The sequence below is a fragment of the Providencia sp. Me31A genome (assembly GCF_050487165.1).
GTDB lineage: Bacteria > Pseudomonadota > Gammaproteobacteria > Enterobacterales > Enterobacteriaceae > Providencia.
The window spans coordinates 1-57,671 of the sequence record NZ_JBKQGZ010000017.1; the positions used below are offsets into that span (position 1 = coordinate 1).

54 protein-coding genes, 8 tRNA genes and 1 pseudogene (1 of these 63 running past the window's edge) are annotated in these 57,671 nt (G+C 38.6%); 32 read left to right on the forward strand and 31 right to left on the reverse strand.

Annotation, left to right across the window (positions count from 1 at the left end):
• Window positions 1-168: 168 nt before the first annotated feature.
• Entirely contained in the window at window positions 169-306 is a 138-nt protein-coding gene (locus ACLPIE_RS14535) for an SEC-C metal-binding domain-containing protein (protein ID WP_430262511.1), read from the reverse strand.
• Window positions 307-367: 61 nt separating this feature from the next.
• Here ACLPIE_RS14535 and ACLPIE_RS14540 point away from each other — a divergent pair, with 61 nt between their 5' ends.
• Entirely contained in the window at window positions 368-556 is a 189-nt protein-coding gene (locus tag ACLPIE_RS14540; RefSeq protein WP_430262512.1) for a type II toxin-antitoxin system HicA family toxin, read from the forward strand.
• Between the two features lie 62 nt (window positions 557-618).
• On the forward strand, window positions 619-1,026 hold the full coding sequence (locus ACLPIE_RS14545; RefSeq protein ID WP_430262513.1) for a type II toxin-antitoxin system HicB family antitoxin: 408 nt from the start codon (window positions 619-621) through the stop codon (window positions 1,024-1,026).
• A 20-nt stretch (window positions 1,027-1,046) separates the two neighbouring features.
• Here the strand turns inward: ACLPIE_RS14545 and ACLPIE_RS14550 are convergent, their stop codons facing one another.
• Window positions 1,047-1,211: a hypothetical protein gene (locus tag ACLPIE_RS14550; protein WP_430262514.1), complete on the reverse strand. Its 165-nt coding sequence runs from the start codon at window positions 1,209-1,211 to the stop codon at window positions 1,047-1,049.
• Window positions 1,212-1,378: 167 nt separating this feature from the next.
• On the reverse strand, window positions 1,379-1,813 hold the full coding sequence (locus ACLPIE_RS14555; protein WP_430262515.1) for a hypothetical protein: 435 nt from the start codon (window positions 1,811-1,813) through the stop codon (window positions 1,379-1,381).
• Between the two features lie 381 nt (window positions 1,814-2,194).
• On the opposite strand from ACLPIE_RS14555, the gene ACLPIE_RS14560 reads away from it, so the two are divergent.
• Window positions 2,195-2,458, forward strand: coding sequence for a hypothetical protein (locus ACLPIE_RS14560; RefSeq protein ID WP_430262516.1), 264 nt, complete (start codon window positions 2,195-2,197; stop codon window positions 2,456-2,458).
• On the opposite strand, the gene ACLPIE_RS14565 is transcribed toward ACLPIE_RS14560, so the two are convergent.
• Window positions 2,453-2,917: an antitermination protein Q gene (locus ACLPIE_RS14565; protein WP_430262517.1), complete on the reverse strand. Its 465-nt coding sequence runs from the start codon at window positions 2,915-2,917 to the stop codon at window positions 2,453-2,455. The genes ACLPIE_RS14560 and ACLPIE_RS14565 overlap by 6 nt on opposite strands.
• A 125-nt stretch (window positions 2,918-3,042) precedes the next feature.
• On the opposite strand from ACLPIE_RS14565, the gene ACLPIE_RS14570 reads away from it, so the two are divergent.
• The 4 genes from ACLPIE_RS14570 to ACLPIE_RS14585 all read left to right on the forward strand — a co-directional run bounded on the left by ACLPIE_RS14570 (window position 3,043) and on the right by ACLPIE_RS14585 (window position 4,756).
• Window positions 3,043-3,573 carry a hypothetical protein gene (locus tag ACLPIE_RS14570; protein ID WP_430262518.1) on the forward strand — a complete coding sequence of 177 codons (531 nt, stop codon included), beginning with the start codon at window positions 3,043-3,045 and terminating at the stop codon, window positions 3,571-3,573.
• A 209-nt stretch (window positions 3,574-3,782) separates the two neighbouring features.
• A complete protein-coding gene (locus tag ACLPIE_RS14575) occupies window positions 3,783-4,328 on the forward strand; it encodes a phage N-6-adenine-methyltransferase (RefSeq protein WP_430262519.1) in 546 nt (181 codons plus the stop codon).
• Between the two features lie 7 nt (window positions 4,329-4,335).
• Window positions 4,336-4,572 (forward strand): hypothetical protein, encoded by a 237-nt coding sequence (locus ACLPIE_RS14580; protein WP_430262520.1) that lies wholly within the window; start codon window positions 4,336-4,338, stop codon window positions 4,570-4,572.
• Entirely contained in the window at window positions 4,565-4,756 is a 192-nt protein-coding gene (locus ACLPIE_RS14585; protein ID WP_430262521.1) for a helix-turn-helix transcriptional regulator, read from the forward strand. The genes ACLPIE_RS14580 and ACLPIE_RS14585 overlap by 8 nt, the downstream gene beginning before the upstream one ends.
• Here ACLPIE_RS14585 and ACLPIE_RS14590 read toward each other — a convergent pair.
• Window positions 4,734-5,909, reverse strand: coding sequence for a tyrosine-type recombinase/integrase (locus ACLPIE_RS14590; RefSeq protein WP_430262522.1), 1,176 nt, complete (start codon window positions 5,907-5,909; stop codon window positions 4,734-4,736). The genes ACLPIE_RS14585 and ACLPIE_RS14590 overlap by 23 nt on opposite strands.
• A gap of 196 nt (window positions 5,910-6,105) precedes the next feature.
• Between ACLPIE_RS14590 and ACLPIE_RS14595 the strand changes: the two genes are divergently transcribed.
• Together ACLPIE_RS14595 and ACLPIE_RS14600 are read left to right on the forward strand one after the other, a co-directional pair.
• A tRNA-Arg gene (locus tag ACLPIE_RS14595) sits at window positions 6,106-6,180 on the forward strand.
• Between the two features lie 164 nt (window positions 6,181-6,344).
• Window positions 6,345-7,514 (forward strand): tyrosine-type recombinase/integrase, encoded by a 1,170-nt coding sequence (locus tag ACLPIE_RS14600; protein ID WP_430262523.1) that lies wholly within the window; start codon window positions 6,345-6,347, stop codon window positions 7,512-7,514.
• Here the strand turns inward: ACLPIE_RS14600 and ACLPIE_RS14605 are convergent.
• Both ACLPIE_RS14605 and ACLPIE_RS14610 read right to left on the reverse strand, forming a co-directional pair.
• Window positions 7,511-9,268: an ATP-dependent nuclease gene (locus ACLPIE_RS14605; RefSeq protein WP_430262524.1), complete on the reverse strand. Its 1,758-nt coding sequence runs from the start codon at window positions 9,266-9,268 to the stop codon at window positions 7,511-7,513. The two genes, ACLPIE_RS14600 and ACLPIE_RS14605, sit on opposite strands and share 4 nt — an antisense overlap.
• 598 nt (window positions 9,269-9,866) lie before the next feature.
• Window positions 9,867-10,079, reverse strand: a complete 213-nt coding sequence (locus ACLPIE_RS14610) for an ogr/Delta-like zinc finger family protein (protein ID WP_272528619.1) — start codon at window positions 10,077-10,079, stop codon at window positions 9,867-9,869.
• A gap of 410 nt (window positions 10,080-10,489) precedes the next feature.
• On the opposite strand from ACLPIE_RS14610, the gene ACLPIE_RS14615 reads away from it, so the two are divergent.
• The 3 genes and pseudogenes from ACLPIE_RS14615 to ACLPIE_RS14625 all read left to right on the forward strand — a co-directional run.
• On the forward strand, window positions 10,490-11,086 hold the full coding sequence (locus ACLPIE_RS14615; RefSeq protein WP_430262525.1) for a LemA family protein: 597 nt from the start codon (window positions 10,490-10,492) through the stop codon (window positions 11,084-11,086).
• A complete protein-coding gene (locus ACLPIE_RS14620) occupies window positions 11,083-12,261 on the forward strand; it encodes a TPM domain-containing protein (RefSeq protein WP_430262526.1) in 1,179 nt (392 codons plus the stop codon). The genes ACLPIE_RS14615 and ACLPIE_RS14620 overlap by 4 nt, the downstream gene beginning before the upstream one ends.
• 297 nt (window positions 12,262-12,558) lie before the next feature.
• Window positions 12,559-13,260: pseudogene (locus tag ACLPIE_RS14625) on the forward strand (helix-turn-helix domain-containing protein); the annotation flags it as partial.
• 113 nt (window positions 13,261-13,373) lie between these two features.
• On the opposite strand, the gene ACLPIE_RS14630 reads toward ACLPIE_RS14625, so the two are convergent.
• The 5 genes from ACLPIE_RS14630 to ACLPIE_RS14650 form a co-directional block, all read right to left on the reverse strand.
• Complete coding sequence (locus ACLPIE_RS14630; protein ID WP_430262527.1) at window positions 13,374-13,658, reverse strand: hypothetical protein; 285 nt, start codon at window positions 13,656-13,658, stop codon at window positions 13,374-13,376.
• 663 nt (window positions 13,659-14,321) lie between these two features.
• Window positions 14,322-16,832: a PEP/pyruvate-binding domain-containing protein gene (locus ACLPIE_RS14635; protein ID WP_430262528.1), complete on the reverse strand. Its 2,511-nt coding sequence runs from the start codon at window positions 16,830-16,832 to the stop codon at window positions 14,322-14,324.
• Complete coding sequence (locus ACLPIE_RS14640; protein WP_430262529.1) at window positions 16,823-17,695, reverse strand: phosphatase PAP2 family protein; 873 nt, start codon at window positions 17,693-17,695, stop codon at window positions 16,823-16,825. The genes ACLPIE_RS14635 and ACLPIE_RS14640 overlap by 10 nt, the downstream gene beginning before the upstream one ends.
• Window positions 17,692-18,756, reverse strand: a complete 1,065-nt coding sequence (locus tag ACLPIE_RS14645) for a lysophospholipid acyltransferase family protein (protein WP_430262530.1) — start codon at window positions 18,754-18,756, stop codon at window positions 17,692-17,694. Before ACLPIE_RS14645 ends, ACLPIE_RS14640 begins: the two co-directional genes overlap by 4 nt.
• Window positions 18,749-19,984, reverse strand: a complete 1,236-nt coding sequence (locus ACLPIE_RS14650; RefSeq protein ID WP_430262531.1) for a lipase/acyltransferase domain-containing protein — start codon at window positions 19,982-19,984, stop codon at window positions 18,749-18,751. Before ACLPIE_RS14650 ends, ACLPIE_RS14645 begins: the two co-directional genes overlap by 8 nt.
• Before the next feature lie 125 nt (window positions 19,985-20,109).
• Here ACLPIE_RS14650 and ACLPIE_RS14655 point away from each other — a divergent pair, with 125 nt between their 5' ends.
• The 7 genes from ACLPIE_RS14655 (at window position 20,110) to ACLPIE_RS14685 (ending at window position 29,612) form a co-directional block, all read left to right on the forward strand.
• Window positions 20,110-20,322 carry a hypothetical protein gene (locus tag ACLPIE_RS14655; protein WP_430262532.1) on the forward strand — a complete coding sequence of 71 codons (213 nt, stop codon included), beginning with the start codon at window positions 20,110-20,112 and terminating at the stop codon, window positions 20,320-20,322.
• 687 nt (window positions 20,323-21,009) lie between these two features.
• Window positions 21,010-22,263, forward strand: a complete 1,254-nt coding sequence (frc, locus tag ACLPIE_RS14660; protein WP_430262533.1) for a formyl-CoA transferase — start codon at window positions 21,010-21,012, stop codon at window positions 22,261-22,263.
• 57 nt (window positions 22,264-22,320) lie between these two features.
• Entirely contained in the window at window positions 22,321-24,021 is a 1,701-nt protein-coding gene (oxc, locus tag ACLPIE_RS14665; RefSeq protein ID WP_430262534.1) for an oxalyl-CoA decarboxylase, read from the forward strand.
• A gap of 40 nt (window positions 24,022-24,061) precedes the next feature.
• The gene (gene yfdV / locus ACLPIE_RS14670; protein ID WP_430262535.1) at window positions 24,062-25,006 is read left to right on the forward strand and encodes a transporter YfdV; all 945 of its coding nucleotides are present in this window, start codon (window positions 24,062-24,064) and stop codon (window positions 25,004-25,006) included.
• A 42-nt stretch (window positions 25,007-25,048) separates the two neighbouring features.
• Complete coding sequence (locus tag ACLPIE_RS14675) at window positions 25,049-26,812, forward strand: nitrilase-related carbon-nitrogen hydrolase (RefSeq protein WP_430262536.1); 1,764 nt, start codon at window positions 25,049-25,051, stop codon at window positions 26,810-26,812.
• 2 nt (window positions 26,813-26,814) lie between these two features.
• Entirely contained in the window at window positions 26,815-27,951 is a 1,137-nt protein-coding gene (gene yfdE, locus ACLPIE_RS14680) for a CoA:oxalate CoA-transferase (protein WP_430262537.1), read from the forward strand.
• 425 nt (window positions 27,952-28,376) lie between these two features.
• On the forward strand, window positions 28,377-29,612 hold the full coding sequence (locus ACLPIE_RS14685) for an ArsB/NhaD family transporter (protein WP_430262538.1): 1,236 nt from the start codon (window positions 28,377-28,379) through the stop codon (window positions 29,610-29,612).
• A 64-nt stretch (window positions 29,613-29,676) separates the two neighbouring features.
• On the opposite strand, the gene ACLPIE_RS14690 is transcribed toward ACLPIE_RS14685, so the two are convergent.
• Window positions 29,677-30,414: a cyclase family protein gene (locus ACLPIE_RS14690; RefSeq protein WP_430262539.1), complete on the reverse strand. Its 738-nt coding sequence runs from the start codon at window positions 30,412-30,414 to the stop codon at window positions 29,677-29,679.
• A gap of 205 nt (window positions 30,415-30,619) precedes the next feature.
• The gene (locus ACLPIE_RS14695; protein ID WP_430262540.1) at window positions 30,620-31,462 is read right to left on the reverse strand and encodes a MetQ/NlpA family ABC transporter substrate-binding protein; all 843 of its coding nucleotides are present in this window, start codon (window positions 31,460-31,462) and stop codon (window positions 30,620-30,622) included.
• A gap of 213 nt (window positions 31,463-31,675) precedes the next feature.
• Between ACLPIE_RS14695 and ACLPIE_RS14700 the strand changes: the two genes are divergently transcribed.
• Genes ACLPIE_RS14700 through ACLPIE_RS14715 form a run of 4 tightly spaced genes read left to right on the forward strand, consistent with a single transcriptional unit; the run spans window position 31,676 to window position 35,944 of the window.
• On the forward strand, window positions 31,676-32,797 hold the full coding sequence (locus ACLPIE_RS14700) for a CMD domain-containing protein (RefSeq protein WP_430262541.1): 1,122 nt from the start codon (window positions 31,676-31,678) through the stop codon (window positions 32,795-32,797).
• 4 nt (window positions 32,798-32,801) lie between these two features.
• On the forward strand, window positions 32,802-34,262 hold the full coding sequence (locus tag ACLPIE_RS14705) for an FAD/NAD(P)-binding protein (protein WP_430262542.1): 1,461 nt from the start codon (window positions 32,802-32,804) through the stop codon (window positions 34,260-34,262).
• Window positions 34,263-34,265: 3 nt separating this feature from the next.
• Window positions 34,266-35,279: a methionine ABC transporter ATP-binding protein gene (locus ACLPIE_RS14710; protein WP_430262543.1), complete on the forward strand. Its 1,014-nt coding sequence runs from the start codon at window positions 34,266-34,268 to the stop codon at window positions 35,277-35,279.
• Window positions 35,276-35,944, forward strand: coding sequence for a methionine ABC transporter permease (locus ACLPIE_RS14715; protein ID WP_430262544.1), 669 nt, complete (start codon window positions 35,276-35,278; stop codon window positions 35,942-35,944). The genes ACLPIE_RS14710 and ACLPIE_RS14715 overlap by 4 nt, the downstream gene beginning before the upstream one ends.
• A 321-nt stretch (window positions 35,945-36,265) precedes the next feature.
• On the opposite strand, the gene ACLPIE_RS14720 is transcribed toward ACLPIE_RS14715, so the two are convergent.
• The 6 genes from ACLPIE_RS14720 to ACLPIE_RS14745 form a co-directional block, all read right to left on the reverse strand.
• Window positions 36,266-36,559: a helix-turn-helix domain-containing protein gene (locus ACLPIE_RS14720; protein ID WP_430262545.1), complete on the reverse strand. Its 294-nt coding sequence runs from the start codon at window positions 36,557-36,559 to the stop codon at window positions 36,266-36,268.
• A 1,124-nt stretch (window positions 36,560-37,683) separates the two neighbouring features.
• Window positions 37,684-37,759 (reverse strand) — tRNA-Lys (locus tag ACLPIE_RS14725).
• Between the two features lie 33 nt (window positions 37,760-37,792).
• Window positions 37,793-37,868 (reverse strand) — tRNA-Lys (locus ACLPIE_RS14730).
• Between the two features lie 37 nt (window positions 37,869-37,905).
• Window positions 37,906-37,981, reverse strand: a tRNA-Val gene (locus tag ACLPIE_RS14735).
• A 37-nt stretch (window positions 37,982-38,018) separates the two neighbouring features.
• Window positions 38,019-38,094: transfer RNA gene (locus ACLPIE_RS14740), tRNA-Val, on the reverse strand.
• Window positions 38,095-38,119: 25 nt separating this feature from the next.
• A tRNA-Val gene (locus tag ACLPIE_RS14745) sits at window positions 38,120-38,195 on the reverse strand.
• A 426-nt stretch (window positions 38,196-38,621) separates the two neighbouring features.
• Here ACLPIE_RS14745 and gltX point away from each other — a divergent pair.
• From gltX to ACLPIE_RS14760, 3 genes are all read left to right on the forward strand, one after another.
• Window positions 38,622-40,043, forward strand: coding sequence for a glutamate--tRNA ligase (gene gltX, locus ACLPIE_RS14750; RefSeq protein WP_430262546.1), 1,422 nt, complete (start codon window positions 38,622-38,624; stop codon window positions 40,041-40,043).
• 161 nt (window positions 40,044-40,204) lie between these two features.
• Window positions 40,205-40,280, forward strand: a tRNA-Ala gene (locus ACLPIE_RS14755).
• Window positions 40,281-40,329: 49 nt separating this feature from the next.
• Window positions 40,330-40,405, forward strand: a tRNA-Ala gene (locus ACLPIE_RS14760).
• Window positions 40,406-40,576: 171 nt separating this feature from the next.
• Here ACLPIE_RS14760 and ACLPIE_RS14765 read toward each other — a convergent pair.
• On the reverse strand, window positions 40,577-41,329 hold the full coding sequence (locus ACLPIE_RS14765; RefSeq protein ID WP_430262547.1) for an SDR family NAD(P)-dependent oxidoreductase: 753 nt from the start codon (window positions 41,327-41,329) through the stop codon (window positions 40,577-40,579).
• A gap of 117 nt (window positions 41,330-41,446) precedes the next feature.
• Between ACLPIE_RS14765 and ACLPIE_RS14770 the strand changes: the two genes are divergently transcribed.
• Window positions 41,447-41,869, forward strand: coding sequence for a MarR family winged helix-turn-helix transcriptional regulator (locus ACLPIE_RS14770; RefSeq protein WP_430262548.1), 423 nt, complete (start codon window positions 41,447-41,449; stop codon window positions 41,867-41,869).
• Here the strand turns inward: ACLPIE_RS14770 and ACLPIE_RS14775 are convergent.
• The 4 genes from ACLPIE_RS14775 to zipA form a co-directional block, all read right to left on the reverse strand.
• Entirely contained in the window at window positions 41,866-42,081 is a 216-nt protein-coding gene (locus ACLPIE_RS14775; protein ID WP_004912576.1) for a DUF3820 family protein, read from the reverse strand. The genes ACLPIE_RS14770 and ACLPIE_RS14775 overlap by 4 nt on opposite strands.
• 80 nt (window positions 42,082-42,161) lie before the next feature.
• A complete protein-coding gene (locus ACLPIE_RS14780) occupies window positions 42,162-43,346 on the reverse strand; it encodes a NupC/NupG family nucleoside CNT transporter (protein WP_430262549.1) in 1,185 nt (394 codons plus the stop codon).
• 289 nt (window positions 43,347-43,635) lie between these two features.
• Window positions 43,636-45,654 carry an NAD-dependent DNA ligase LigA gene (gene ligA / locus ACLPIE_RS14785; RefSeq protein ID WP_430262550.1) on the reverse strand — a complete coding sequence of 673 codons (2,019 nt, stop codon included), beginning with the start codon at window positions 45,652-45,654 and terminating at the stop codon, window positions 43,636-43,638.
• A gap of 56 nt (window positions 45,655-45,710) precedes the next feature.
• A complete protein-coding gene (gene zipA, locus ACLPIE_RS14790; protein WP_430262551.1) occupies window positions 45,711-46,682 on the reverse strand; it encodes a cell division protein ZipA in 972 nt (323 codons plus the stop codon).
• Between the two features lie 218 nt (window positions 46,683-46,900).
• Between zipA and cysZ the strand changes: the two genes are divergently transcribed.
• From cysZ to crr, 5 genes are all read left to right on the forward strand, one after another.
• The gene (gene cysZ, locus ACLPIE_RS14795) at window positions 46,901-47,665 is read left to right on the forward strand and encodes a sulfate transporter CysZ (protein WP_430262552.1); all 765 of its coding nucleotides are present in this window, start codon (window positions 46,901-46,903) and stop codon (window positions 47,663-47,665) included.
• Between the two features lie 238 nt (window positions 47,666-47,903).
• Complete coding sequence (cysK, locus tag ACLPIE_RS14800; protein WP_430262553.1) at window positions 47,904-48,857, forward strand: cysteine synthase A; 954 nt, start codon at window positions 47,904-47,906, stop codon at window positions 48,855-48,857.
• 353 nt (window positions 48,858-49,210) lie between these two features.
• Entirely contained in the window at window positions 49,211-49,468 is a 258-nt protein-coding gene (gene ptsH / locus ACLPIE_RS14805) for a phosphocarrier protein Hpr (protein WP_369310699.1), read from the forward strand.
• Between the two features lie 140 nt (window positions 49,469-49,608).
• Window positions 49,609-51,336: a phosphoenolpyruvate-protein phosphotransferase PtsI gene (ptsI, locus tag ACLPIE_RS14810; protein WP_430262554.1), complete on the forward strand. Its 1,728-nt coding sequence runs from the start codon at window positions 49,609-49,611 to the stop codon at window positions 51,334-51,336.
• 47 nt (window positions 51,337-51,383) lie between these two features.
• Window positions 51,384-51,893: a PTS glucose transporter subunit IIA gene (gene crr, locus ACLPIE_RS14815; protein ID WP_430262555.1), complete on the forward strand. Its 510-nt coding sequence runs from the start codon at window positions 51,384-51,386 to the stop codon at window positions 51,891-51,893.
• A 102-nt stretch (window positions 51,894-51,995) separates the two neighbouring features.
• On the opposite strand, the gene cysM is transcribed toward crr, so the two are convergent.
• From cysM to ACLPIE_RS14845, 6 genes are all read right to left on the reverse strand, one after another.
• Window positions 51,996-52,877, reverse strand: a complete 882-nt coding sequence (cysM, locus tag ACLPIE_RS14820; protein WP_430262556.1) for a cysteine synthase CysM — start codon at window positions 52,875-52,877, stop codon at window positions 51,996-51,998.
• Window positions 52,878-53,252: 375 nt separating this feature from the next.
• The gene (gene cysA / locus ACLPIE_RS14825) at window positions 53,253-54,341 is read right to left on the reverse strand and encodes a sulfate/thiosulfate ABC transporter ATP-binding protein CysA (protein ID WP_430262557.1); all 1,089 of its coding nucleotides are present in this window, start codon (window positions 54,339-54,341) and stop codon (window positions 53,253-53,255) included.
• A 2-nt stretch (window positions 54,342-54,343) separates the two neighbouring features.
• A complete protein-coding gene (gene cysW / locus ACLPIE_RS14830; protein WP_430262606.1) occupies window positions 54,344-55,204 on the reverse strand; it encodes a sulfate/thiosulfate ABC transporter permease CysW in 861 nt (286 codons plus the stop codon).
• Window positions 55,204-56,034: a sulfate/thiosulfate ABC transporter permease CysT gene (gene cysT / locus ACLPIE_RS14835; protein WP_430262558.1), complete on the reverse strand. Its 831-nt coding sequence runs from the start codon at window positions 56,032-56,034 to the stop codon at window positions 55,204-55,206. The genes cysW and cysT overlap by 1 nt, the downstream gene beginning before the upstream one ends.
• Complete coding sequence (locus ACLPIE_RS14840; protein ID WP_430262559.1) at window positions 56,034-57,056, reverse strand: sulfate ABC transporter substrate-binding protein; 1,023 nt, start codon at window positions 57,054-57,056, stop codon at window positions 56,034-56,036. Before ACLPIE_RS14840 ends, cysT begins: the two co-directional genes overlap by 1 nt.
• Window positions 57,057-57,597: 541 nt before the next feature.
• Window positions 57,598-57,671: the end of a Dyp-type peroxidase gene (locus tag ACLPIE_RS14845; RefSeq protein ID WP_430262560.1), read on the reverse strand. 826 nt of this gene lie beyond the right edge of the window; only the last 74 of its 900 coding nucleotides appear in the window; the start codon falls outside the window, past its right edge; it ends in the stop codon at window positions 57,598-57,600.

Genomic DNA, 57,671 nt, shown 5'->3' on the forward strand with positions numbered 1-57,671 from the left:
AGATTATTGAGGATCAAAGCAAGAGGTTATCGAAATCAAGAACGATTTAAAACAGCAGTGATGTTTCACTATGGTAATTTAGATATGGGATTTTGAGTCTGACCACCATGATCGGGGAAGACCCATACATACACAGTGATACCTACTTGGTACGCATTGGTACCCCTCCTACTTCAACTTACCACAACACCACTTATAGCGAACTCCACTACCACATGGACACTGCTGGTTTCGGGTTAGCGTAGTCATCATTTTCTTATTAATTGCTGTTCCATTTTCCATAAAAATAGTGGGTTCTATACCCATAATATATTGACATTACATCAAAGTGTGGGTATTATACCCACATCAACGAAACGGAGGGTTGATGAGTAGTGCAGAGTTAATCAAGAAACTAATCGCTGATGGATGGGTTAAAGCAAGACAAGACGGCAGTCACGTTACTTTAACTAAAGAGGGAATCGATAAAATTATCACCGTTCCCCACCCGAGAAAGGATTCATCAAAGGGTATCATCCGGCAAGCTCAGAAAATATCAGGGCTTAAGTTACTATAAAAGGGAGCGGTTAATACCGCCCCTTCCTCTGCATACTCATCAACATTATTGAGAGGCTAGATATGATATACCCACTCTTTATATTCAAAACAGAAGATGGCTTTGATGGTTATTTTCCTGATGTAGATGGCTGCTTCTTTGCTGGTGATAACATTGAGAGCGCCATTAGAAATGCAGAATCTGCATTTGCTCAACATATGGAAGTACTTACAGAAAAAGGTGGTCACGTTCCTGCACCTAAAGACCCTGCTGTTTATCTGAATGACGATAGATTAAAAGAAGATGACGGGATCCTAGGTTTGGTTGAAATAGACCCATCAAAGTATGAGTCTAAGGCTATTAAATTCAATTTAACTATGCCTAACAACTTACTTACCGCTATCGATAAATATATAGCTCAAAATGGACACTATAAAAATCGCTCTGCTTTCTTGGCTGAATTAGCAAGAAAGGAAATAGCAAACCACTAAAAATATGGGGCAGAAATGCCCTATTTTTTATCTTTCCTTTCCTGCTCTTTCATCCATTCTTCGCGGAATAGATCATCAAGTGCAAAAATAGCAGCATCGAATTCTTTGCAGCTTATTGCTGTGGGTCTTGATGCAAGATACTGGTCGATATCGACTAGGGATAGAGGTAGTGGGCAGGCTGTCATTCCAGCATAGCGGCGATTTCTTCCTATGACACCATAAGCAATGAGTAGCTCATTTGTGACACCATCAAACTCTGGCGCTGGAATATCAGGAAGCCCTAATTGTTTGCGTTTCCATTTGGCTTTATCGCCAATATCACCGCCGAACTCAGCTAGCCAATTCTGAGCGTCTAGTGCTTTTTTACTGTATCAGCCACATGTACTGATTCTTCTTTGCCTAGCTCAATAGCAGCATTGAGAATTTTCCAGTAAAACTCGGGGTTTTGTTTTAGTAGTATCGCCCCGCGTTCAGGCGTGTATTCGATGGCGACTTGCTTACCTTTCACATTCAGCTCTCCAACACCTCGCCAATCTTTCAACAAATAACGAGCCGCTGTGGCCATTAACAAATCGTCAGGCGTTTGAGTGATATCAATTTTGGTGATATCAAACTCGGGTGTACCTACGTTCATTTTGTTATCAAGCCGGTCAATATGGCGATAGATAGCTGAGCTTAGTGTTTGATAGCTTTCATCACCAATAGAACCCACGAGCAACTTCACGCCCTCGACTGGTTCAATCCATTTTGTCATTTCTAATTTTGCATCTTTATTGATAATTAACATGTACTTTCCTTAAGCTATAAAAAAGCCCGAACTAACGGGCTATTGAGTGTTATTTTCCATCTGGTTTTACAGGTGGAATGCGTGTAATGGTTGGGGGAATATTGGCCGCTGTGATATTCAGCTGAACTTGAATAATGTCCGTGTTACAGGTAGGTGAGAGTTATCAGGAAGTGTGCCAATACGTTTATTTTCGTACAGAAAGCGAAATTGTTTAGCGTAATAAGCACCTTCAACAGATTGCTGGAATGCCTCAGACGGTATTGACGGGTAGGCGACCTCTTGAATATGTAGCTGAATTATAGCGAAAGTAAATATACTTATATATTTTGTTAAGTTAACTTTCTAAACTAAATAAACATTTAATTTGTAGAGGGCGATTTCATGGCCTTAAGATTAGAATCTATTTTTTTTCAAAATGTAGGTGAGCATAGTATTAATACATCAGTGATAGATGTTCACATATCTGATAACGAAGCCATTCCAATAACTGATTTATCAGGAGATAAACTAGATCTTTATGAAAACCAAAATTATCAATTTACAATGATTATTAACAAGAGTGAGTCTGATGTTAGAAAAATGTCAATCAATGAGATTGAAAAAATAGCATTCGAACAGCTCAAGAAAAATGTTTCTAATTTATGAGGGTTTTAGATACAAAAAATCCGTTAAGTTAATTAGCAAGCTAGAAATAACTGAGCCCCACCGAAGTGAGGCTCTATTTTCTCTTTTTGTGACAATTGACAGTTGCTCTTCTGCGTTTCCCTGCTCCTTGAAGTACTCTTGAATTAGCATTTCATAGAATGGCTTAATGTTTCTGCGCCATGAAGTTTCGGGTAAATCAAATACCTTTTCGCATATTTCGCGTCTTACATCTTCAGCTGGCAGCCGAGAATATCCACGACCTGAGCACTTGCAGCATGTTTTGTAAACTGGAATACCTTGTTTCTCGGTTTCCTTTTTATCCAGTACCTCGCCACGCCCATTACATCGGCATGAATGACTAACTTGACCTTTGCCATTGCATGTTTTGCAAACTATGCGTTTTACCTCTCTTACTTCCCGAAAGTTTGCATACTCCCCAGTCTTAATTTCAAAACCCATACGCTTTGTTTCCTTGATTACATTCCTATCAACCCATCGCGTATATAAGGAGGCATTTTGACAGTGGATTAGTCACATGGATGTGAGTATGATTCATGATTTCATTTCCGTTAAGGATAATATAAATGAATAGCAGAGATTGGTTTGATTGGGTTGTCATGGTAGCTAGTGTCATATCTTCAACAAGTATATTTGCCACAGTTATAATATACTTTTTCCAGAATAAAGCCGAAGCTAAAAAAAATAGCAATATAAAAAACTCTCTATTGATTGAGTTGGATATGATTAATTCATCGAACAAAAAACTTCTTTCTATTATTGAGTCATGCAACAAAGAGAATAAATTAATTCTTGTCCGGCAAGCTACCGGAGTAGCAATAAAAACCATGAATGATGACCATATACAGCTTAATAAAATTGATGCTGGAAGACTTAATGCTTACTTACTAAGAATGATAAATTTTGATTTTGAATCTAGCAAGAAATTGATGGTGATAATTAATATATCAGGTGACTTTAACAAACTAGTTGAAAGAGTAATGAATAGCACCATCGGTGACGTTTCTTTTTCTCATGATGAAACAACTTTAGTTCATGATTTAATACCTAGCTATCCGATCAATGCGATATCAGAACTAATTGATTCAATTAAATAGGTTACAGCCCTGCACTAGCAGGGTTTTTTATACCTAAAATTCAGAGTAACAATTCATTCAAACAATCGAATGTGTATTACTCATGCTAATACAGGGTTCTGCTGTGCCTGTATCTGAGCAAATATACACACAGCAAGAATGCGAGAGCCGTGCTATGCAGATAATGATGGTGCGGGATGTTGAGATTAAGTGTGGAGAGGTAATGAGGCATGAAAACTGATTACGGAGGCAGCCACACACCAAAGGAATTGCGTGATAGATGGCAAACTCCCCTACCTTTATTTACAGCATTGGACGCCGAATTTGGTTTCTATTTAGATGCTGCGGCCGATAAAAATAACCACCTTTGCACTCATTATCTCACCGAAAAAGACGACTCGTTAAATTGCGATTGGGAAAGTTATGGGGCTATTTGGATAAATCCCCCGTACAGTGAAAGTCAGCCATGGATTAATAAATCTGCTGAGCAATGTAAAAAACAATTACAGCCTGTCGTGATGTTAATTCCGTCTGATACTTCTGTCGGATGGTTTAATTCGGCATTAGAAACAGTTGATGAGGTGAGATTAATTACAGGAGGAAGAATATCTTTTATTAATGCTGGTACAAACAAACCAGTTAACGGAAATAATAAAGGCTCAATGCTTTTAATATGGCGACCGTACATTAAACCACGAAAGATAATTAGCACTGTCGATAGAGATGAATTAATAAATATCGGCAATCAAATATTAAATGAATGGAAAATAGCATAGGTGGCCTATGACACCACAGGAAATGGAGAATGGACGCAGAAAAGTAGCAAGGGATTGCAGGAATGAACTTAAAAAAATAATGGAAGAGGAAAAGTTAACCTCTGAAATAGAAATTAGCGTTTTAAATAAACACCTAGAAAAATTTAAATCATTAATGACAAATGAGCAGTTAAAGAAATATTATCCAGTTTCATTTTTATCATATACAGCAAAGCAGATAGACAAGGAAAAGAACAATGACTAATTCAGATTTGATTGTAGAAAAAGATGTATACGAGTGGATCGGAATTAAACGAACCGCTTTATGGAGACTACGTAAACAATGTGGATTTCCACAGCCAGTTTTAGCTCGACCAGCCAAATATAAAAAATCTGATATTCAGCGATGGATAGATAATGGCGGAATCAACCAGAAGTCAGCTTCTTAACATGCCAAAATACTTTATCTGCATACAACTCATAAGCATCACGCTGATCATCAATCCAATCGTGCTTATTATAAACAGCCATTACCCCGCCAAGCTCATGCCCCAACATTTTTTCTGTAACATGGGGCATCACTCCTTCACTAGATAGGTTCGTCACAATCGAACGCCTAAAGTCATGTGTACGCCATTCAGGGATATCAATAGACTCCCTTAGCTTGCGCATAAAGAGGTTTGCTGACGACCTATCTATCGCCCTGTCAATTTCCTGACCTGCAAACAAAACCTCATTACCATTATTTAGCAGCCTTTCTATATAAGGCTCAACTTGTTTGAATATTGGCCTTCTAATAACATTTCCCATTTTTGAGTGCTCTCTTGGCGTTGTCCAAATCATATCTTCCATATTGAACTCAGATGCATTAGCAAGTCTCATCTCGGAAAGGCGTGACCCGTATAGTAGTAGCATTTGATGAAGTAGTTTATTAGAAGTAACTATTTTGCAGTTTTCCAAAGCTAGCCAGATTTTAGCCAGCTCAGTATATGTGAGAACGCGATCACCAACATCAGGGCGCTTACCAATAGTTTTAGGGCTTAACTTCAACACTTCACAAGATGAAATAAATTGCCTACTAATACACCAGTTAATAACTGATCTTAGTTGCATAAGTAACACCCTAGCCTTTTTAGGGTTTAGCTTCTCTTGTTTATCAAAGAATTTAACCCAAGATGAAATGGGTACATCAGCAATTGGCGTATTCCCAAACTGTGTGTACATCGTGTTGTACACGACTGACTTATATAAGGTCTGAGTGTTTGGCTTTAACTGCGCTGCATACTTATCCCACCAGTAATCAAGACAGTCTTTTAACGTTGCCTCGGTTTCACCTTTTGAAAAATAAATTTTAGGATCAAGACCTTTCGTGTACAATTCGCGCATATCGCCAATAACAACTCTGGCATCTTTCAATGTCATAGCTGGATAGTGACCGACTGTTAATCTTACAGCCTTGCCATTCCATCTATATCTATATTGAAATGCTATTGTTCCATTCGGAGATATACGTGCGCTAAGACCGTCACCGTCTGTAAGTTCAGGTTTACCTAAATACGGTTTATTTAGAAGGCTTCGTAATTTTGTATCGCTCAGCGCCATTAGCTTTATCTCATGTACACAATGAATATTTCGATAATGTACTCAATATGTACAAAATGGCAAGTGAACTAAGACATATAAAATGAAAACAGTCGCAAACGAACGAGAACAAAAAAGAACTAATGACTTGATTCGAACATAGTAAAAACGGTACTATACAAACCAAGAGGAACAGTTGAAAACAACGCCTCAAAAAGTCCCCTTAGTTAAATGGATATAACGAGCCCCTCCTAAGGGCTAGTTGCAGGTTCGATTCCTGCAGGGGACACCATCGCCACTTCTAAAGACCTCTCAAGACTTCCAATTTTTTAAATAAAAACAATAGATTAATTATTTTGACTTCCAAGAAGGTCTAGTAACTTCTAGTGGAATCTAAGTATTAATGTGTATAGTATTGTGTATAGGTCTAGGTTCGATAAAAAAACTATACACATTATGCTGCTCACTGATATCCAAATTCGTAAAGCTAAGCCTAAAGATAAGGCTTACACCCTAAATGATGGCAATGGCTTATCCCTTCTCATTGAACCCAATGGTTCCAAGGGGTGGCGATTTCGTTATCGCTTTGCGGGTAAGCCTAAAATGATTTCATTTGGCGTGTATGGGCAAATTTCTTTAGCCGATGCCAGAAGAAAAAGAGATGAAGCAAAAAAACAGCTTTCAGATGGCATAGACCCAAGTGATGCCCGCAAATCGGAAAAGATCACACAAAAATACGCTGCTGAAAATACGTTTAAAGCGGTTGCAATGGAATGGCATGCATCAAAATGCTCTACATGGTCAAAAGGCTATGCGAGCGAAATATTGCGTTGTTTTGAAAATGATGTTTTTCCTTTCATTGGTAGTCGGCCTATTGACCAATTAGCGCCATTAGAATTACTTGCCGTATTGCAGAAGATAGAAAAACGCGGAGCATTAGAACAAGCAAGTAAAATTCGCCGTCGTTGTGGGGAGGTATTTAGATATGCCGTCATTACAGGCAGAGTAAAATATAATCCTGCTCCCGATTTAGCCGGAGCTATGAACAAGCCAGAAACTAAACACTTTCCGTTCCTACGTGAAAATGAAATTCCTGAATTTGTCAAAGCGCTGAATAACTACCAAGGCAGCAAAGTAACTAAATATGCCACCCAGTTATTAATGCTCACTGGTGTTAGAACGGTTGAATTACGGCTTGCAGAATGGTCAGAATTTGATTTTGAAAATTCACTTTGGGAAATACCTAAAGAGCGCATGAAAAAACGTCGTCCTCACTTAGTCCCCCTATCACCACAGGCTCTAGAAATACTTGGTAAGCTGCGAGTCATTACAGGTAACTATCCAATACTTTTTCCGGGTCGCAATGATGCTAAAAAACCTATTAGCGAAGCTAGTATAAATAAGGTTATCGCAAAGATTGGCTACAAAGGTAGACTGACAGGGCATGGATTTAGACATATGATGAGCACGATTTTACATGAGAAGGGTTTTGATAGTACATGGATAGAACTTCAATTAGCTCATGTGGATAAAAATTCCATCCGTGGAATTTATAATCATGCATTTTACTTGGAAGGAAGAATTAAAATGATGAATTTTTACTCACTTAAATTATTAACATATTAATTAGTTGGTTCTTGAACTAATTTTTCCAATGATTCAGGTGTAAATTCTTCATCATATTTCAGCTCTCCAACTATTTGTTTCAGTTGTTTAACTATAGAAATATTATTATTTTCTATATCTAAGCTTTGAGCATATAAATATGCAGATAATGGTTTTCCAAGTTTAGGGTCATGGCAGTAATCATGTGCATGTTCAAAGTTTCGTATTGAGACATATCGTTTGACACTGCAATTATTTCTACATTTGGCATTTTCCATCATATCCCAGATGCTATTATTAACAGACCAAGCACTATTTGACTTTGGTTCTCCATCAGCTTTTAACTTTATACTACCATCATTTTCATATAAATATCTCTCATCAGAATCATGAATTATATGCTGTTTTATTTTAAAATTACTTAATATATTAATGAAAAATGGCATATTATTTTTGCTACCTGTATTTAAAACAAAAATCTCTCTTTTCGGATAATATTTATGAATGAGTTCTCGTAAAACAATAGCTTCAGTATCCCCTTCAACCAGCACAACTTCATCAGCAAAAAAAGACTCACAAATATGTGGATTAAATCTATTCAACATCTGAACTCTATTTTTAGTTTCTCCATCACCTTTAAAAACGGTCTCATCTGTTTGATATATCTCAGTTGTACCATCAGGATGCTGAACAAATCGAGCTAACGACATATGTTCTTTACTTAGATCAATTAACTGGGGATCATGTGATATGCAAATAATTTGGTAATCATCTCTTGATGATAATCTATACAAAGTCTCTCTAAATCGTCTTTTATTGCTAGGGTGTAAATATAGCTCAGGCTCTTCGAAAAGTATTATATGTTTTTCACCCTCTTTAGTATTTCCAAATAAACCTAATATTGTAACTATCGCTTGCCTAATTAATGCATGTCCATGTAAATCAAAACGTCTAAAATCAGAGCTTTCAACCTGTTCCTTTATTTCTTCAAGAGCCTTAGCTGTCTCAATTAACTTACCATTATCAATTTCTTTTTTCCCTATAGCTATTCCAAAGTCTTTCTCGAATGCCTTAGTTAAATCTGTTTCCTTATTTTTATCTTGTAGTATTTTTATTTCTAGATCTGGAAATGTACTATTAAAATACTCATTAACAGAAGATGCCATGTTTGTTAAATAGCTATTTTCCTCTACTTTCTGTTGCAGCTTATTAATTGCAATTAATGCTTCGTTATATTCATCCTTATGATTTTCTTTTAATGACTTAAGTAATTCACTTTTAATTCTATCATCCAACCACTTAATCAATGAAGCTACATTAGGCATTGCTTCAATAAAGATAACATTTGGAGTTGCATGAGTTAATATTGTTTCCAAACCACCAAACCCTTTATTTTCATATCTTCTATTTTTAGGGTCATAGGTTTCTTTAGATGCTTTTTCATCAATTGCACTCCACGTTTTCTTAAATTTAACTATGCCATTATCATCAACCCACTTATTCAATTTTAAATCATTAAACTTTTCATCATCACTTGCTTCCTTTAAAACAATCGCTTCAATTTCAATTTTATTCTCAGGGTTATTTTGATAAAAATCAGTAACCAATGACTTTTTAGTTGGCGATGAAAAATATTCATAAGCATACAAGACACTGGATTTACCGATGTTATTCTTACCAAATAAAAAAACAATATTGTTATCATCAAATCTAATTAAATTATTGTTTCCATTTATTGCTCTAAAGTTTTTGACTGACATTGATTTTAAACGCATTACATCCTCCTTAAAAAAAAGATACTAATATCATTAAAATATATAATTATCTGCTATGAGGATCATAATACATGAATTTTTTTTATGTGAAAAATACAGCATGTTACAGAAAAATGAACTACTCGAACTGTTATTTGTAAAAAAAGCATTTTCACTTATATAACAAAAGTTACACGAAATAAAACAATTTGGCACGTAAAACGCACTACACCGCACCCGCCTGCACAATTTGGATCTAAAAATTATTTCAGTTTTAAAATTCTACAAACCCTATCGCCAAGCCGCGCCAATACTAGGGCGTTGCCGAAAATCTCAAACTGAAATGTGTGAAAAGATTTTCAGTAAATTTCAGTTTTCAGGTGGCGTGCGTTTAGTTAGTGACAGTACAACCAATTGAAATAAAATGATTTTTCTATTTTACGTGAGATTTTTACTTGAGCGTATACACCGCACAAAAACTGGAAAGCCAGTGTTTATGCGGGTTGCAGAGAATTGAAAAACTGAAATCGAATGAAATTTATTTTGCCAAATGACACTTAACGTTTAAGTGACCACTTCAAAAAATTACTGTGAGATAGCCACGTAAAATACAAATCAATCATAACGGTAAAATAGGTTGATTACTGGCTGGCTTTAAATTACTTGGCTGTATCGTGTGTGAAAAAGTCAGAGTTAACATGTAAGTATGACCACATTCAAAGTCATTACAGGAACAATAAATATGAGGAATGTTATCAATGCCCTCCATTTGAATTTTTCGAATTGTTGCCTGTTCACCACAAACAGGGCAGTACACTTTCATAACTCGCATGGTTAATCACCTTTTCCTTAATGCCTTCCAGAATAAGGCCAATTAAATACATACCTTGCTATTTTAAAGGGTAACAGGTGTAACAAGGGTTATAGCCTTGAATAATAAGAACTTATTTTGTTACACTTTCAAAAATTCAAGGTGTAACAGGTGTAACAATTATTACAGGTTACTCACCGGATTGATTACATAACTCAAATTTTATTGACCATACTACTGAATACAAAATAGAATTGAATTAAATCGTATTAATTTAATAGCAGCAACTAAAGAGCCGTTATTAATATTTAGAAACAGATAAAAATATTCTTTTCTCTCTAATTTCTTTAAAATAAGACCTATCCAAATGAGGATTTCAAGTCAATTTAAAACTATTTATGATTGATTAATTGTAAATAAAAGGATTTTTTATGCGCACGTTATCTATTGGATTTATGTTATTTTTTGTTGTCGCTTTAGTAGTATTAATTAATAATTACAACACCATTCAAAAAAATGATGAGTTAGTAACCGCTACTGCTTCGGAGTTATTAAACCAGTATCAGCGACGTTCCGATTTAGTACCAAACCTAGTTAATACTGTAAAGGGTTACTCAAACCATGAAAGTAATGTGCTACGAGAAGTGGTACAGGCACGGGCGTCTGTCGGGCAAATCAACGTTAACACCGATATATTTTCTGATCCTGAAATTGCTGCTACATATCAAAAAGCTCAAAAAAATTTAGGAAATTCTCTGTCTCGCCTTTTAGTCATTGCAGAAAATTATCCAGAATTAAAAGCTAGTTCTCTCTACCAGGATCTCATGGTGCAATTAGAAGGTGCTGAAAACCGTATCTCTGTCGCGCGTACTCGTTATATTGATGCTGTTCGTCATTACAACACACAAATCAGGCAATTCCCTTATAGCATTATCGCAAAATATTTTGATTATGAGGCAAAAGCTAATTTTAGTGTTGAAGATGAACAACAAATAAAAATTACTCCTATTGTGAATTTTAGCTCATGACTCGTAACATATTCTCTTTATTATTCTTGCTATTATTCAGCTTCACTGCAAATGCAACTTTCGTAAGCCTTCCACCATTAAAGACGGATAGAGTTATTGACAGTGCAAAATTATTAACCACACCACAGTTTCAAAAATTAAATAATTTACTTATTGATTTTGAAAATAATCGAGGGGATGGCTCTCAATTTGTTCTGTATATTGTGCCGACAATAGGCAATGAAACGATTGAGCAATTTACCTATCGCACGTTCAATGAATGGAAGATTGGAAAAGCCGGTAAAGATAATGGTATCTTATTAGTCGTCAGCATCAGTGACCATAAAGTGCGATTTGAGATTGGGTACGGTTATGAAGGTGCTCTAACGGATGTTCTCACTGGACGAATTATACGAAATGATATATTACCGTATTTTAAGTCAGAAAATTATTACTCCGGGATTGAACAGGGCCTTAAACATGCAATGCAAATTGCTAATGGTGAACCGATAGAATTTGATAATTCGCTGATAAACCTCATTCCATTTAAGATTCTACAAACACATTTTATGCTGACTTATCTTGTCATTTTTAGCCTAATTTATGTTTATAAATTAATTTTTGGTACCCGATGGTTAAAGAAAAAAATTAATAATGAGATAACGCTTTCAGAAAAAAAGAAAAAATCCGGGAAACGGGGATATAAAATAGGAAATAAACAGTTAAAAAGATTAAAAAAATACTTAGAATATAAATATTACTTTCCCACATCGTTGAATATGTTTGGCCCTGTCACGCTCTATACCTTGGCAGCTATATTTTTTACACAAGTCTATTTTGATGGGCTAATTAATCCTTTTATGTTAATACTGATGATTATGTTATCAATATTTTTCAATATCATACTGATGACAATTATTTTTAGTATATTGAATTTATTACTCCCCCTCTTTCGCAAACAAAAAAAAGAGTGGAAAGATATTTGTTCTTTGAGTCGAGTTGGATCACCTTTTTATCAATCATCTGTTGCATCAAGATCATCATATCGATATTCATCAAGTTCTTCCTATTCGTCATCTTCATCATCGAGTTACGATTCAAGTTCATCAAGCTCATCTTCTAGTTCTTCTTCACGTTCCTCAAGTGGTGGCGGTGGAGGTTCAAGTGGCGGCGGCGGCGCTTCAGGAAGCTGGTAATAATGTGTCGGAGTCTACAAATTGCAATTCATAGACTCTGACGCAAATAGCAATGACGTGATTTCACCTTAAATTAACCCATTATCGTTACTCTATTTCCTGACATTACCGGAATTAATTATTTGTGATGAATTCCATTTTTTACTCAAATGTTATTTTTGAATATGTTAAACAACAGGTCGAGTATTCAATAAGTTGATTTAATTAAATGTAATGTTCCCTTTCAATGAAAGTACCTATGAAAGTCTGGACTTCGGTTGACAATTAGTTTTTTCTAATTGTAGCCGGAGGTCAGATATGATGAACATTAAAGCTAAACGAGATATTGCACATAAAACAAAAATCTTAAATCATGCCCGTGAGAGCAAAAATATTGCTAAAACTTGTCGTCATTTTGGGATCAGTAGAGAAACTTTTTATACTTGGAAAAGAGCTTATGAACGAGATGGCGAGAAAGGATTAATCAACAATAAACCCTGCCCTGAAAATCCAACCAGAAGAGTTGCAAAACACATCGAAGAGCTGGTTATTTATCTGCGTACGACTTACCATTTTGGTCCCCAACGTATCGCTTGGTATCTTCTACGGTTTCATAACATCAAAATATCACGCTCTGGCTGCTATTATGTATTGCTCAGAAACAAATTAAACCAACTTCCCCAAAATCAGCGAAGTCGCTCTAAACCACTATTTAAACGTTATCAGAAACAAGTGTCAGGGCACCATGTTCAGGTTGATGTGAAGTTTTTATTTTTTAATACGCCTGATGGACAACGAATTAAACGTTTTCAATATACAGCAATTGATGATGCGACACGGATCAGAGCACTTAAAATTTATGAAAGGCACAATCAGGCTAATGCTATTGATTTTATTAATCATGTTGTAAATAAATTTCCCTTTAGAATCAAAACGATTAGAACGGATAATGGGCACGAATTCCAATCGAAATTTAATTGGCATATTCATGATCTAGGGATGGGGCATGTCTATATTAAGCCATAAGTTAAACGATGAAAAAGCCACCAGTAATTAACTGGTGGCTATTAATATCACTTTAAAATTAGGGATGACTAATTACAAAGAAAAACTTGACGTATTGATGTTATTTACTATTCAATTCGTAGCTCTGTCTTACTTACATGTATTTTCGCTCCCTCAATAGCGCCTTCATTGCAATATATATACAGTTTTTTATTATCACGTGAACCATACCAAAAATTCAAGATTGTATTATACATGGCCATATCTCGAGGGCTGTTATAATCAAAAGTTGAATATGCATACATTTTATCATTCGCTATAATATTGATAAGAACACCATCAATGGCATCAGTCACATGCTCAATCGAATCAACAGCTAATTTACTTACTGCTTTATTATTTAAATCAGTCATAATATATCCTCATTTAGATGGCTAGCACTTACAAATTAAGCACTAACTTAATTATAGTAAAAACAAGAATAAAAAAAGGAATTTTGAAAAAAAAAAACAAAACACTAAAAAAATAATTAAACATAAACAAAAAAACAGAAATAACTAATAAGACTTTTTTTTCAAAACAATTTAAAGATGACTTATTATTTTGATTATCAACTTAGGATTTCATATAAAAGCAAAAATTAATTTATGATGTTCTAATAATGATATTTGTTAGTTTTTATAATTATTCTTTATTTATCGTAACTGTTCAATTCAATTTCCCGATAGCCTTTTATCTAAATTGCACTTTACTATTAAGTTTATCGCATCAACTAATAATTGCGGCTATCACCCTACCCACGCCTCATTAATTGAGACCCGCCGTTATAACGACCGCACAGAATAGCCATACTTCCGGATTTTTTTCATACGTTTCATGACTCCCCCATATTCGAGGAATATCGCACAAGCCTAGCTTACGCGATGTTTCGCAGAATCTAGGTCTATACGTGTCTTTCTTGAAAGTTTTTCTAGGATATTTTGCAAGCTTTTGCATTGCATACTTATTCAAGGAAAAAGCCGAGAATAAAATTTCTCGGCACGAAAAACAATTTCTTATCTAGATCTGAGGTTAGCTTACAACAGTTCAACCACACCTTTTTGGCCGTCGACTCGAACACGTTGGCCATTTTGTAGTGTATTCATGACTCGGCGGATACCCATAACAGCAGGGAGGCTGAGCTCTCGGGCTGTAACAGCGCCATGGGATAACGGACCACCACTTTCAGTAATGATACCGCTAGCACGATAAAATAGCGCAGTCCATGCAGGGTTCGTTGTACGAGCAACAAGAATTGCACCTTGTGGGAATAAGGAGAAATCTTCGGCGCCATGTACTAAAAATACCTCGCCTTCAATGACCCCCGCACTACCTGCTAATCCTTTCAATATAGTGCTGTTATCATCAATCTCTTCACTCGTTTCACCATAAATCCATTGTGGTGCTGTCGCTTTTGCTTCTAGATAAGCTGCTTTATTTGTGTAAACATGTTGTCGCAATTCACTGAATGCTGGCGTACTTTCCTGTTGTATAGCATCTGCTAATTGCTGCTCTTTCGCAAAATAGATATCAGACGGAGCATCCAGCACTCCGCGGATCACTAATCGTTCACCAAGGGCATGTAAGCCTCGGCGCATGGGGAGTGCTAATCGTGTGGTTTGGTAATGTTCTAAGTCATCAAGCGCAGTGTAAACCCGAGCGAGTCGGATGAGTTCTTGCATAAAATAGCGTAATTCTTCTGGTGATTTTGAAATCACATCGAATTCAATTTTTGATTGCTCTATTTTTTTGCTCAGTCCACTATCGTTTTTTTCATCATTTTCAATATCAGACATAGCACTGATTTGTGTCAGTACAATATGTGGAGCGTCTAACCACGTTGGGTGATAGGCATCAAAATCCATTTCACGATGGCCATGATTGACTAAGAAAGTTGTTAGTTTTGCAAAAAAATCTGGATATTCAGACTGCAATATCTGCATTATCGTATTTGGCTCAAATTGTTTCAGCAGCGCAAATAAACATGGCTTTTGGCGAACTAGGCGAGAAAGTGCCCAAAGTTCTTGGTTTACTTGCCCTGTTTTAGTATCCGACATAGCTATTAGGCTATCTAAAGTTTTATGCGCTAACTGTTCATCCCCTTTATGGAACATTTTCAGTAGCGCAATAAGAGCAGCATAAAGTGAACGTTGAGTAAGTGAAATAGCAATATTCGGTAAAAAGTAATCGGAACCTAATTTATTAATGCGTTGTATATAATCCCATAGCTCGCTGAGTTTTTTCTCTTGTAACGGCTCATGATTAAGAGCACCAATACCGATTAAATAGGTATCGAGGTCACGCATCCATGTAATCGGTAGTTCTTGAACCCAAGCAAATTTACGTGCTATTTCAGGTAAAGAAGACAGCAAAGTAGGAAGATCGCTCATCATCGATGTCGGTAAGCGGTTATGGTACAAAGTCACCGCGTTTTGGTTACCATAGATGTAATAATCCTTCATGGTGAACCATTTGCCATTAAATGATGGTAATCCCATTAAGTTTAAGCTGTAGTTCAATGAGGCATGAAAACCTGCTTCACACATATCCCAAGTGAGTGGCGTGATTGGGTTAGGAAAACGTTCTGCAGATTCTTCTCGAGTCCACACGGGGGCTATTTGAGTCACATTTCGAGACTGTAATAACCAAAGTTGGTTATCATGGAATGCCCACTCTATGTCTTGAGGAAAGTCAAAATATTGCTCTGCGCGCACCGCAAGTTCGGCAACAGCTTGGCACTGCTGAGCGGTTAATGAACTCTGTGTTTTTGCTGACTGGCTTAGCTGTACGATGTCTGTTGATTCAGCCGTCATCACGATAGCGCGTTGCTTATCTGCAATTTCTTGGTGGCAAATTTGCATAGAGCTACGATCAACTTGATATTCATCGACAGGCTCTTCACCGCCTACCACCGTTTCACCAAGCCCAAATGCAGAATTAATCAAAATTGAAGATAAATGACCACGTACAGGGTCAATTGAAAAAGCTACACCAGCCGCTTCATTTTCGCGAACATCAACCATGCGTTGTAAGACAACAGCCATCGAAACAAGGTGGTGAGGCAAGTGTAAATGTTGACGGTAAAGCATCACATGGGTGTGCCACAAAGAAGCGTAACATTGGCGAATAGCATTTTGTAATGCATCAAGGCTGCGGACACCTAAAATAGTGTCATGTTGGCCTGCAAATGCGGCACCTGGCATGTCTTCTAATGTACCTGAAGAGCGCACGGCAAGAGGTACATGAGTAAGTTGGTTCTTATGTAGGCGTTCCGCTAGTAAATGCATTAAATGTTCAGGTAATGGGGCATCTAATAACAATTGGCGGATTTCGTTACTGGCATCTTGTTCATGGCCCGCATACTGGGCAAGGAATGCAGTGATTTGAGGTAGTAAAGGAGAAATAAACTGTTTATAGGCTTCGCATGACAAAATTAGCCCATCAGGCACGGGGAGTGCTTGAATTGTTTTGGACAAGCTTGCGCCTTTTCCGCCACTAATTGAGATGTCCGCGGCAGTAATATCTTTAATATTATAAATTAGTTCCATCTTTTACCTTCTTGATTCTTAAATATAAAATTTAAAACGAAGATTGATAGCACCGCACCGAGGAGCACATCAATACCATAGTGATAATGCAGATAAAGGGTTGCGATGATTAAGCCGAGTGCTAAAGGGATTAAGCATAACGCTATTTTCCGATAGCCTGATTTGTATAAAAAACCAATAATAAACAACGTGATCCCGCTATGTAAGCTAGGGAAAACATCCATGCCAGTTATCCCTTTATCAACAATTTCTGTGAGAAAAAGTGTCATCGCACCATTGTGAACGGGATAGGTAAATAATTCAGGGTAAGCAAAATAGGGGCCTGCTGCTGGCAAAGAAAAATAACCAATAAATCCAATGAAGTACATCAGCATCAAACCTGTAAAATAACCTGTTGCGACAGAAATATTTCGCTGTAAAAAGAAAAATAGTGCACTGCCGATGATCAGAAAGTAGAAACTGAAATAGCAAAAAGAGACCAATTCACTGAGCCATGGTGTGTGCAGTGCAATTGCTCGTTCAGGCAAACTTTTCCCCAGCCATAAAAAGCGGTCGATGTGATATAGGAGGTTATCTGCACTCCAAGTATAAAAATAAATGCGGATTGCTTTGAATAAAGGAAAAATTGACCAGCAGGCAATGAGTTGCAGCAATCCTAGCCAATAAAATCGTGTTGAGTTCTGTTTGGAACGCAGCGTAATAAAAACCAATAATAACCATGAAAAACCGCCAGCAATGATCGATGGCATCAGTACCTCCGCCAATCCGGAACGGTAAACGCCAAAGCTACCTAGCAATAAAATCAATAAAAGCTGCAAAGCAAAAAGTATATTAAATAGACGTAAAAAATTCCTTTTTATCATAGTGATCGGCCATTTTTTTGGATGATTTTATAACCTATAAAGGCACTGATAAGCGATGGAAGTAATAGGGTTGGCCAACAAAGTGTAAAAATCAATAAGGCAGGTAACCAAAGAAGACTCGCAAGGCTTCCCCCTAGTATTTTGAAAAAAGAGACCGTATTTCGGCCATCTGCTTGTGATGCAGCGAACCTAGCGGCGAGTAAAATAGGAAGGAAAACAAACATTAAGCAAAAACCAAGCCACCGCCAAGCCACAGTGTTGGTGGCTGATTGTGTTTTATGGCACCGCGTTGGATCTGGGTTTTGCTGATACTCTAAAAATGCACTTGCATAAGATTGCCCATTTAGCAGTGACTGATAAGCATACTGCTCTGCTTGTTGAAACATTACTTCATTTTGGCAATTGACTGAAACCGCATCCAGTTCTTGGGAAAATTGTTCATGAATACGTTTTTCCCAATTACGATCAGACTCATCATCTAATTTGCTGACAATTGAAATGGGATTACCTACATAAATTTCAGCATGGCTAGCGAATCTGTCTGGCATGACATAAAACAGCCCCAAAGGTACAACATTAAATTCAATGTTTTCTTCAAGAAGTGTTCTAGCGATCCTCGCAGCACCACGTTGATAAGGTAAAGGCTTATATCCCCATTCACTGCTCCCTTCTGGAAATAACGAGAGATCGCCTCCATTTTTCAGATGTGCGACTCCGGCATCAATTGGATTTTCAAAACTATGGGCGGTAATAGAGAAGCGTTCTTTATCTTTTTTTCGAATCACCGGAATTCCTGTAAAAAATAATCGCATAATAGGACTATTTAACAGCTGAATAGATGCTAGAGCTTGAGAAAGAGGTGCGATTTTTAGCGGTAGATAACCATCAAAAGCGCTATTGCGATGGCTACATAAGTAGAGTGTTGGTTTCCCGTTTGTAGGGGAAGCAGTACGGTTGATAAGAGTACAATTAGGGTAATAGACAGCGCGGATTACTGAGGAGATGAATCGATAATAAAGTGGTAATGGTGTGCCTGCGGTGATGATTGTGTTCTTATTCATAAATTACCCGTTGATTCAATGTGGCAATATCAAAGGCCAAAACCTGTAAATTAGGAATATGACTGACTAAGCCTCGATGAGTGCGAGCCTGATTGATATAAACATAGTTTTGACCGAAAGGTGGTTGCTCAGGGGCATAAATAATGGCGTCATGCCAACTCTCTAACAAACCTTCGATAGGAAGATGATCATCACCTTTTGTGAGTGTGATATCTGCAAGATGAGGAAACGCTTTTTGAATCAATAAAGCATCTGTATAGAGTCGCCCATTATCATATACTGCCTGTTTTACAGTGGTATGGTTATTGCTTAAAAACCAAGTTTGCATAATAGCAATGTCATTTGGTGTACGATTAGCAACGTGTTGGCTAAAGCTTTTTGCTTGGGCGAGGTTATCGGCTAATTTTTCCCGTACACGCATGCGCAATGCAGGCTGTTGTGACTTAGTGGTTTGGTATGGGCCTATGTGAAACTCTTTCCAACAATTTTCATCATAAACATCAAAATCTAAAATTGGTTTACCTTGCTTATCTATAATTTTGGCAAAAGCAGGCAATAATTGAAAGGCGCTTGGGCAGCTGGCAATTTCATCTGCGGTAAAACCATAAAAAAATTTACCCGCAGGATAATACCCTGAATTGATTAAATGCAAAGATTGGAACGTTCCCTGCCAAGGCGGGCCAAATGCATACCATTTGATAATACTGTCACGTTCATGTTGACTAGCAGATTGTAAATAATAGCGAATAGCACTGTTTGATGACGAGTGAGCTATCAAGATAATTTTTTGTTTCTGTCCATAGACTTGCTTTATTTGATTGATTTTGGCAGATAGTTTTTGAGCAAGAAGGCGGTTATCAGCGCGCCAGTCATGGCCTAAAAAGAATAAATCGACCCCATCTCGATAGTTAAGAGCCGTTTCGAGTACGCGCTTAAGTGGTGCTGTAATTAGGCTATCGATGATACCTGGGATAACAGAAAAACGGTGTAATTGGGATGCTTCAATATTTGACGCGCTTTCGACATATTCATAATTATTTTTATGAATAAGGCTGTTGTAATTTCCCCAAATAAGACGCTTACTGTCAGTATCATACAGCTTGCTACCTAAAATGCCGGGTAAGTAAATAACTGGGATGTTTGGGTCTTGAGTCGTAAGTTTTGCGTGGCGGATCTGCTTAGCAATGTCCCTTGCTTTAATCGTAACATATCCCCAATTGAAAGGCATTTCTGAGTCCCAGTAACAATGATATTACATAGAATCTAGCTTAACTCAAATTAGATTGCATTAATATAATTCTCATTTTTTTATTTTGATTTATAACCTATTTCAATGGGATTTTATTCCGGACGATGAAACCACAGGCTTTTTCTATGGGGCTGGATACGCGGCTCATAGCGGCTTCAGCCATTCAGCCATCCATTGACAACCATGACCAATCAATGCCCCCGCAGATGTTAACAAGTAAGCAAACTGTTCTGGCAAACTGGTCTAAATCCTCAAATTCACTATGCTTACCCGAATCACTGTGGATTTGTATGGCACCATTATATGCCCTCCCTTAAGAACTTGCCCCTTAGCCACTTTTTAGATTTAAAAGTTAACGCTAGGGTACTCTCCTCTCAAATATCTTATTAAAATAATTTATCTATAATAAAACAGAAATAGCATTTATAATTAAATATTATTAATAGTAAAAATAACTTTAATAAATACAAACACCTTCATAATAAACCATTTATTGTTAACTTTTACTTCTCAATTATTTTATGTTTCTATTTATTTGAGTTTACATCAATGCATTTCAAAATATTTCTATCTTTTATTTGACACATTAGCCATTAATTCTAAGTTAACCTTTAAATATCTCTAAATTCATTAAGTTGAAACCTTATTAAAAATTCATCATATATCTCTAAATTCTGTCACTTTCATATTTTTCATCATTTAGGTCTCATATTTCGCACTAACTGATAAATTAAGCAAATTATACCAATTTCACCTCCATTTTAAAGAGATATAGCACCAAAAACCACACCGCTAGGAATTTTTACCTATATCAATTATTGATGAAAGATGTAGATTAAGTTTAAAGCTTGAATCTAAAAACGTATTCAAATTCACATATTCTAAGTCACACATTCAAAATCAAATATTCAAAGAAATATATTCAAAGTCATATATTTAATATATATAAATCTTTTATTAACCAACGATATTTTTATTTTCCATAAAAATTAAAGTGAGGTTGTATGTCTAATTTACCACTATCAAATATTACGGTTTTAGATTTCACAGGTGTTCAATCTGGGCCTGCATGTACGCAAATGATGGCATGGTTTGGCGCTAATGTAATTAAAATTGAACGCCCAGGTGTCGGTGATGTGACTCGCCATCAATTACGCGATATTCCAGATGTAGATGCGCTTTACTTTACAATGTTAAATAGTAATAAGCGTTCCATTGAATTAAATACTAAAACGCCAGAAGGCAAAAAAATAATGGAACAATTAATTAAAAAAGCGGACATTTTAGTCGAAAACTTCCGCCCAGGAGCAATGGATCGGATGGGTTTCACGTGGGAATACATTCAAGAATTGAACCCTAGATTAATATTTGGCTCAGTTAAAGGGTTTGATGATAACTCTATTTATGCGGATGTTAAAGCCTATGAAAACGTGGCACAAGCGGCAGGAGGTTCAGCATCAACGACCGGATTTTGGGATGGTCCTCCAGTAGTTAGTGCGGCTGCATTAGGTGACAGTAATAGCGGTATGCATTTACTCATTGGCTTATTAGCCGCACTTTACCAACGTGAAAAAACAGGCAAAGGCCAAAAAGTCAGTATGTCCATGCAAGATGCGGTACTCAATTTATGTCGCGTAAAATTACGTGACCAACAACGTTTAGAGCGTGTTGGCTATCTTGAGGAATATCCTCAATATCCAAATGGGACATTTGGCGATAGCGTCCCTAGAGGCGGAAATGCAGGCGGTGGTGGTCAGCCGGGCTGGATTTTGAAATGTAAAGGTTGGGAAACCGATCCAAACGCATACATCTACTTCACTATTCAAGAGCAAAATTGGGCTCAAACTTGCGTTGCTATTGGCAAACCTGAGTGGAGTGAAGACCCTAATTACAATACAGCCGAAGCTAGACAACCTCATATTTCAGATATCTTCTTAGAAATTGAAAAATTTTTAGCCGATAAAGACAAACATGAAGCGGTTACTTATTTAAGCCAATATGGTGTTCCTTGTGCGCCAGTATTGAGTATGCGTGAAATAGCTCGTGATAAATCATTACGTGAAAGTGGCACTGTTGTTGAAGTTCAACAGCCTATTCGAGGCTCATATCTAACTATCGGTTGCCCAATGAAATTCTCCTCATTTACCCCTGAAATTAAAAGTGCACCTCTGTTAGGCCAACACAGTGAGGAAATTTTGAAAGAGCTCGATTATACCGATGAACAAATCGCAGCGTTACGTGCTCAGAAAGTGATTTAACTTTTTATTAAGCAAATCACTTAATTATTCAGGCAACTAATTATTAACGAGGTTGATATGTGCTCAGATACAGTTATTCCTATGACTGATGGTATGCATATTATTGTTGATGCACTAAAAAAGAATGGCATCGAAACAGTATATGGCGTAGTTGGCATACCTATCACGGATATGGCAAGACAAATCCAAGCTGAAGGTATCCGTTATATTGGCTTTAGACATGAACAATCAGCAGGTAATGCAGCCGCAATTAGTGGTTATTTGACCCAAAAACCGGGAATTTGCTTAACAGTATCAGCACCGGGATTTCTCAATGGGTTAGTCGCACTAGCGAATGCGACTGTTAATGGATTCCCTATGATTCAAATAAGTGGCTCAAGTGACAGAAGTATTACTGATCTACAAAAAGGGGATTACGAAGAATTAGATCAGATGAATGCAGCAAAACCCTTTGTAAAAGCATCTTATCGCGTTAATAAGCCTGAAGATTTAGGTATCGCGCTCGCAAGAGCGCTCCGAGTTGCAGCGTCAGGGCGACCCGGTGGTGTTTATCTTGATTTAACATCAGAGGTTCTTGCATCTGTTCTCGACAAAAAAACCGCTGACCAATCTATTCCTGTTGTTCGCTTTCCACTACCAAAACAAATTCCAGATAATGATTCCATCAATAATGCATTAGCTTTACTCGCCAAAGCCCAAAAACCACTCATCATTCTCGGCAAAGGTGCGGCTTATTCACAAGCTGATGAGAAAATCACTCAGTTCATTGAGTCTACTGGCATTCCTTACCTGCCTATGTCCATGGCAAAAGGACTACTTCCTGACACCCATCCTTTATCAGCAGCAACGGCTCGCTCCTTTGCGCTAGAAAATGCCGATGTTATTGTTTTAGTTGGTGCTAGGCTTAATTGGTTACTAGATCATGGAAAAGGCAAACATTGGTCACCGGAAACCAAACTCATCCAATTGGACATTGACCCAAATGAAATCGACAGTAACCGATTCATAACCGTTCCGGTTATTGGTGATATTGCCGCCAGTATGGAACTACTGACGACAAATCTTAAAAATGTGAAGATTTCACCACAGAAAGCATGGATTGATTCTCTTGATGAGCGTAAACAAATTAATGCTCAAAAAATGGCAGTAAAACTCAATACTAAAACCTCCCCATTAAATTATTTCAATGCATTAAGGGCGGTTCGCGATGTGCTGGTCAACCATAAAGATATTTATGTCGTGAATGAAGGGGCCAATACACTAGATAATGCTCGTAATATCATTGATATGTATCAACCTCGTAAACGCTTAGATTGCGGGACTTGGGGGGTTATGGGTATCGGTATGGGGTATTCGATTGGTGCTAGCATCACTAGTGGACTGCCCGTTGTTGCTATTGAAGGTGATAGTGCATTTGGGTTTAATGGCATGGAAGTTGAAACAATATGCCGTTACAACTTGCCGGTGACTATACTTATATTCAACAACAATGGTATTTATCGAGGTGATGCCGTCAATCTTGATAATGGTAGCGACCCTGCCCCGACATCATTAATGGAAAATGCGCGTTACGATAAAATGTTTGAAGCATTTGGAGGCGTTGGATACTGCGCATTGACAGAAGATGATATTCAAAAAGCCCTAAGTGAAAGTATCGCATCAGGTAAACCATCATTAATTAATATTGTTATTGACCCATCCGTGGGAACTGAAAGTGGACATATTTCCAATTTAAACCCTAAATCTAATCTTAATTAAGGTATCCATTTATTTGTATATTCAACAATAGGAAAAACCTATGTTCCTCATAAATATACTCATGGGTGACTTATTACCTATTATAGCCATAATTATCGTTGGGTATATTAGTGGTAAGAAAAATATATTTAATGCAGACCAAACCCAAGTAATGAATAAATTAGTTTTAACTTTTGCGTTACCAACCGCATTATTTTTAGCTATAGTGAAATCGAATAGAGACATGATATTATCGAATGCTAAATTATCGTTAGTATCATTAGTTGTTATTTTATTCTGTTTCTTTCTTTCATACTTTTGCTGCTATAAATTATTTAAAAACTCCCATAAGGAAGCAGGCGTCTGTGCGTTAATTGCAGGTTCTCCTACAATTGGATTCTTAGGCTTTGCTGTCCTACAACCTATATTTGGTGATATTCCAGAAACAGGAGTTGTTGTTGGTATTATATCAATAATTGTTAATGCCATTACTATTCCAATTGGTTTATGTATGATCAATTTTGGCGATAAAAATAGTGATAGCTGGCAGAAAACATTATTGGACTCTTTTAAAAAACCTGTTGTATGGGCGCCAATATTAGCAACTATACTGGTATTTTTAGGTATTAAAGTGCCGAGTGATTTATACCCAACTTTTGCTTTAATGGGAAGCATCAACTCAGGGCTTGCGGTTTTCGCTTCAGGTTTAACGCTATCTCAACATGTATTTAAATTTAACATTGAGATTACTTGGAATACCATTCTTAAAATGATAATAATGCCAGCGCTACTTCTTGTTGTAGGATTATTATTCAAAATGGAGTCCATTCAAATCCAAATGATGGTCATTGCAGGATCACTACCCCCTGCATTTTCAGGCACTATTATTTCAAGCCGTTTAAATATTTACACCGAAACAGGTACAGCAAGTTTAGCTGTCAGTATTCTATCATTTATTATTACTGCTCCTATCTGGATCTACGTGACTAAATTATTTACAGCTTAATATTGCAATCAAATAATATATCCATCTATGAGGCTTAATATTATGAATCATTCATCTTTAACTAATATTAATAAAAATATTAAAGTAGCGGCTGTAGATTTTGTTCCAGCATGGGGAGATTTAGACGGTAATATATCTCGTTTGGTTGATGCGGTTAAAAAAATCAGCTCAGAAGGTGTGAACTTTGCCGTTTTTCCTGAAACAGCAATAAGCGGGTATATTTTTACTGACTATAATGAAATAAGTCCTTATTTAGATACAATTCCAGGGAAAATGACAAACGCAATATGCCCTCTCCTTGCTGAAAATGGCATGTATATGAGTATCGGCATTGCTGAAAAAGATGCTGAAACGGGCTTAGCTTATAATTCAGCTGTCCTCATGGGGCCCTCTGGTATTATCGGCAAATATAGAAAAATTGGTTTAAATTCTCAAGATCAAAAAATCTTCTCTACCAGTGATACTGGGGTTAGAGTGTTTGATACAGAAATAGGTAAGATAGCATTACTGATTTGTTACGATGATACTTATTGGCAATATGCCCGCTTAGCCACGCTAAAAGGGGCTCAAATAATTTCATGGCACTCCGTGTCGGATAGATTATTAAAAGAGTCCAGTACCGAAGCCGAAATGCGTAGCGACCACTCAACGATTGGCCATGTTCAACATATGAGCGCACTCAATGGTGTTTGGGTCATCTGCACGACAAGAAGTGGTATCGAAACAAACTTAATTACCAAGAAAAAAGTCTACTACAATGGAGGTTCCAGTATCTGGTCTCCTGAAGGACATAAAGTCTGTGAAGCCGAAGTCGTTCCACCCATTGAACGTGAACCGGGACTAAATGAGATTTATACCGCTTTAGTCGATTTAAGCGAAGCGGATAAAAAAAGAAAAGAAATACTACGCAAACGTAATCCAAGAGTCTATTTCCCTTTGCTAACTTTACACCATTCATCTACAGTTCAAAATGGAACAAAAGAACAGCATAAAGTTAAATTAACCGCTGTCCAATGGGATAAAAATAGCGTTGATTTAGACTCCATTACGGTTAGCGAAGGTGAGCTACTTGTTCTGCCTGAGCTTTCTAATATGGCTTATTCTACTGATCCAAGTATTATCCTTGCTCATTCAGAGTCTTGTAATGGTTCTTTTGAACAAAAAATCACAGAAATTAGCCAAGCAGGTAAAGGCTATGTTGTTGGTAGCTACCCACAAATTATTATCGATAAAGTTTATCACACTGTTGTTTTAGCGGGGCCGGAAGGAAATATCTTAGCTCGTTATAATGTCACCCACCTCAATGAAAGAGATAAAGGCTGGGCAACCGCAGGAACTGAACTATCCGTAACAAAAACACCAATTGGTCATATCGCCCTCGCCGCTGCTCATGAACTTGAAGTCCCTGAATTAGGAGGCAGCTACTGTGCCTTAAGGGCAGACATTATTGCGGCTCCTGCGGGTCTGCCCGGTAAATTAAAAGTTGAAATTGATGAAAGACTATATGTGGTTTCGAACCCTCCAACAAATAAAGCGGATTATATCCCTTATAGTGCCGGTGAATTAAATCAGTTATGGGTGGTGTGTGGAGGAAGACCTGACGGAATATACACTTCCGCGGGTATTTATGGTTCTGACCCAATCATGATCTCCCCCACACTACTTGCCCAACCAAATAGTTCAAAAATCAGTTATGAGGCGGAAGTACCTGCGCAATCATTATGGATTAACCAAAATGAGTTACTCTCAGGACAACAGCCTATTTGGTACACACCTTTAGTTCTGGATGTTCAAGAGGAGAAATAACCATGAAAGGTCCTTTTGATGGTGTATTAGTCATTGATTTAACTCATGTCCTTAATGGCCCATTTGGTACACAAAATCTTTGTGACTTGGGGGCTCGAGTCATTAAAATTGAAAAACCGGGTCACGGAGATGATACCAGAACCTATGGCCCATATATTGATGGCAAATCGCTATACTATAGTTTTATAAATAGAGGTAAGGAAAGTATCGTTTTAGACCTTAAGAATAATGATGACCGTGAACTTTTTTTCAATATGGTAAAAAAAGCTGACGTATTAACGGAAAATTTTAAACCGACAACAATGAAGAAACTGGGGCTATCTTATGAAACACTCGCTAAGATTAACCCTCGTTTAATCTACGCGTCATCATCAGGATTCGGTCATACTGGCCCTATGTCACAATCTGCTGCTTACGACACCATCGCCCAAGCAATGAGTGGGATTATGTTAGAAACGGGCTCACCAAACGATCCGCCAATTCGAGTTGGAACATCTATCTCCGATTTATGTGCGGGTATTTACATGTTTAGCGCTATCGCAAGTGCATTATATGCCAGAGAAAAAACAGGATTAGGGACATTTATTGATATCGCAATGTTCGATTCTACCCTCGCTTTTCTTGAGCATGGTTTTATGGCATACGTTGCAACAGGAAAGGCACCTGAACGGATTGGAAGCCGACATCCTTACATGGCTCCCTTCGATATTTATCGCACAAAAGATAAACATATTAGTATTTGTTGTGGAAATGATGATATTTTCGTTAAATTATGCCATGCATTAGGTTTAGCCGATTTATTAGAAGATGAACGGTTCAAAACTAATAATGACCGAGTCGCTAATCAAGCGGTTTTGAAGGCGATGATGGAGGAGAAACTACAGGAAAAAAAACAAGACGATTGGTTAAATATACTGCTCAATGTGGATATTCCCGTAGCACCTATCCTTGATATTGCACAAGCATTAAACCTACCTCAAGTGGCAGCACGTAATATGTTAATAAATGCAGGAGGGGTAAAAATGCCAGGAAATCCTATAAAAATGAGTGCCTACCCTGACCCAACCATTAGGGACGGTGCACCTGAGCTAAATCAACACGGTGATCAATTACGTCAAGAATTCAAAAGCAAAGCGTAAGTGAACCAAATCAAATGAAAACAACTAAAATGGATGTAAATTTAAATTACGTCCATTTTTGGAGCCATATTTAAAACGGTAAAGTGACAGCCCTATTAATTAAGCAACCTATCGAAGCCACATTCTCCACTTACTTAGGTGTGTTACTGTATCTTGAATTGATTAATACACAAAATTCTAAGCACACTCGCTCTAATTTAATAACTACGAGTACCGTCATTGGTTTAACTATTTTTTCTTGTTATCTAACCAATAAATTTCATATTTCCTTCACCATCTATAGATTTTTACAGAATAAGTCTTTTTACGATATTCACTAATAGGCATTTATGCAACTTATTATTATCAAGCTATATTTAACCTTGATTCAATAGAATTTCACCGCTAGATTAACGCTAATTTTCTTAATTAAAAATGTGAATACGATGACTTTAACCATTATTGTTTTTCTTTTGGTTTATATTGCTATGGGCTTTGGCACACTACCTGGCTTCAAGGTTGATAGAACTGGGGCTGCAGTAATTGGCGCTCTGGCCATGATGGCGGTTGGCAGTATTACGCCACCTCATGCATGGAATGCTATCGACTATCGCACCATTGGTATGCTATTTGGGCTCATGGTGGTATCGGCATCTTTTGTTGTTTCAGGCTTTTATAGCTGGACAGCCAACAAAGTGGCGATGCTTAACGTCTCCCCCCCTGTTTTACTTGCTGTATTGATTGTTGTTGGTGGACTTCTTTCTGCTCTACTTACCAATGATGTCGTTGTTGTCGCAATGACGCCGTTACTCGTTTCAATCAGTTTATCACGTGGTCTAAATCCAATTCCTTTTTTACTTGGCTTCTGTTTTGCTGCAAACAATGGCGCTGCGGGCTCTTTGATTGGTAGCCCACAGAATATGATCGCCGCTCAAGGCTTAGATATTTCTTTCATTGGGTTACTACAAGCTTCCGCCATTCCAGCGCTGATTTCTTTATTCCTCACTTGGTTAGTCTTAGTTTGGTTATATCGACATCGTTGGTATTTAACAAAAGACAAAATTCAAACACCGGCATCAAAAACAACTCAAGATACATTAAATGTATGGGAAACGACAAAAGCAGGGATAATAACCTTCATAGTGATTATTGCCTTTATTGTTAGTGATGTTCCTAGAGAACTGATTGCACTTACCGCTGCGGGCTTTTTACTCTTAAACCGCTCAATTGCTTCTAGTGATATGTTGAAATTAGTTGATGGTAATCTTTTATTACTCATTATGGGATTATTTGTTGTCAATGCCGCATTCGCTGCGACTGGGTTGCCTCAACAATTATTAACAGATTTGCGTGCTCATGGTGTCAATCTTAATGATCCTTTAGCCTTATTCTTAGTCACAGGCGTATTAAGTACCATAGTCGGAAATAACCCTTCGGTCATGTTATTAGTTCCTTTTTTAACACCAGAAGGCAATGCTGACTCCCTAGGCGCCGCTTTAGTATTAGGCTCAGGTTTTTCGAGTAACTTATTAGTTTTCGGAAGTCTGGCTGGTATTATTGTTGTCGAACAATCGGCTGCATATGGTGTAAAAATTTCTTTTGGTGAATTCTCTAAATCAGGGGGAATTGTTGCGCTACTATGCATGCTATTAGCGGCAGTATGGATCTCATTTGCATTATAATTCTCTGATTAGCTTTATCAATCTGCCTGCCATACTGGCAGATTGATAAGTTTTTCGTAACCGCTTATGGAAGTATGGCAAAAGAACGTACAGGAAATCCGCTCGCATTATTTGGTTTAGCAACAATATTAAAAATTACTGCCCCCCGAGTTGGCACTTGATCCAGATTTGCCAATAGCTCAACTTGATAAGTATCTTGCTCTAACACATAATACTCCCCAAGAAGAGCATTATTGTTACGAAAATCCTTGGCTGCATCGGTGTCAAATGTTTCGTGTCCAATAGCTTTAATTCCTCGCTCCTCAAATAAAAACTTGAGTGCATCCATTCCCCAACCCGGTATTTGGTTATTGCCTTCTTCGTCTTTGTTATCCATTAATTCTTGCGATGGCCACCGTTTGCTCCAATCGGTACGTAATGCAACAAAGCAACCTTGCTCAATCACACCATGCTGCTTTTCAAAGGCTAAAACATCATTCAGAGAAAATGCAAAATTAGGGTCTTGATTTGCTCTTTCGGACTGATCAATAACAATTAAAGGTAAAACCAATTCTTTTAATTCCAATTCATGTAAGAAGCGCGTTCCTTCAACAAAATGGCACGGCGCATCAATATGTGTTCCATATTGCCCCGGAAAAGAAAATTGCTGAGCAAAGAACCCATCAGAGTAATCAAATAGTGTTTTAAACTCAGCTGGTTCAAACATAAAAAAATGAGGAGAATTCTTATCAAAACTATGAGTCAAATCTACCCATTTTTTATTCTTTATTACATTTAACGCCTTTATTAATTCATTATTCATATCTTCCCCTGTCAGATTTATTTTTTGGTTAGTACGCTATTGTTATATTGTCTTTACTTATTAAGTATATAAATAACATTAAAACATCCACTTATTTAACATGAATAATTTTCACATTCAGCATATAAATCATCTAAAAAAGCCACTAATTACAAATAAACTAGTGGCCAACGTAGAATAAAATAACAAATAAAAAGACTAGAATTTATTTAGGGTATTTCTTCCAGCTTTCAGGTTCAATAAAACCATCATAAATACGCTGTGAACGAATATAATCTGCATACTCTTTCGATTCAAAGGCATCTTTGAGGTCTTTCGCCCACTGAGAATCCAGATCTTTTTGCATTACTGTAACAATCACTCGATGCTCTAACGGGGAATTTTCTACCACTAATCCATCCGCAATACGTTGTCCCGCACTTGCAACATAATTCCCATTCACCACAACAAAATCGACGTCATCTAACAAACGCAATCCTTGTGCAGCATCAGTCTCCCTGATATCTAATTTATATTTACCCGCAGAGATATCATTGACACTAAAACTTAATGTACTGACATTAGGTTTAATTTTAATCCAACCTAATTCTTCTAAAATTCTCGCCCCTCGCTCAGCATTTACAGGGTCATTCGATAAAGCGACAATCATGCCATCTTGCACTTCATCAAGACTTTTATGTTTCTTTGAACGCAAACTTTGTGGTGCACTCGGGGAATCCGTCAATGCAACCATATTAATATTATTTTTTTTGTTATAAGCATCCATATAAGCGCGGCTTTGGTTCACTGACGCATCAATAGAGCCTTCTTCAAAAGCAGGGTTTATTTGTCTGTTTTGGGAAAACTGTCGTAAATTAACGGTATATCCTTTTTTCTCTAAAATAGGAACAATGCCTTTATCAACTTGATCAATATAGTTTCCAACACCAAAACCTATAGTAATTTCTTTTTTATTAGGATTATCTTTTTCATTATCCCCACCACACGCAGAAAGCGTGATAATTATTGTAGCGACCAAAGGTAAATTTATTAATTTTTGTTTTAACATATATAACGACCCTGTAACGATGTTTTGGGCAGTATAATCATAATTTATGCGTTCTACTTAGACCATCTCGTTATAACTTAATATAAAAGAAATATAAGAACTAATTTTAATTACATTTAGATATAAGGATATAACAAATAGATCGTTCGATAAATGATGTGCATGATATGTAATAAAGGAGATAAAAAAACGTTTCAAAAAGTGAGTTACTTTATGACTATTTTCAATGACGATTTAATTAATTCTTTGACTAACTTAACACCAGATTCCAGCTTAGCTAAAGTTCGCAAGGAACGTTCCGCTGCAACAGATAATACTCAAGCCTCATTTGAGGCCATATTTTCTGCCCCCTCTGCGCTTCTATCTGAAGATTTGAAATATGATTTAGCCCATCAAGTTGCCATGATCACTGGTAGCCCAAGCCTTGCAGAGTTTTACCGTCAGTCAATAAAGTCGACGATATCCGAGGATGTTCCTGCAATTAAAGCAGCAAAGGAATATCTGCAAATATTAACTGTATCACCAAAACAGACGAGTTTTCAGCTTATTGAACAGCTAACTAATCATGGTTGGCAAGAAAGTGATCTTATTTTGCTGGCTCAATTGATTACTTATGTCACCTATCAATCACGACTTATTGAAGGGATCTTATTACTTACCAATATAGATGATAATTTCAGCTCACAGACTAAAGCCGTTGCAGGCAACTGGAACCACCAACCATTCACCAAACAAGGGAAACCTTCGCCAACTGCCTTTACTCAAAATAATTTAGGCTGGGAGTCTTGGTTAACAGCAAGAGAGCCAAGTACATTGTCGCCTGAAGAAATTCAGACCATGAAAAAATTTGGCCAGTTAAATTCAGAATATTTTTTACTGTTGGCCCATCAAAGTAAAATTTTAGAACTACGCACACTAGTGGACCGTGGTGTATTTTATACCTCGGGAGGTCTTCCTCGCTGGGAACGTGAATTCGCAGCCGCTGTGGTAAGTAAAGTTAATGGCTGCATTTACTGTGCATCAGTTCATGCACGAAAAGCGAGCCAATATGCCAAAGAGCGTCGCACAGATGTTGATAAATTACTGGCAACCCCTGCCGGTTCGGTACTTGCAGAAGGCTTTGATGAAAGGCTACTTGCAGTAACGGATTTGGTCGCCTCATTGTCTGCAACCCCAATTCAAGCCAATGCTTCGCAAGTTGCTGTATTGCGAAAACTCGGCTTATCCGAACTTGAATTATTGGATCTCATTCAATCCAGCGCATTCTTTTCATGGGCAAATCGTTTAATGCTCTCTTTAGGTGAACCTTTTGAAAAAGTAGAAAATAAGGAATAACGCAATGGAACTGTTAACAGGTTTGGCCGCACTAGAAGCACAAATAGAGCAAGATTTGCAGTATCTTAACTTACCCATCTCCGAGTGGTCATTATCAGAAAATAGTAAAGAAAAACAATGTATTGATGTTGCTATTATCGGCGCGGGTATGTCAGGAGTCACCGCTGCATTTGCCCTAAAATTACGTGGAATTAATGCCATTATTTTCGACCAAGCTCCCGCAGGTAAAGAAGGCCCTTGGAAAACCCCTGCGCTGATGGAAACATTACGTTCACCAAAACAAGTTGTTGGTCCAGCCCTAGCCTCTCCTTCTTTAACGTTTCAAGCTTGGTTCAAAGCGCAGTTTGGAATCCAAGAATGGGAAGCGCTCGATAAAATTCCAAGATTACAATGGGATGAATATCTACAATGGTTTAAAACTATGACCTCGCCACATGTCTTCAACCAATATCAATTGATTGATATTATTCTTGCTGACAACTATCGAGAACTGATCTTTAAAACCCCGACAGGTACAGTACGTTATAAAGCTCAGCACGTTATTTTAGCGACAGGAATGGAATCCTTTAGTGAAGCGAATATACCAAGTTTCATGAATGATATACCAACATCCTATTGGGAACATTCATATGCAGGGACAGATTATCGCCGCTTTAAGGGACTCGACCTTGGCGTTGTAGGTTATAGTGCCGGTGCGATGGATAGCTCCGCAACAGCATTGGAAAATGGTGCTAAGTCTGTTGAAATTTTAATCCGTGCCGCTGATATGCCTCGTGTAAACCGCGGAAAAGTGGCAGGTAGCGCAGGCTTTACCAATGCATATGCGTATTTTACAGATGCTCAAAAATGGCACTACGCTGACTATGTTGCTAAGGCTAAAACTCCTGCTCCGCATGGGAGTACCTTACGCGTTTCTCGCCATGAAAATGCTTATTTTAATTTCAATACCCAAATTAAATTCATTGAATTAAAAAATAAAAAATTACACATCACTACAACGAATGGAAAGTTCACATTAGATTATTTGATCCTCGCGACAGGATATCGCATTAATTGGTCTAAACATCATGCATTTAACCGACTAGCCCCCTTAATTAAAACATGGGGTGATGTTTATATCCCCCCCAGTAGTGAAGAAAATACAGAGCTAGCATCACACCCATATTTAGGTAACCATTTTGAGTTACAAGCTAAACAAAACGATGAAAACTATAAAGTTAATCAATTGTATTGTTTCAACCTGAGTGCCTCACTCAGTATGGGGCCGGTTATTGGTTTGATCCCAGGAACAAACATAGGTGCGGAACGATTAGCAGACCACATTGCAGCTCAATTGTACCTTGCTCACCGCGAACAACACCTTGAATTAGTCAAAACCAGCCAAGACGCTGAGTTACTTGGAGACGAATGGAAGCCTGCGGCATCACCTTCAGAACGTATGCAACTAACTGATAAAGTAGAGTAAATCATGATTACCTTTCAAAATATTCAAAAAATATATGAGAAAGATGGGCAATCTTTAGTTGCATTGCAAGATGTTAATTTGCACATCAATAAAGGAGACATCTTTGGCTTTATTGGCTATAGCGGGGCAGGTAAAAGCTCACTAATCCGCTTAGTCAATCAATTAGAAAAACCAACTAGCGGTGCGGTTATCATTAATGGAGAAAATATTGCCCACCATACCCCAGCTGAGATACGTGCACATAAAAAAAGTATTGGTATGGTTTTCCAACATTTTAATTTATTGGAAACGAAAACTGTTGCACAAAACATCGCGATGCCACTGCTATTGTCAGGCGTTGATAAGCAAGAAATTAATCATCGAGTAGATAACATTCTTGAATATGTTGAACTTACTGATAAAAAAAACCAATACCCTGGGCAACTGTCTGGAGGGCAAAAACAACGTGTTGGCATCGCCCGAGCACTGATTAATAACCCACAAATATTATTATGTGATGAGGCAACATCAGCACTTGATCCGCAAACTACACGCTCAATATTGCAATTATTGAAGAAAATCAATCAAGAGCAAAAGATAACTATATTGTTAGTTACTCATGAAATGGAGGTCATAGAGCAAATTTGTAACCGTGTCGCCGTTATGGAGTCAGGACAGATTGTAGAGGAAGGCACAGTGCTGGACATATTCGCTAATCCGCAACAGCAAACGACACAAAGATTCGTTGGAACCGTATTAAACCAAGAGATCCCTGAACGCGTACTTCATAATTTAGAACATCAACAAAATGTCTATCGGCTTGAATTTTTAGGTTCTTCTGCACAGCAACCCGTTGTTAACGAGCTGATGCTAAAAGAAATCGTCAAAATTAATATACTCTTCGCCAATATGAAAGAAATTAGCGGGGTTGTCCTCGGTAGTATGTTTGTCCAGCTCATCGGTAATGAAAACAACATTGATGAAGCTATTTTGTTTCTTCGCCACCACGGGGTTGCTGTTAATAAGGGCGTACTATGACACAGTTATTTGAAACTGCTTTAACCAGTAAACAATTTTTGTTAGCCATGTCTGAAACATTCACCATGGTGAGCATCGCCCTCGTTCTAGGCTCACTATTCGGTATCCTATTAGGCATTTTATTAGTCGTTACAAGGCCTGAAGGTATATGGGAAAATAAATCCATTTATCGGATTATTAATCCAATCATTAACATTATCCGTTCATTACCTTTTATTATCCTGTTGGTTGCAATGATCCCATTAACACGTTTTATGGTCGGTACATCAATAGGAACAACCGCTGCAATTGTACCTTTAGTGATTTTCATCGCACCTTATACTGCCCGCTTAGTCGAAAATTCCTTACTTAGCGTACATTCAGGAATTATTGAAGCAGCAGACTCAATGGGTGCGACGAATTGGCAAATTGTTTGGCATTTTATTTTGCCGGAAGCAAAATCATCACTGATACTAAGCCTCACCGCAGCAAGTATTACACTAGTGGGTGCAACAGCGATGGCCGGAGCAGTTGGCGGCGGCGGTGTTGGTGATTTGGCATTAAACTATGGCTATCAACGTTTTGATAATGTCGCAATGGCAATAACGGTTATTACTCTAGTCATTATAGTCCAAGGTATGCAATTTATTGGGGACTACTTAGCGAAAAAGGCGCGTTACCACTAATAAGTGTAATTAATAAATTTGTCTTATTTGCAGCCATAAAAATGGGGAAATATAACTACCTATTATTACATAAAATAAGTGAACATTATTTACTAATAAGTCGTTATCTAGGTCAATAATTTAGTTTCAATGTTATATTGTAAAAAATAAAAGCCCTATTTGGGCTTTTATTTTTTTATAACTCGTTATAAGAGATAAATAATATAAATATACTCTTTTTTGAAATGCACACAGAACGTGTGTTAATTTGTGTTCTTAATTGAAACAATTAAAAATAAAAACAAATTAAAGTTTCATTTTGAGACAAAATAATTATTTATATTACACAAGAGTATAAATGGAATCATCGAACCCTTTTGTATCCATACTCTCATCTGCTTGTGTGTCATCCTGTAGTATTTCACTAAAGAATTCACCCATATTAACGCCTAATACTTTTAATACGCGAACAAGGCAATCTATATCAATACGATTTACACCACGCTCGTAACGAAATAATTGTTGTTCGCTTATATCTATCTCTTTAGCTAACTGGAAAACTGTATAGCCTTGAGCTTTTCTTAGCGTTTTAATTTTTTGTCCAACTGCACAAGCGACAGGATATTTTGTATTCATAAACATTCTCGCTTCAATTTATATTAATGAAATAAAAATCAGCAGGTAGTTAACCGCATTTTTTTATTTTTATCTTTATTTAATATGTATAACGCTGATACTGCTTCTAACGATTCAGCCTCTATCGAAAGGAATGATATACTAGCCTCCTAATTAGTTTCAACTAGTCTTAAAGTGACATTGCAACTATGTAACAAAATATTTCAGGCTAATTTATCTCTATAAAAAAACAAATAAACTTTTAAATATCATGATGTTAAATTAGAGTATAAACTTCATATCGTACCTATATAGCTCCTGTCATTTAGTTAACACCAAAATATTTACCTAAATAAATACTCAAGTGTAGAGGTATAACCTAAAAATAAAGGAAATAAACAGAATAATTTAACACTGTAACAATATTAATGATTTTATAGTGACAATTCCATTAGAAAAGCTAAAAAGCAAGCAAATTTGATGTTTAAATGTAAATAAAAGTAAAAACAGTATATTTTACTTCTATAACCATTTAACAATATTAAACATCAATAACCTGCAAAAGTTAATGGTCTGTTACATTCATTTTAAACGCTAAATTTTTAAAGTAGCTAGGTAAGAATTTACCAAATAACATTATTCAACATAACAAAAGCATAACGTTAATAAAGTTTATTATTCATTTTACTTGATGAACATCACAAAATTATGACCAAATACTATTATTAGATAATCTGTTTTTAATCTTGTTTTTTTATCCTCTAAAGAAGACAATTGATATTTAATATCGTCATATTTTGCATTAACAGTTCTATATTTCAACTATCACTAAATGACAATTCGACAATACTTTACTTCCCTCCTGAAACTACTATCATCTACATTCATGGTTATTGCTTTTTTATATCCTATAAAACAACCTATCAATTAATATTTAATTGACACCTTAATTAACATGCGATTAAAAAACGCGCATCATTAAGCGACTGAAAATACTAAATTGAATTACTTGCTTGGAGTGTGTTTTGGGATAGTAGATCATGCAGGATTTTGATCCTATGGATCTGGCTTACAGCCTAACCTGCAACCAGTTTACCAAGGGCTTGATGACTGAGTATTTACTGGGTTTCGGAGGAAGTATTAGATGGTGGGTCGTGCAGGATTCGAACCTGCGACCAATTGATTAAAAGTCAACTGCTCTACCGACTGAGCTAACGACCCATCTGGATATTACTTTAATTTCTTATTTTTAGATGGTGGGTCGTGCAGGATTCGAACCTGCGACCAATTGATTAAAAGTCAACTGCTCTACCGACTGAGCTAACGACCCATCTAAATATGTATTTTAATGCGAGTAACGAATGAAGTGGTGGGCGATAGCGGGCTCGAACCACTGACCCCCTCCTTGTAAGGGAGATGCTCTACCAACTGAGCTAATCGCCCACTTCATGACTTATACTACTACATTGCAATAAATAATTGGTGGGCGATAGCGGGCTCGAACCACTGACCCCCTCCTTGTAAGGGAGGTGCTCTACCAACTGAGCTAATCGCCCAATTATTTATTTTCATCGTCGACGGTGGTGGGCGATAGCGGGCTCGAACCACTGACCCCCTCCTTGTAAGGGAGGTGCTCTACCAACTGAGCTAATCGCCCCGTCGTCGATGGAGGTGCATTATAGGGATACGGAGTTCAGAGTCAACGCTTTTTCGATAGATTTTTTTCGTTCGTTGCAAAAATAATCAAGATGTTCCAATATCCGCCAGAAAAGCTGTCTTTTTAATCAATCACCTAGATAATTTAGCCTTTTCATCTTCACAAAAAGTAAAAATAATTTTTCCATCTCATTCTTTTAAGTCATTAGCCCCTCCTGCCACTTTCTTTTCTTCTATCTTCATAACTTGATTGAGGAATCACCACAGGATGATAGAATAGAGGGACATTTTAGCAATGCTTACAAACTTCACGATTTCAGAACGTCAAATAATTTCCTTCTTTCATTAAAAGGAACTCAACGTTCAATTTTCCAGAATAAACTTGTAAGCGCTTCAAAAACAATGTTTTGCAATTAAGGCAATCTCGATGAGTAAAATCAAAACCCGTTTTGCACCTAGCCCAACAGGCTATTTACACGTTGGTGGTGCGCGTACTGCTCTGTATTCCTGGTTATTTAGTCGCCACAATCAGGGCGAATTTGTCCTGCGTATTGAAGATACCGACTTAGAACGCTCAACTCAGGAAGCTATCGATGCCATTATGGACGGTATGAACTGGTTGAATTTAAATTGGGATGAAGGCCCGTATTATCAGACCAAACGTTTTGACCGCTATAACGCTGTTATTGACCAAATGTTAGAAGCAGGTACAGCGTATCGTTGTTTCTGCTCAAAAGAACGCTTAGAAGCTTTACGTGAAAAGCAAATGGCGAATAACGAAAAACCTCGTTATGATGGTTGCTGCCGTGACCACGCACATAACCACACTGCTGATGAGCCACATGTTGTTCGTTTCCGTAACCCACAAGATGGCTCTGTGATTTTTGATGACAAAATCCGTGGCCCAATTGAATTTAGTAACCAAGAACTGGATGACTTAATTATTCGTCGTACTGATGGTTCACCAACTTATAATTTCTGTGTAGTTATTGATGACTGGGATATGGAAATTACGCATGTTATCCGTGGTGAAGATCATATCAACAACACACCTCGCCAAATCAACATCCTAAAAGCATTAGGTGCACCTGTACCCGTATATGCGCACGTTTCGATGATTTTAGGTGACGATGGTAAGAAACTATCGAAACGTCATGGTGCAGTCAGTGTTATGCAGTATCGCGATGATGGCTACCTACCACAAGCTCTCCTTAACTATTTAGTACGCTTAGGTTGGTCTCACGGCGACCAAGAAATCTTCACAATTGAAGAAATGCAAGAGTACTTCACCCTCGATGCTATCAGTAAGTCTGCTAGTGCATTTAACACTGATAAACTGCTGTGGTTAAACCACCATTATATCAATACATTACCAGCTGAAGAAGTCGCTACTTACCTAGCATGGCATATCGAACAACAAAATATTGATACCAGTACTGGCCCTCAATTAGTTGATTTGATTAAATTATTAGGTGACCGCTGTAAAACATTGAAAGAGATGGCTGAATCTTGCCATTATTTCTACCAAGACTTTGACGAGTTTGACGCTGATGCGGCTAAGAAACACTTACGCCCCGTCGCTCGCCAACCATTAGAAGTGGTAAAAGACAAACTAGCAGCTATCACCGATTGGACAGCTGAAAATGTCCATCAAGCCATCGAAGCCACTGCAACTGAGCTAGACGTTGGTATGGGGAAAGTCGGCATGCCATTACGTGTTGCTGTTACTGGTGCAGGTCAGTCCCCTGGACTTGATGTAACTGTCCATGCAATCGGGCAAGCACGTTCTATTGCTCGTATTGACAAAGCATTAGCTTTTATTGCTGAACGTGAAGCTTCCGCACAATAATTGAAATCTCTTGCCCTCAATTTATTGGGGGCAATTCACGCCTCTCACTTAATCACTTGCAAAATGTTCTATATTTCAGCAATTAAACCTAAAACCCGATTATTTTATTGACACTCTAACCTAGCTTGAATATGATGCCTTTCGTCAAAAAGATTTTGTTTGGGGCTATAGCTCAGCTGGGAGAGCGCTTGCATGGCATGCAAGAGGTCAGCGGTTCGATCCCGCTTAGCTCCACCATCTAATTCCCTGTTAGGTGGCATATTTAAAACAACAAAATCTATCGATTGGGGCTATAGCTCAGCTGGGAGAGCGCTTGCATGGCATGCAAGAGGTCAGCGGTTCGATCCCGCTTAGCTCCACCATCTTATCTTCCTAGTAAGCTATTTTCTGTTTTATCCATTTTACAAATCCGATGATTTCAGCACGTTTAGTCACCTTTGGTAATATTGCCACATAGTAGGCAAATTTAGTTTTTCTAAATGTAATTGGCGTCTTATCTCATTGCCGAACAGACGCCAAACCCTAACGGCTTATTATTGTGTTGTATAACCCCCATCAACAGGAATAAATGCCCCCGTAATAAAGCTACTATCATCAGATAACAAAAAAGCGACCACGTTGGCAATTTCTTCTCGTGTTGCCATCCTGCCCATTGGATGGGTTGAAGCCATCCATTTTTGCGTTTCTTGCGGTAACATTGCAATATTCGGTGTTTCTACATAACCGGGGCCAATGGCATTAATACGGATGCCTTTTTGTGCATTCTCTAAGGCGGCTGAACGTGTTAACCCTAATACAGCGTGTTTTGCTGCTGTATAGGGGGCTATCCCCGCTATCCCAGCCACACCATTACAAGCAGACAAATTCACAATTGCACCGCCTCCACTGCGTAAAATAGCCGGAATACTATATTTCATGCCGTGAAAAGCCCCTGTTATATCGGTTTCAATCACCTCGTGCCAAGCCTCTAAAGGATAATCTTCAATGTTTACCCCATGAGGGCCTGTGATCCCCGCATTATTCACTAAATAGTGCAAAGCACCATATTTTTGCTCTATTTTTTCGACTGTTGTTTTAAAGTCTTGCGCATTTGCCACATCCATTCTTATCGCCCAAACACGGTTGCCTGCTGGGTCTATCTCTTGAACCGCTTGTTGCAAAGCGGTTTCATTACGCCCTGTAATAACAACGCTGGCACCAAGAAGATGCAGTTTTTTCGCAATACCAAACCCGACACCTGTTGATGCCCCTGTAATGAGTGCTACTCGATGATTGAATTTATCCACAATTCACCTCAATTATAGTTAACTTTAGTTAACTATAATTAATTAACCAAAGTTAATCAACTCATCGTATTATCATTAAAACCAATATATACTCAGTATATTGAATATTAAGGAATAATGATGATGTCTAATTCTCTTGAAGATGCCCTTTCCCTGTTGCAATGCACGTTAGTCGCACGCAGGGTCAGCTTTACCCCTGAGCAAATCACTTGGGGGCAATATGACGTTCTGGAAATATTGAGACTAAAAGGCGATTTAACACCCAGCCAATTAAGCCAATCTCTTGGTCTTTCCCGCCAAAATTTATCGAAATTTCTACGAGTCCTGAAATCCTATGATTTCGTAGAACAATATCAATCAGAGCAAGATAGGCGGGAGTTGATTACCCATTTAACTGAAAAAGGGCACCAGTTTTTACAACGTGCAGCGATAGGGCGTGCTGAAAATGCAGCTAAAGTGAAAGCGGTATTAACGCCGCAAGAACAAGAATTGTTTATTGCTTTAAGCCAAAAAATTACTAACGCACTTGGGCATAATTAACCTCGCTTTAACGGTTTTACGAGGCCTTCTAACCCTTCGATTTTTAACCCTAACGTCATTTCCATTAGTTGGCCTAAACGCCCTGCTGGAAACTCTCCCTTTTTATAAAACCATAATAAATATTCTTCTGGTAAATCAATTAGCACACAGCCTTTGTATTTACCAAATGGCATATAGGTATTCGCCATATCAATAAGATCTTGCTTTTCCATCATTATTTCTCTATTTCACCTTAGACAAAAAAACGGCGCTCATCTGAACGCCGTTTTTTAATTTAACATGTTTTTGTCGATTACAAAACTAACCCAACAACAGCCGCTGATAAGAAGCTAACTAACGTTGAACCGTACAGTAATTTCAAACCAAAACGAGCAACGGTGTTACCTTGTTTTTCATCTAAGCCTTTAATCGCACCTGCAATGATACCGATGGAAGAGAAATTGGCAAAAGAGACTAAGAATACCGATAAGATACCAATAGAACGCTCAGATAAGCCACCTGCAATCGCTTGTAAGCCATCCATTGCAACGAACTCATTGGTTACCATCTTAACGGCCATGATACCACCCACTTGTAAGGCCTCATCCGCAGGAATACCCAGTATCCAAGCAAACGGATAGAACACGTAACCTAACATGGTTTGGAAATCAACACCGAATACGGCTGAGAAAATACCATTAACCATTGCGATCAGGGCAATAAACCCAATCAACATCGCAGACACGATAATCGCAACTTTAAACCCAGCAAGAATATATTCGCCTAACATTTCAAAGAAGCTTTGACCCTCATGCAGGTTGCTCATTTGAATGTCTTCTTCACCTTCTGGTGGGTATGGGTTGATTAATGATAGGACGACGAAAGTACCAAACATATTCAATACTAACGCTGCAACCACAAAGCGAGGCTCTAGCATTGTCATATAAGCACCAACGATAGACATTGATACTGTAGACATTGCCGTTGCTGCCATAGTGTACATTCTGCGCTCTGACATGCGGTTCAATTGATCTTTATACGCAATAAAGTTCTCTGACTGACCCAATAATAATGAGCTTACTGCGTTAAAAGATTCTAATTTCCCCATACCGTTCACTTTCGATAACACAGTACCGATGATACGGATCACGATAGGTAGAATTTTGATGTGCTGTAAGATCCCGATCAGTGCAGAAATAAAAATAATCGGACACAGTACTTGTAAGAAGAAGAATGCTAAGTTGCCTTCAATCATCCCACCGAAAATAAACTTAGTTCCTTCTGCCGCATAGCCCAACAAGTGTGTAAACACCCCTGCAACACCAAGAACAAAGGATTCACCAATATTAGATTTTAAGAACAAATACGCTAATGCAATTTGAATAACCAGCAGTTGAACAACATAGCGAGGACGGATACCTCTACGATTACTACTTGCTAAAATAGCAAGAGCAGCAATTACTACTAAGGACAAAACGAAATGCAGGATCGAGGTCATATGCGACTCCAACAAATTTAAGAATCAGTCTATGCGTATATTCTATGTAATAGATAACATTTAAATGAGACAACGGTCACATTTAAATGAAAACTTACTATGTGTATTTTGCTAAAAACAGAAGGAGATCACGTTTTAATCATGAAGAAAGAGTCAAATGACCTTTTTTGTATAGAAATATAAATGAAAATTTAGTTTATGTCTTACAATAACCTACGACTGGCTTAGCCACTTAATTCAAACTCGCTTGATTCAAATCCAGTAACTAAGCCAAATAGAATATAGTTTACTATTCGATATTCAGCAAACGAATTAGCTCATCTTCATCAATAACAGGAATTCCTAATTTATTTGCCTTAGCTAATTTTGAACCTGCGGCTTCCCCTGCGATTACCATATCAGTTTTCTTAGAAACGCTACCCGCCACTTTCGCCCCTAATGCCACTAATTTATCTTTTGCCTCATCACGGGTTAATATACTCATTGACCCCGTTAATACCACCGTTTTACCTGCAAATGGGCTATCAATCTCAGCACGATTAATCACTTTCACTTCCGGCCAATGGATATTTGCCTTATTCACTAAGTCATAAATGACGGCTTTATTATGTTCCTCGTGAAAAAAGTTCACCACATGCTTTGCTACCACATGCCCAATATCTTGTACTGTCTTCAAAGACTCTTCATCTGCGGCCATAACTGCATCAAGAGTGGCATAATGCGCCGCTAAGTTAGCGGCTGTTGCCTCTCCAACTTCGCGAATACCAAGCGCATAAATAAAGCGGGCCAAAGTTGTTTGCTTGGATTTATCTAATGCATCGACCAATTTTTGTGCTGACTTTGGCCCCATACGGTCAAGTCCAGTTAAAATACCTGCACTTAATTGATAAAGGTCAGCAGGCGTTTTGACATACTCTTTATCAACCAATTGGTCGATGATTTTGTCCCCCATACCATCAACATCCATTGCACGGCGAGACACAAAGTGTTTTAACGCTTCTTTACGTTGAGCCCCACAAATCAGCCCGCCAGTACAGCGCGCGACGGCTTCGCCTTCAACACGCTCAATGTCAGAACCACAAACTGGACAATGGGTTGGAAATACAATTGCACGGCTATCGGCAGGACGTTGCTCTACAACAACGCTCACAATTTGAGGAATAACATCGCCTGCACGTCGGATAACCACAGTATCGCCTATATGTACCCCAAGACGTTCAATTTCATCCGCATTATGCAATGTGGCATTACTCACGATAACACCCGCTACTTGTACGGGCTCTAAACGAGCTACAGGGGTAATTGCGCCTGTACGACCGACTTGGAACTCAACATCTTTGAGTAATGTAATTTGTTCTTGAGCAGGAAACTTAAATGCCGTCGCCCAACGAGGAGCCCGTGACACAAAGCCTAATTCCTCTTGAATTGCTATCGAGTTTACTTTGATAACCACACCATCAATATCAAAGCCAAGTTCAGGACGAACACGCTCTATTTCATGATAAAAATCTAATACCGCTTGAGAACCTACACGTAACTGAACATACTCACTCACAGGCAAACCCCATTTTTTAAACAGCATTAGGCGTTCATAATGAGTATCAGGCAACGTTTCACCTTCGACTAGACCGACACCATAACAATAGAAAGTTAATGGCCTTTTAGCCGTTATACGTGGATCAAGCTGACGTAAAGAACCAGCAGCAGCATTACGTGGATTGGCAAAAACTTTTCCACCCGTCTTCCGCGCCTGTTCATTCAGTTCTTCGAAACCTTTTTGTGGCATAAAAACTTCACCACGGATTTCCACTCGCTCAGGTATATTGTCTCCCGTTAAACGTAAAGGGATGGCACGAATAGTGCGTACATTGGCAGTAATATTTTCACCGACAGTGCCATCTCCACGAGTTGCAGCCTGCACTAGCTCACCATTCTCATATAAAAGGCTAACCGCTAAGCCATCTAGCTTTAGCTCACAACAAAATGTGAGCTGTTCATGGTTTTTTAATCGGTCTCTCACACGTTTATCGAACGCTAAATAACTTTCTTCATCAAATACGTTGTCTAGTGACAACATTGGTATTTCATGACGAACCGTTTCAAAAGCGGATAAAGGTGCAGCGCCCACTCGCTGGGTTGGTGAGTCGTTCGTGATAAGCTCAGGGTGTGCTTCTTCAATGCTTTTCAAGCGTTGCATCAGCTTATCGTATTCAACATCAGGAATTTCTGGCGCATCTAATACATGATATTGATATTCATGGTGACGTAATTGTTTTTTTAGTTCTTCAATTTCTTGTTTGGTAGTCATGATCCACTCGTAAAGATAAAAAACCCCCAATCAAGGGGGTTTTATGAAACCGTTGCTTAGCTCAATGTATTTCTAATTCGCGCATGGTACACCTCTATTTTTTGAGGTGTAAGCATTTTGCGTTCATCGTCAAGAACCACCCCACCGGCATCCGATGCGATGCGTTGAGCTGCCTGAAGCATAAGCTTAAAGTTTTGCCCTGCTTCCCCATACGATGGCACCATCATGAACATGGAAACCCCTGGGGTAGAGAATTCTGACATGGTTTCAGGGTCAAATGAACCTGGCTTCACCATATTAGCTAAACTAAACAAAACCGGCCCTGTTCCTGATGGATGGACATGACGATGGAAAATATTCATTGCCCCGAACTGGAAACCAGCTTGTAAAATACTTTGAAGTAAGACCTCACCTTGTAACTCTTGCCCTTGATGAGCGGCTACATGAAGTACCAGGACTGTCTCCTTGCTATTTGTTGTAGCAGAATTTTCCTGTTGTTCAGTTTTCGTCTCAGTGTGCGCCGCTGCTTGTTCATGTGAGTCTTCTTTTAGGTTATGAGAATCAATATGTGGCTCAGATGCTAAATTGCGAGCAGGCTCCTGCGCAATTTCATCATTCATATTGATGGTTAATTGCTCTGGAACATGAGGCGCTTCAGCCTTCGATGCCACGCTATGCTCAACCTGAAGATTTTTTTCAGGCGTAATGTCTAATTCAACAGCCGGTTCGGCTGATGATGATGGCTGTATACTAGGTTCAACTTGAGAGTCATTTTTTACCGGATATACAGTCTCTGTCTCAGTTGCAGTGGGATGAATCGGTGCCTGCTGAGTAGGTTGATTTTCAGTAAATAATGCAGAATCATCATAATCAGATGAGCTCTCCTGCGTATCGTTTTTTCTACGTTTTATGGGTCTGTCACGAAATAACTTAGAACGCTCTTTACGGCTGGTCCATAAACCATGCAGTAATAAAGCGATAATGGCTATCGCACCTACGACCACTAATATCAGACGCAAATCCTGCATCGCTGCTATCTCTAGTTGATGAATGATAATGCCATCATGGCGGAAACTACCTTAAGATTATTTCTCAATTGCTCTAAGTGCAACCCTCAGAACGATTTTCTTACAAGAAAGAGAACATTCCGCTTTCGTTTGCTGTTTTTTTAAGCAAATAATGGCTAGTCAGTCTAATTTCATATCTATATGATACATGGTCAACCGAAAAGGAGAGAACAAGAAGTATGACCCAATCGACATTTTCGCCACAAAAAGACCATTCAGGTTTTTATTATTTTACACAAGGATGGCGACTAATTACACGTCCCGGTATAAAACGCTTTGTCATTTTGCCTCTGCTAGCCAATATTCTGTTCTTAGGCGGCGCATTTTGGTGGTTATATACTAAGCTTGGTGGCTGGATAGAAAAAGTGATGAGCTATGTTCCTGATTGGTTACAGTGGCTTGATTATATACTTTTCCCACTTGCTGTTATTTCTATTATTTTAATATTTACTTATTTTTTCAGTACCATTGCCAACATTATTGCTGCACCATTTAATGGCTGGCTCTCTGAAAAACTTGAAGCCGAGCTGACAGGTAAACCCGCTCCTGATACTGGCATCGCCGAATTATTAAAAGATGTTCCACGTATGATAAAACGTGAATTTGTACGCATCGGTTACTATTTGCCGCGAGCCATTGGGTTACTTGTCTTATTTTTTATTCCTGCTATTGGCCAAACTGTTGCCCCTATCTTATGGTTTTTATTCGGTGCTTGGATGATGTCCATCCAATATTGCGACTACCCATTTGACAACCATCGAGTCGGTTTTAGCGAAATGAAGCAGGCGCTAGCAAAAGAACGGATGAGAAACATTCAATTTGGTGGCGTTGTTAGCTTGCTCATGATGGTACCTATCGTCAATTTAGTTATCATGCCTGTTGCCGTCTGTGGGGCGACATTGATGTGGGTGGATAGGTACCGTATCCGCTACGCTCGCTATTGATTGTTCTCTTCTGATTTGCGCAGGTTGACTACCTGCGCCCTTCTATTACTTTATTTTTGTTACACTATAATCATTTCTTAGAACGATTAGATCTAAAATAGCGTTTTGTTATAAGCTTAGACCCAAATCATATTTGCATTAATCTGTTCTTCACGTATGTTGAATTCATATTGTAATTAGTCATCTACGCACTAACACAACTCAATTCGCTAACCGATTCGATTTTTAAGGATATCCCATGAGCAAAATTTATGAAGATAATTCGTTGACCATTGGACACACCCCACTCGTTCGCTTAAAACATTTTGGCAATGGCCATATTTTAGCAAAAGTGGAATCTCGTAACCCAAGTTTCAGTGTTAAATGCCGTATTGGTGCTAACATGATTTGGGATGCAGAGAAAAAAGGTATCCTGAACAAAGACAAAGAATTAGTAGAACCAACAAGTGGTAACACTGGGATTGCACTCGCTTATGTTGCGGCGGCAAGGGGCTATAAACTCACCTTAACCATGCCAGAAACTATGAGTATCGAACGCCGTAAATTACTCAAAGCGTTAGGTGCTAATCTTGTGTTAACTGAAGGCGCTAAAGGGATGAAAGGTGCGATAGCCAAAGCCGAAGAGATAGTCAACAGCAATCCTAAGAAATACCTACTCCTTCAACAATTTAATAACCCTGCCAACCCAGAAATTCACGAAAAAACCACAGGTCCTGAAATATGGGAAGATACCGATGGCAACGTTGATGTAGTTGTTGCTGGCGTTGGTACTGGCGGCACGATTACGGGTATTGCTCGATACTTGAAAAACACCAAGGGTAAAGATGTCACCATCGTCGCCGTTGAGCCTGAAACTTCACCGGTTATCACTCAGGCACTAGCAGGGGAAGAAATCAAACCCGGCCCACATAAAATTCAAGGTATTGGTGCAGGCTTCATCCCTGGCAATTTAGATTTAAAATTGCTCGATAAAGTCATTCAAATTAGTGATGACGAGGCGATAAAAACAGCGCGCGAGCTAATGGAAAAAGAGGGGATTCTTGCTGGCATTTCATCAGGCGCTGCCATTGCAGCAGCAAAAAGAATTACCGCAGACCCCGCATTTAAAGACAAAAATATTGTCGTGATCCTGCCATCTTCAGGTGAGCGTTATTTGTCCACAGTTCTGTTCGCTGACATCTCAGCCGAATAACATATTTTCGTTACATTTTCGTTAAAAAAGCACCTTAATGGTGCTTTTTTTGTGGCACGGATCAAACTTTAGCACGGATGGGGATGATTTCTCATACGGGGTTTAGTATTAAACATAGTAATTATTTTGCGCCTCGAAATTAATCACTTTAAGTCAACTGCTCGGTACGTAAAAAATTTACCAGCAGGCAATAGAAAGTCAAAAATTCGTAGGTAAAAACTTAAAAAGGATTGATTACGCACAAAGTAGGAAACCTTTTTGCAAGTTAATAATCTAACTTATACGCAAACCCTGTCTATTTCATCTACAATGGTCTGGGTAATTAAAAAAACGAAAGTTATTGAGGAAATAATATGTTCCAACAAGAAGTCACTATTACGGCACCGAATGGTCTACATACCCGCCCTGCAGCTCAATTTGTGAAAGAAGCAAAAGCATTCACTTCTGATATTTCTTTAATTTCAGGCGGAAAATCCGCTAGCGCAAAAAGCTTATTTAAATTACAAACTCTGGGCTTAACTCAAGGTACAGTTGTTACTATCTCCGCTGAAGGCGAAGATGAAAAAGAAGCTGTTGAACATTTAGTTAAACTGATGGGCGAATTAGAATAATTTCGCACGCAAGAGCATTCGTTTTACCGATTTCATGCTTTGTCCCTGAATGCCATTCATTCAGGGATATTTGAATAATCGATGATAACTCACTGTAGTCTCTGCGACATCAGAACTCCTACCAGTAGTAAGGTAATATTATGATTTCAGGAATTTTAGTATCCCCGGGTTTTGCTTTTGGTCAGGCTTTAATCCTCAAAGAAGATCCTATCGTTGTTAGTACCAAAAAAATCGCTGACGATCAGGTTGATAAAGAAATCGCACGCTTTATTGAGGGTCGTAATAAATCAGCCGAACAACTCAATTTGATTAAAGAGAAAGCCGAAAAAAATCTTGGAGCCGAAAAAGCTGAGATTTTTGAAGGTCATATTATGCTGCTGGAAGATGAAGAGCTCGAACAAGAAATTGTCTCTTTAATCAAAAGCGATAAAAAAACCGCTGATGCCGCGGCTTACTCCGTTATTGAAGACCAAGCTCAAGCACTTGAATCCCTTGATGATGAGTATCTTAAAGAGCGCGCAGCCGACGTACGTGATATCGGTAAGCGTTTATTAAAAAATATCTTAAATATTCCTATTGTCGACTTAAGCGCCATCGACAAAGAAGTCATTTTAGTTGCCGCTGATTTAACACCATCTGAAACCGCACAGTTAAATTTAGACAAAGTGCTAGGTTTTATCACTGATTTAGGTGGCCGTACATCGCACACCTCGATTATGGCTCGTTCCCTTGAGTTACCGGCGATTGTCGGTACCAGCGATGCCACCAGCAAAATCAAAAATGGTGACTTTATTGTTTTAGACGGTGTTAATAACACTATCTACTTAAATCCATCAGAAAGTGAAATCGACAAACTGAAAGCTTTCCGTGATGAATACCTGCAAGAAAAAGAAGAACTGGCAAAATTAAAAGACCTACCAGCCATTACACTGGATGGTCACCAAGTCGAAGTTTGTGCCAATATTGGTACTGTGCGTGATGTTGCAGGTGCAGAACGTAATGGCGCAGAAGGTGTAGGCCTCTATCGCACCGAGTTTTTATTTATGGACAGGGACGCTCTGCCAACTGAAGAAGAACAATTCCAAGCCTACAAAGCTGTGGCCGAAGCTATGGGCAGTCAAGCGGTTATTGTCCGTACTATGGATATCGGTGGTGACAAAGACCTACCGTACATGAATTTACCTAAGGAAGAGAACCCATTCCTTGGCTGGCGAGCAATTCGTATTTGTCTTGACCGCAAAGAAATCTTACACTCACAATTAAGAGCTATTTTAAGGGCCTCGAAATTTGGTAAACTGCGTATTATGTTCCCAATGGTTATTTCCGTTGAAGAAGTTCGTGAACTAAAAGCAGAGCTTGAGGTGCTAAAAGCTCAATTACGTGAAGAAGGCAAAGCCTTTGACGAATCAATTGAAGTTGGTGTGATGGTGGAAACCCCCGCAGCAGCAGTCATTGCTCGTCATTTGGCAAAAGAAGTTGATTTCTTTAGTATTGGGACGAACGATCTCACCCAATATACTTTAGCGGTTGACCGTGGTAATGAACTGATCTCTCATCTTTATAACCCGATGTCACCAGCTGTTCTGAACTTAATCAAGCAAGTGATCGACGCATCACACGCTGAGGGTAAATGGACAGGTATGTGCGGCGAGTTAGCAGGTGATGAGCGTGCAACCCTATTGCTACTTGGCATGGGGCTGGATGAATTTAGTATGAGTGCGATTTCAATTCCACGTATCAAAAAATTAATTCGCAATGCGAACTTTGCTGATACACAAGCTCTGGCTGAACAAGCACTTGCTCAACCTACAGCAGATGAATTGATGAAACTTGTAGATACCTTTATCCAAGAAAAAACGTTATGCTAAGAACAGCACATTAGTTCGGTCCCATATAAACGATTAGGAGAAGGTCCATGGGTCTGTTTGACAAACTGAAATCACTCGTTTCGGAAGACAAGAGTAGCAGTGGCAGTATTGAAATTATCGCCCCTTTATCCGGTGAAATTGTCAATATTGAAGATGTTCCAGATGTTGTGTTCGCAGAGAAGATTGTCGGTGACGGTATTGCGATTAAACCTGCCGGTAATAAAATTGTTGCCCCTGTTGATGGGACAATTGGTAAAATCTTTGAAACCAACCATGCGTTTTCAATTGAGTCTGATGATGGTATAGAGCTGTTTGTTCACTTCGGTATTGATACCGTTGAACTCAAAGGTGAAGGCTTTAAACGCATCGCTGAAGAGGGCCAAGCGGTGAAAAAAGGCGATTTAATCATTGAGTTTGATTTAGCCTTGCTAGAAGAAAAAGCAAAATCCGTTCTTACTCCCGTTGTGATTTCTAACATGGATGAAATCAAAGAACTAAACAAACTGACAGGTGCAGTGACAGTAGGTGAAACTGTCATTATGCGTATAAAGAAATAAGTTAGTTTTCTTTATTACTCAAAACCATCAGGTGCTTGCCTGATGGTTTTATGCGCTTGTAAAAGCAAAATAAGCTTGCACTTTCCCGCTTCACTTACCCTTCTATTCGTCAAATACACCCGTCGATAAATAGCGGTCACCACGGTCACAAATCACCGCTACAATCACTGCGTTTGGGTTTTCCTTCGCAATTTTTAATGCCCCAGCAACAGCGCCACCAGAACTAACACCACAGAATATCCCCTCGACCTTCGCTAAAGCTCTCATAGTATCTTCAGCCTCTTGCTGATTAATATCCAGCACACTATCAACTAAAGACTCATCAAAAATACCGGGTAAATAGTTAGGAGACCAACGTCTGATACCTGGGATTTGGCTTTTTTCAGCAGGCTGTAAACCAACAATATGCACATCACCTTGTGATTTCAAATAACGACTCACCCCTGTGATAGTTCCTGTCGTTCCCATACTCGAAACAAAATGCGTAATAGCACCATTGGTTTGCTGCCAAATTTCTGGGCCTGTAGTTTTGAAATGGGCTAATGGATTATCAGGGTTATTAAATTGGTCTAATACTTTGCCCTCTTTGCGCAGCTCCATTTCTTTGGCCAAATCCCGTGCGCCTTCCATCCCCACTGCGGTGCTAACTAAAATAAGTTCTGCGCCATAAGCACGCATCGACGCTTGGCGCTCTTTACTCATATTATCAGGCATCAATAACTTTAATTTGTAACCTTTTACCGCTGCAATCATCGCAAGAGCGATTCCCGTATTGCCACTGGTTGCCTCAATCAGTGTATCGCCAGGTTTAATTTCTCCACGCTTTTCTGCTTCGCTGATCATCGAAAATGCGGCACGGTCTTTCACTGAACCGGCAGGGTTATTTCCTTCAAGTTTTACCCATATTTCAGCATTGATCCCTTGCGTCAAACGCTGAAGTTTTACTAATGGGGTATTACCAATAAATTGTTCCAGAGTTGACACTTTATCATCCTTATAATTTTTATTTATAAATTAGAATCCATAGAGATAAGATATTATCGCCAATATTAAAATGTGAAAAATGAAATCTCTTCACGTTAACATTAGAAAAATAGATGACCTTTACTACCATAACTGATATAGCAAATTGATATATTATATTACAATAAGTTTATAGAATTACCAGCTGAAATTTATAATAAAAACTTTATTATTCATTAAAAATCAGTTGGTTATATTGAAATTAAAAACAGGGGTTATCTAGCCAAATATCTGTGATAATTAGCGATAAAGCGAAAGGTTCACGCAGAGAAAATGGTAAAAATAAGCATCAATAATATATTAATTATTAATGCTATCTATTATTAAAACTTATCGTCATGCACTTTCGGCTAAATGAGGGGAAATTAATTCAGTATCGCCTTGATAAATTTTAGCATTCCGACTACCTAAAAAGTAACGCTCACCTCGAACTGGAATGCTTTCAGAATGCGACCAAACAACTGACAATGGTTCTTTCCCCCAGCCTATCGGTTGAACCGTTAATTGCCAAAAATGCCCTCTTGGCCCAGATTCAGTTACTCGAACAGGTAAACGGTGATATTCATCCACCTCCGTTTGCAACGAAATCTCCCAAGGGCGTAAAAACACATCCACATCACCTTGGCGAGCACTGGTATGCGCTAACGAAAACTCATACCCATCAACATGTAACATTGAGCCTTTAATTTGTCCTGATATTTGATTAACTTCCCCCATGAACTCAAGAACAAAACGCGTTTCTGGCCGCTGCCAGATATCACTTGGCGTACCCACTTGTTCAATATGGCCTTGGCTCATGACGACAACCCTATCGGCAACTTCCATAGCTTCTTCTTGGTCATGGGTGACAAAGACACTGGTAAATTTTAGTTCATCGTGTAATTGGCGTAACCAGCGGCGTAACTCAATACGAACCTGAGCATCAAGGGCGCCAAAAGGTTCATCTAATAGCAAAATCTGCGGATCAACCGCCAACGCGCGAGCCAATGCCACACGCTGTTTTTGTCCACCTGAAAGTTGCGCGGGATAACGAGAAGCTAAATGTGCAAGTTGCACCATTTCCAATAGTTTCGTCACCTTTTCTTTAATAGCCTGTGCCGATGGGCGCTGCTTACGCGGTAACACCGTCAACCCAAACGCAACGTTATCAAACACGGTCATATGTCGAAATAAAGCGTAGTGCTGGAATACAAACCCCACATGCCTGTCTTTTGCATGAATTCGACTCACATCCTGCCCATGAAAACGCAACGCTCCATGACTTTGTTGTTCTAGCCCTGCAATAATACGTAATAAGGTGGTTTTACCCGAACCAGATGGTCCCAAAAGTGCCACCATCTCACCCGATGCAATATCCAAAGAAATATCATTGAGTACTTGGGTTTTACCAAATAGCTTGCCGATTTTTTCAATTTCAATACTCATGATCAATGGGCTCCTGATTCAGACTGTTGACGACTTAAATGCCACTGCAAAGCACTTTTAAGAATTAATGTGATGATAGCCATTAGTGCAAGTATCCCTGCCGCAGTAAATGCGCCTACAGTGTTATAATCTTGATGTAATAATTCAACCTGCAACGGCAGAGTATAGGTTTCACCACGGATCGCACCTGAAACCACAGATACAGCACCAAATTCACCGATGGCGCGCGCATTGGTCAAAACAACGCCATATAATAGCGCCCAACGAATGTTCGGTAGAGTCACACGCCAGAACATTTTCCAGCCGGATGCGCCTAGCAGTACCGCGGCTTCATCCTCTTGGCTACCTTGGCTTAACATCAAGGGAACCAATTCACGAACCACAAATGGACAGGTGACAAAAATGGTCACTAATGCCATGCCAGGCCATGAAAACATTAGCTGAATATCAAACCCTTCAAGCCATCCACCAAACCAACTATTTGAACCGTAAAATAGTAAATAAAGTAAACCTGCAACCACCGGAGAAACAGCGAATGGTATATCCACTAACGTTAATAACACTTGCCTTCCCGGAAAATGAAAACGCGTGACTAGCCAAGCCATCATCGTGCCAAAAATCAAATTTACAGGTACCGTAATCAATGCAATAAGCACCGTTAAACCAATAGCATGTAACATATCGGGGTCAGCTAAATTCAATAAAACGGCACCCAAGCCTTTTTGGAATGCTGTAATAAAAATCCAAATAATAGGAATAATTAATAATAGAACGGAAAACACAATACCGATTGCAATCAGCGACCACTTTCCCCAGTTAACCGAAGAACGATTAGTAGCATGAATAGGTGAGACTTTTACCATCATTTGCCTCCTAATCGCTTACCAAAGCGGCTTTGTACTAAGTTAACACTAAATAAAAGTAGCAATGAAACGGCTAAGATAACGGAAGCAACCGCACTCGCTGCTGGGTAGTCAAACTGTTGTAATTGACTGAAAATCATCAAAGAAACAACCTCAGTTTGCCATGCAATATTACCTGCAATAAAAATAATCGCCCCAAATTCCCCTAAGCTACGAGTAAATGACAATACGGTTCCCGCCAATAGCGCAGGAGATAGTTCGGGCAATACCACACGGCGGAAAGTTTGCCAACGACTCGCACCAAGCGTTTGCGCAGCCTCTTCATATTCAGGCCCGAGTTCTTCAAGAACCGGTTGTACCGTACGCACCACAAAAGGAATACTGGTAAATGCCATCGCTACGGCGATCCCTAACCATGTATTCACCACTTTAATATCGAACTGGTGCAAATATTGACCATACCAACCCGATGTAGCAAATAGTGTCGCTAGCGTTAACCCTGCAACCGCCGTTGGTAAGGCAAAGGGTAAATCCACCAAACCATCTAAGAATAAGCGCCCTGGAAAGCGGTAGCGAGTCAAAATCCAAGCGAGCAACATACCAAATACCGCATTAAACAGGCTCGCAACTAGCGCTGATAACAAAGTCACTTTATAAGCAGCAACCACTTGTGGGTAACTAATCACAGCCCAATATTGCTGCCATGTCATATCTGACAGTTGCACAACCAACGCACTCATGGGTAACAGCAAAATCAAGCAGGTATAAAATAAGCTACTGCCTAACGTTAGCCCGAATCCCGGTAAAAAACGCTTTCCAGAACGATTCATTAACGACGTCCTTGAGCCATTAATTCATCAAACTCTCCACCTGTTGAGAAATGTACCTCCATCACTTTTGGCCAGCTCTCAAATTGTGACTCGACTGTAAAGAGTTTCGTTTCAGGAAATTTGGCTCTATTGGCTTCCATAACCGCTTTATCATTCACTCGATAGTTGAAATTGCTTATAATTTCCTGAGCTTGGGGACTATATAGGTAATTTAAATAGGCTTTAGCCACCTCTTCTGTGCCATTTTTTTGCACATTTTTATCAACCCAAGCCACAGGAAACTCGGCTAAAATATCCACAGGAGGCACAATCACCTCGTAATCAGACTCACCATACTGGCTACGTATATTATTCACTTCAGATTCGAAACTGATCAGCACATCCCCCAACCCTCTTTCGATAAAAGAAGTGGTTGCTCCGCGGCCTCCCGTGTCAAAAACTTCAACATTTTTCAGAAATTGTTTCATTTGTTCACGAGTTTTAGTGGTATCACCCTTATTTTCTTGATTAAAAGCGCCCCACGCCGCAAGGTAGGTATAACGGCCATTTCCTGATGTTTTTGGGTTAGGAAAAATAAGTTTGACGTCTTCACGAACAAGATCGTCCCACGTTTTAATTCCCTTTGGGTTTCCTTTACGCACTAAAAATGCCATCGTAGAATAATAAGGTGAGCTATTGTTGGGTAAACGCGCTTGCCAATCAGTAGGGATCAGATTTCCCTTATCATGTAAAATTTGTACATCTGTGACTTGGTTATAAGTGACAACATCGGCTTTAAGCCCTTGCAATATCGCCAACGCTTGCTTTGATGACCCCGCATGTGACTGCTTAATGGTTAACTTGTCGTTCGGATGTGCTTCATTCCACTGTTTTTCAAACGTAGGATTTAATGCCACGAATAATTCACGCGCGATATCATAAGAGCTATTCAATAGTTCAGCAGCTATTAGTGGTGAGCTTCCTAATAACGAAACGGTGGCCAAACTTGCCAAAGCGGTCTTTTTCAAAAATGACTTTTTCATTTTGCCCTCAATGATTACTAAACCCAAACGTCTAACATAAAGTCACTGTATCTGTTTTGGTTATAACTGTGTAGCTATCAATCACCTTTTTATATATCAAATTGGAATAACAAAGAAAATATCGACATAAGCATAGAAATCCTCTGTTATTTTAATAAGTTAATGACTTGAATCTGATTCAATCACTCGCTAGTTATTAGCCACTACTCACAGTTACTCATTTTCTCACTTCCATTTTTCGCTTGTATTGCAGCCCCCACAAAAGGATTTAAAAATAGGGGCTCTAAATCAAAACATTAATATAGCGAAAACGTAGAAGGCGTTGATCTTGAAGCACAAACTACCCGTGATATCTATTTTGAATTGCTATGCGAAAAAGAGTTTGAATTGCCCCCAAAAATCATAATAGCAACACGTAAATACCGCATTGAATAACGATTAGCAGGGAATAAGGTTATTTGAGGACGTTGATATGGATAAATATGATGGCCAAGCTGTAAGCATTAAGATGAGTCGCCGCATCCATGCGGCAAGAAATTAATTATAAAGAAAGTAACATTTCGATAGATGGCGCGTAATAGTAGCTACCTGAAACCGCTTTTGTCATGCGCAGTA

Coding starts and splice junctions, on each gene's coding strand:
- ACLPIE_RS14720 (WP_430262545.1), bottom strand. CDS start 36,559: ATGAATACAAAATATCCTGTCGCTTGTGCAGTTGGACAAAAAATTAAA.
- cysT (WP_430262558.1), bottom strand. CDS start 56,034: ATGAATCGTTCTGGAAAGCGTTTTTTACCGGGATTCGGGCTAACGTTA.
- ACLPIE_RS14590 (WP_430262522.1), bottom strand. CDS start 5,909: ATGGCGCTGAGCGATACAAAATTACGAAGCCTTCTAAATAAACCGTAT.
- ACLPIE_RS14570 (WP_430262518.1), top strand. CDS start 3,043: ATGAATAGCAGAGATTGGTTTGATTGGGTTGTCATGGTAGCTAGTGTC.
- ACLPIE_RS14655 (WP_430262532.1), top strand. CDS start 20,110: ATGAAACCACAGGCTTTTTCTATGGGGCTGGATACGCGGCTCATAGCG.
- ACLPIE_RS14715 (WP_430262544.1), top strand. CDS start 35,276: ATGACACAGTTATTTGAAACTGCTTTAACCAGTAAACAATTTTTGTTA.
- ACLPIE_RS14540 (WP_430262512.1), top strand. CDS start 368: ATGAGTAGTGCAGAGTTAATCAAGAAACTAATCGCTGATGGATGGGTT.
- yfdE (WP_430262537.1), top strand. CDS start 26,815: ATGAAAGGTCCTTTTGATGGTGTATTAGTCATTGATTTAACTCATGTC.
- ACLPIE_RS14775 (WP_004912576.1), bottom strand. CDS start 42,081: ATGGAAAAGCAAGATCTTATTGATATGGCGAATACCTATATGCCATTT.
- gltX (WP_430262546.1), top strand. CDS start 38,622: ATGAGTAAAATCAAAACCCGTTTTGCACCTAGCCCAACAGGCTATTTA.
- ACLPIE_RS14565 (WP_430262517.1), bottom strand. CDS start 2,917: ATGGGTTTTGAAATTAAGACTGGGGAGTATGCAAACTTTCGGGAAGTA.
- ACLPIE_RS14615 (WP_430262525.1), top strand. CDS start 10,490: ATGCGCACGTTATCTATTGGATTTATGTTATTTTTTGTTGTCGCTTTA.
- ACLPIE_RS14635 (WP_430262528.1), bottom strand. CDS start 16,832: ATGGAACTAATTTATAATATTAAAGATATTACTGCCGCGGACATCTCA.
- frc (WP_430262533.1), top strand. CDS start 21,010: ATGTCTAATTTACCACTATCAAATATTACGGTTTTAGATTTCACAGGT.
- ACLPIE_RS14600 (WP_430262523.1), top strand. CDS start 6,345: ATGCTGCTCACTGATATCCAAATTCGTAAAGCTAAGCCTAAAGATAAG.
- ptsH (WP_369310699.1), top strand. CDS start 49,211: ATGTTCCAACAAGAAGTCACTATTACGGCACCGAATGGTCTACATACC.
- ACLPIE_RS14685 (WP_430262538.1), top strand. CDS start 28,377: ATGACTTTAACCATTATTGTTTTTCTTTTGGTTTATATTGCTATGGGC.
- ACLPIE_RS14780 (WP_430262549.1), bottom strand. CDS start 43,346: ATGACCTCGATCCTGCATTTCGTTTTGTCCTTAGTAGTAATTGCTGCT.
- ACLPIE_RS14585 (WP_430262521.1), top strand. CDS start 4,565: ATGACTAATTCAGATTTGATTGTAGAAAAAGATGTATACGAGTGGATC.
- cysA (WP_430262557.1), bottom strand. CDS start 54,341: ATGAGTATTGAAATTGAAAAAATCGGCAAGCTATTTGGTAAAACCCAA.
- ACLPIE_RS14575 (WP_430262519.1), top strand. CDS start 3,783: ATGAAAACTGATTACGGAGGCAGCCACACACCAAAGGAATTGCGTGAT.
- ACLPIE_RS14695 (WP_430262540.1), bottom strand. CDS start 31,462: ATGTTAAAACAAAAATTAATAAATTTACCTTTGGTCGCTACAATAATT.
- ACLPIE_RS14710 (WP_430262543.1), top strand. CDS start 34,266: ATGATTACCTTTCAAAATATTCAAAAAATATATGAGAAAGATGGGCAA.
- ACLPIE_RS14705 (WP_430262542.1), top strand. CDS start 32,802: ATGGAACTGTTAACAGGTTTGGCCGCACTAGAAGCACAAATAGAGCAA.
- cysZ (WP_430262552.1), top strand. CDS start 46,901: ATGACCCAATCGACATTTTCGCCACAAAAAGACCATTCAGGTTTTTAT.
- ACLPIE_RS14545 (WP_430262513.1), top strand. CDS start 619: ATGATATACCCACTCTTTATATTCAAAACAGAAGATGGCTTTGATGGT.
- oxc (WP_430262534.1), top strand. CDS start 22,321: ATGTGCTCAGATACAGTTATTCCTATGACTGATGGTATGCATATTATT.
- ACLPIE_RS14700 (WP_430262541.1), top strand. CDS start 31,676: ATGACTATTTTCAATGACGATTTAATTAATTCTTTGACTAACTTAACA.
- ACLPIE_RS14840 (WP_430262559.1), bottom strand. CDS start 57,056: ATGAAAAAGTCATTTTTGAAAAAGACCGCTTTGGCAAGTTTGGCCACC.
- zipA (WP_430262551.1), bottom strand. CDS start 46,682: ATGCAGGATTTGCGTCTGATATTAGTGGTCGTAGGTGCGATAGCCATT.
- ACLPIE_RS14650 (WP_430262531.1), bottom strand. CDS start 19,984: ATGCCTTTCAATTGGGGATATGTTACGATTAAAGCAAGGGACATTGCT.
- ACLPIE_RS14675 (WP_430262536.1), top strand. CDS start 25,049: ATGAATCATTCATCTTTAACTAATATTAATAAAAATATTAAAGTAGCG.
- ACLPIE_RS14630 (WP_430262527.1), bottom strand. CDS start 13,658: ATGACTGATTTAAATAATAAAGCAGTAAGTAAATTAGCTGTTGATTCG.
- ACLPIE_RS14620 (WP_430262526.1), top strand. CDS start 11,083: ATGACTCGTAACATATTCTCTTTATTATTCTTGCTATTATTCAGCTTC.
- ACLPIE_RS14535 (WP_430262511.1), bottom strand. CDS start 306: ATGGGTATAGAACCCACTATTTTTATGGAAAATGGAACAGCAATTAAT.
- ACLPIE_RS14610 (WP_272528619.1), bottom strand. CDS start 10,079: ATGCGAGTTATGAAAGTGTACTGCCCTGTTTGTGGTGAACAGGCAACA.
- ACLPIE_RS14555 (WP_430262515.1), bottom strand. CDS start 1,813: ATGTTAATTATCAATAAAGATGCAAAATTAGAAATGACAAAATGGATT.
- yfdV (WP_430262535.1), top strand. CDS start 24,062: ATGTTCCTCATAAATATACTCATGGGTGACTTATTACCTATTATAGCC.
- ACLPIE_RS14550 (WP_430262514.1), bottom strand. CDS start 1,211: ATGACAGCCTGCCCACTACCTCTATCCCTAGTCGATATCGACCAGTAT.
- ACLPIE_RS14605 (WP_430262524.1), bottom strand. CDS start 9,268: ATGCGTTTAAAATCAATGTCAGTCAAAAACTTTAGAGCAATAAATGGA.
- ACLPIE_RS14770 (WP_430262548.1), top strand. CDS start 41,447: ATGATGATGTCTAATTCTCTTGAAGATGCCCTTTCCCTGTTGCAATGC.
- ACLPIE_RS14560 (WP_430262516.1), top strand. CDS start 2,195: ATGGCCTTAAGATTAGAATCTATTTTTTTTCAAAATGTAGGTGAGCAT.
- ACLPIE_RS14690 (WP_430262539.1), bottom strand. CDS start 30,414: ATGAATAATGAATTAATAAAGGCGTTAAATGTAATAAAGAATAAAAAA.
- ACLPIE_RS14640 (WP_430262529.1), bottom strand. CDS start 17,695: ATGATAAAAAGGAATTTTTTACGTCTATTTAATATACTTTTTGCTTTG.
- ligA (WP_430262550.1), bottom strand. CDS start 45,654: ATGACTACCAAACAAGAAATTGAAGAACTAAAAAAACAATTACGTCAC.
- ptsI (WP_430262554.1), top strand. CDS start 49,609: ATGATTTCAGGAATTTTAGTATCCCCGGGTTTTGCTTTTGGTCAGGCT.
- ACLPIE_RS14580 (WP_430262520.1), top strand. CDS start 4,336: ATGACACCACAGGAAATGGAGAATGGACGCAGAAAAGTAGCAAGGGAT.
- ACLPIE_RS14645 (WP_430262530.1), bottom strand. CDS start 18,756: ATGAATAAGAACACAATCATCACCGCAGGCACACCATTACCACTTTAT.
- cysK (WP_430262553.1), top strand. CDS start 47,904: ATGAGCAAAATTTATGAAGATAATTCGTTGACCATTGGACACACCCCA.
- crr (WP_430262555.1), top strand. CDS start 51,384: ATGGGTCTGTTTGACAAACTGAAATCACTCGTTTCGGAAGACAAGAGT.
- cysW (WP_430262606.1), bottom strand. CDS start 55,204: ATGGTAAAAGTCTCACCTATTCATGCTACTAATCGTTCTTCGGTTAAC.